This is a genomic window from Acinetobacter sp. LT1 (assembly GCF_059800965.1).
In genome coordinates this window covers 57,672-101,881 of sequence record NZ_JBBAXE010000014.1, presented here as the reverse complement: position 1 = coordinate 101,881, position 44,210 = coordinate 57,672, and the positions used below count along the sequence as shown (strand labels likewise).

Annotated in this window: 48 protein-coding genes, 2 tRNA genes and 1 pseudogene (1 of these 51 only partly in view); 18 read left to right on the top strand and 33 right to left on the bottom strand. The window is 39.6% G+C overall.

All coding sequences use genetic code 11. The features are described from left to right. Positions 1-228: 228 nt before the first annotated feature. Positions 229-799 (bottom strand): annotated as a pseudogene (locus WBW42_RS14250) (TetR/AcrR family transcriptional regulator). Positions 800-886: 87 nt separating this feature from the next. On the opposite strand from WBW42_RS14250, the gene WBW42_RS14245 reads away from it, so the two are divergent. Further along, on the top strand, positions 887-2,101 hold the full coding sequence (locus WBW42_RS14245; protein ID WP_005072049.1) for an oxygenase MpaB family protein: 1,215 nt from the start codon (positions 887-889) through the stop codon (positions 2,099-2,101). 67 nt (positions 2,102-2,168) lie between these two features. On the opposite strand, the gene WBW42_RS14240 is transcribed toward WBW42_RS14245, so the two are convergent. From WBW42_RS14240 to def, 4 genes are all read right to left on the bottom strand, one after another. Beyond that, positions 2,169-2,375 carry a hypothetical protein gene (locus tag WBW42_RS14240; RefSeq protein WP_005072046.1) on the bottom strand — a complete coding sequence of 69 codons (207 nt, stop codon included), beginning with the start codon at positions 2,373-2,375 and terminating at the stop codon, positions 2,169-2,171. Positions 2,376-2,428: 53 nt separating this feature from the next. Next, a complete protein-coding gene (locus WBW42_RS14235) occupies positions 2,429-4,543 on the bottom strand; it encodes a TonB-dependent copper receptor (RefSeq protein WP_005072043.1) in 2,115 nt (704 codons plus the stop codon). 72 nt (positions 4,544-4,615) lie between these two features. Further along, the gene (locus WBW42_RS14230) at positions 4,616-5,041 is read right to left on the bottom strand and encodes a DUF2946 family protein (protein WP_032070742.1); all 426 of its coding nucleotides are present in this window, start codon (positions 5,039-5,041) and stop codon (positions 4,616-4,618) included. A 43-nt stretch (positions 5,042-5,084) separates the two neighbouring features. After that, positions 5,085-5,615, bottom strand: coding sequence for a peptide deformylase (gene def, locus WBW42_RS14225; protein WP_002114101.1), 531 nt, complete (start codon positions 5,613-5,615; stop codon positions 5,085-5,087). A gap of 122 nt (positions 5,616-5,737) precedes the next feature. On the opposite strand from def, the gene WBW42_RS14220 reads away from it, so the two are divergent. Genes WBW42_RS14220 through tsaC form a run of 3 tightly spaced genes read left to right on the top strand, consistent with a single transcriptional unit; the run spans position 5,738 to position 8,667 of the window. Continuing rightward, positions 5,738-6,892, top strand: coding sequence for a LysM peptidoglycan-binding domain-containing protein (locus tag WBW42_RS14220; protein ID WP_032070741.1), 1,155 nt, complete (start codon positions 5,738-5,740; stop codon positions 6,890-6,892). 20 nt (positions 6,893-6,912) lie between these two features. After that, complete coding sequence (gene dprA / locus WBW42_RS14215; RefSeq protein ID WP_031945342.1) at positions 6,913-8,046, top strand: DNA-processing protein DprA; 1,134 nt, start codon at positions 6,913-6,915, stop codon at positions 8,044-8,046. 51 nt (positions 8,047-8,097) lie between these two features. Beyond that, entirely contained in the window at positions 8,098-8,667 is a 570-nt protein-coding gene (gene tsaC, locus WBW42_RS14210; RefSeq protein WP_005072030.1) for an L-threonylcarbamoyladenylate synthase type 1 TsaC, read from the top strand. A gap of 392 nt (positions 8,668-9,059) precedes the next feature. On the opposite strand, the gene WBW42_RS14205 is transcribed toward tsaC, so the two are convergent. Both WBW42_RS14205 and WBW42_RS14200 read right to left on the bottom strand, forming a co-directional pair. Further along, entirely contained in the window at positions 9,060-9,980 is a 921-nt protein-coding gene (locus WBW42_RS14205) for a DMT family transporter (RefSeq protein ID WP_002114137.1), read from the bottom strand. A 104-nt stretch (positions 9,981-10,084) separates the two neighbouring features. Then, positions 10,085-10,738, bottom strand: coding sequence for a TetR/AcrR family transcriptional regulator (locus WBW42_RS14200; protein ID WP_080631244.1), 654 nt, complete (start codon positions 10,736-10,738; stop codon positions 10,085-10,087). A gap of 135 nt (positions 10,739-10,873) precedes the next feature. On the opposite strand from WBW42_RS14200, the gene WBW42_RS14195 reads away from it, so the two are divergent. From WBW42_RS14195 to WBW42_RS14180, 4 genes are all read left to right on the top strand, one after another. Further along, positions 10,874-12,088 (top strand): MFS transporter, encoded by a 1,215-nt coding sequence (locus WBW42_RS14195; protein WP_005072024.1) that lies wholly within the window; start codon positions 10,874-10,876, stop codon positions 12,086-12,088. A gap of 21 nt (positions 12,089-12,109) precedes the next feature. Next, complete coding sequence (locus tag WBW42_RS14190; RefSeq protein ID WP_005072018.1) at positions 12,110-12,874, top strand: AraC family transcriptional regulator; 765 nt, start codon at positions 12,110-12,112, stop codon at positions 12,872-12,874. A gap of 120 nt (positions 12,875-12,994) precedes the next feature. Beyond that, positions 12,995-13,540 (top strand): glutathione peroxidase, encoded by a 546-nt coding sequence (locus WBW42_RS14185; RefSeq protein ID WP_005072014.1) that lies wholly within the window; start codon positions 12,995-12,997, stop codon positions 13,538-13,540. A gap of 141 nt (positions 13,541-13,681) precedes the next feature. After that, on the top strand, positions 13,682-14,278 hold the full coding sequence (locus WBW42_RS14180) for a PM1805 family lipoprotein (RefSeq protein ID WP_025469874.1): 597 nt from the start codon (positions 13,682-13,684) through the stop codon (positions 14,276-14,278). A 58-nt stretch (positions 14,279-14,336) separates the two neighbouring features. On the opposite strand, the gene WBW42_RS14175 is transcribed toward WBW42_RS14180, so the two are convergent. The 10 genes from WBW42_RS14175 to WBW42_RS14130 form a co-directional block, all read right to left on the bottom strand. Continuing rightward, a complete protein-coding gene (locus WBW42_RS14175; RefSeq protein ID WP_002114076.1) occupies positions 14,337-14,756 on the bottom strand; it encodes a F0F1 ATP synthase subunit epsilon in 420 nt (139 codons plus the stop codon). A 17-nt stretch (positions 14,757-14,773) separates the two neighbouring features. Then, positions 14,774-16,168 carry a F0F1 ATP synthase subunit beta gene (gene atpD, locus WBW42_RS14170; RefSeq protein ID WP_002114045.1) on the bottom strand — a complete coding sequence of 465 codons (1,395 nt, stop codon included), beginning with the start codon at positions 16,166-16,168 and terminating at the stop codon, positions 14,774-14,776. A 30-nt stretch (positions 16,169-16,198) separates the two neighbouring features. Continuing rightward, complete coding sequence (gene atpG, locus WBW42_RS14165; protein ID WP_002114131.1) at positions 16,199-17,068, bottom strand: F0F1 ATP synthase subunit gamma; 870 nt, start codon at positions 17,066-17,068, stop codon at positions 16,199-16,201. Positions 17,069-17,145: 77 nt separating this feature from the next. After that, a complete protein-coding gene (gene atpA / locus WBW42_RS14160; protein ID WP_002114049.1) occupies positions 17,146-18,690 on the bottom strand; it encodes a F0F1 ATP synthase subunit alpha in 1,545 nt (514 codons plus the stop codon). A gap of 46 nt (positions 18,691-18,736) precedes the next feature. Continuing rightward, positions 18,737-19,273: a F0F1 ATP synthase subunit delta gene (locus WBW42_RS14155; RefSeq protein ID WP_002114070.1), complete on the bottom strand. Its 537-nt coding sequence runs from the start codon at positions 19,271-19,273 to the stop codon at positions 18,737-18,739. A 12-nt stretch (positions 19,274-19,285) separates the two neighbouring features. Further along, positions 19,286-19,756: a F0F1 ATP synthase subunit B gene (locus tag WBW42_RS14150; protein ID WP_001024691.1), complete on the bottom strand. Its 471-nt coding sequence runs from the start codon at positions 19,754-19,756 to the stop codon at positions 19,286-19,288. 38 nt (positions 19,757-19,794) lie between these two features. Continuing rightward, positions 19,795-20,040 (bottom strand): F0F1 ATP synthase subunit C, encoded by a 246-nt coding sequence (gene atpE, locus WBW42_RS14145; RefSeq protein ID WP_000424060.1) that lies wholly within the window; start codon positions 20,038-20,040, stop codon positions 19,795-19,797. A gap of 84 nt (positions 20,041-20,124) precedes the next feature. Beyond that, on the bottom strand, positions 20,125-21,000 hold the full coding sequence (gene atpB / locus WBW42_RS14140) for a F0F1 ATP synthase subunit A (protein WP_002114072.1): 876 nt from the start codon (positions 20,998-21,000) through the stop codon (positions 20,125-20,127). Positions 21,001-21,104: 104 nt separating this feature from the next. Continuing rightward, positions 21,105-21,503: an ATP synthase subunit I gene (locus WBW42_RS14135; protein ID WP_005072004.1), complete on the bottom strand. Its 399-nt coding sequence runs from the start codon at positions 21,501-21,503 to the stop codon at positions 21,105-21,107. A gap of 170 nt (positions 21,504-21,673) precedes the next feature. Beyond that, positions 21,674-22,513 carry a metal ABC transporter solute-binding protein, Zn/Mn family gene (locus tag WBW42_RS14130; protein WP_032013085.1) on the bottom strand — a complete coding sequence of 280 codons (840 nt, stop codon included), beginning with the start codon at positions 22,511-22,513 and terminating at the stop codon, positions 21,674-21,676. Between the two features lie 127 nt (positions 22,514-22,640). Between WBW42_RS14130 and WBW42_RS14125 the strand changes: the two genes are divergently transcribed. From WBW42_RS14125 to znuB, 3 genes are read left to right on the top strand one after another with little or no spacing between them, the layout of a single operon-like run. Next, complete coding sequence (locus tag WBW42_RS14125; RefSeq protein WP_284105785.1) at positions 22,641-23,138, top strand: transcriptional repressor; 498 nt, start codon at positions 22,641-22,643, stop codon at positions 23,136-23,138. Continuing rightward, positions 23,111-23,899, top strand: coding sequence for a zinc ABC transporter ATP-binding protein ZnuC (znuC, locus tag WBW42_RS14120; RefSeq protein WP_032070740.1), 789 nt, complete (start codon positions 23,111-23,113; stop codon positions 23,897-23,899). Before WBW42_RS14125 ends, znuC begins: the two co-directional genes overlap by 28 nt. 3 nt (positions 23,900-23,902) lie before the next feature. Then, positions 23,903-24,712, top strand: coding sequence for a zinc ABC transporter permease subunit ZnuB (gene znuB, locus WBW42_RS14115; RefSeq protein WP_005071996.1), 810 nt, complete (start codon positions 23,903-23,905; stop codon positions 24,710-24,712). Position 24,713: 1 nt separating this feature from the next. On the opposite strand, the gene WBW42_RS14110 is transcribed toward znuB, so the two are convergent. Continuing rightward, a complete protein-coding gene (locus WBW42_RS14110; RefSeq protein ID WP_005071994.1) occupies positions 24,714-25,340 on the bottom strand; it encodes a LysE family transporter in 627 nt (208 codons plus the stop codon). 158 nt (positions 25,341-25,498) lie between these two features. On the opposite strand from WBW42_RS14110, the gene WBW42_RS14105 reads away from it, so the two are divergent. Next, positions 25,499-26,419, top strand: coding sequence for a Dyp-type peroxidase (locus tag WBW42_RS14105; RefSeq protein ID WP_005071991.1), 921 nt, complete (start codon positions 25,499-25,501; stop codon positions 26,417-26,419). A gap of 44 nt (positions 26,420-26,463) precedes the next feature. Here the strand turns inward: WBW42_RS14105 and WBW42_RS14100 are convergent, their stop codons facing one another. Then, entirely contained in the window at positions 26,464-28,161 is a 1,698-nt protein-coding gene (locus tag WBW42_RS14100; protein WP_002114135.1) for an NAD-dependent malic enzyme, read from the bottom strand. Positions 28,162-28,655: 494 nt separating this feature from the next. Here WBW42_RS14100 and argS point away from each other — a divergent pair, with 494 nt between their 5' ends. Both argS and WBW42_RS14090 read left to right on the top strand, forming a co-directional pair. Next, positions 28,656-30,446: an arginine--tRNA ligase gene (argS, locus tag WBW42_RS14095; protein ID WP_032013153.1), complete on the top strand. Its 1,791-nt coding sequence runs from the start codon at positions 28,656-28,658 to the stop codon at positions 30,444-30,446. Between the two features lie 155 nt (positions 30,447-30,601). Continuing rightward, positions 30,602-31,216 carry an SPOR domain-containing protein gene (locus WBW42_RS14090; RefSeq protein WP_032063709.1) on the top strand — a complete coding sequence of 205 codons (615 nt, stop codon included), beginning with the start codon at positions 30,602-30,604 and terminating at the stop codon, positions 31,214-31,216. 35 nt (positions 31,217-31,251) lie between these two features. Here WBW42_RS14090 and WBW42_RS14085 read toward each other — a convergent pair whose 3' ends face one another. The 6 genes from WBW42_RS14085 to guaA form a co-directional block, all read right to left on the bottom strand. Further along, positions 31,252-31,920, bottom strand: a complete 669-nt coding sequence (locus WBW42_RS14085) for a glutathione S-transferase family protein (RefSeq protein ID WP_032013151.1) — start codon at positions 31,918-31,920, stop codon at positions 31,252-31,254. A gap of 113 nt (positions 31,921-32,033) precedes the next feature. Next, on the bottom strand, positions 32,034-32,441 hold the full coding sequence (locus tag WBW42_RS14080) for an OsmC family protein (RefSeq protein ID WP_002114081.1): 408 nt from the start codon (positions 32,439-32,441) through the stop codon (positions 32,034-32,036). Continuing rightward, entirely contained in the window at positions 32,438-33,385 is a 948-nt protein-coding gene (locus tag WBW42_RS14075) for a pirin family protein (protein WP_032013149.1), read from the bottom strand. Before WBW42_RS14075 ends, WBW42_RS14080 begins: the two co-directional genes overlap by 4 nt. A 156-nt stretch (positions 33,386-33,541) precedes the next feature. Then, a complete protein-coding gene (locus tag WBW42_RS14070; RefSeq protein ID WP_002114086.1) occupies positions 33,542-33,847 on the bottom strand; it encodes a DUF3861 domain-containing protein in 306 nt (101 codons plus the stop codon). A gap of 60 nt (positions 33,848-33,907) precedes the next feature. After that, positions 33,908-34,399 carry a PadR family transcriptional regulator gene (locus WBW42_RS14065; protein WP_032013147.1) on the bottom strand — a complete coding sequence of 164 codons (492 nt, stop codon included), beginning with the start codon at positions 34,397-34,399 and terminating at the stop codon, positions 33,908-33,910. 190 nt (positions 34,400-34,589) lie between these two features. Beyond that, positions 34,590-36,158, bottom strand: coding sequence for a glutamine-hydrolyzing GMP synthase (guaA, locus tag WBW42_RS14060; protein WP_002114136.1), 1,569 nt, complete (start codon positions 36,156-36,158; stop codon positions 34,590-34,592). 385 nt (positions 36,159-36,543) lie between these two features. Between guaA and WBW42_RS14055 the strand changes: the two genes are divergently transcribed. Beyond that, a complete protein-coding gene (locus tag WBW42_RS14055) occupies positions 36,544-37,761 on the top strand; it encodes a DUF445 domain-containing protein (protein WP_170815250.1) in 1,218 nt (405 codons plus the stop codon). A gap of 67 nt (positions 37,762-37,828) precedes the next feature. On the opposite strand, the gene WBW42_RS14050 is transcribed toward WBW42_RS14055, so the two are convergent. Beyond that, complete coding sequence (locus WBW42_RS14050) at positions 37,829-38,266, bottom strand: DoxX family protein (protein ID WP_002114126.1); 438 nt, start codon at positions 38,264-38,266, stop codon at positions 37,829-37,831. Between the two features lie 194 nt (positions 38,267-38,460). On the opposite strand from WBW42_RS14050, the gene WBW42_RS14045 reads away from it, so the two are divergent. Beyond that, positions 38,461-39,102: a DedA family protein gene (locus WBW42_RS14045; RefSeq protein WP_005071971.1), complete on the top strand. Its 642-nt coding sequence runs from the start codon at positions 38,461-38,463 to the stop codon at positions 39,100-39,102. Between the two features lie 8 nt (positions 39,103-39,110). Here the strand turns inward: WBW42_RS14045 and WBW42_RS14040 are convergent, their stop codons facing one another. The 5 genes from WBW42_RS14040 to WBW42_RS14020 form a co-directional block, all read right to left on the bottom strand. After that, on the bottom strand, positions 39,111-39,701 hold the full coding sequence (locus WBW42_RS14040; protein ID WP_005071969.1) for a LysE family translocator: 591 nt from the start codon (positions 39,699-39,701) through the stop codon (positions 39,111-39,113). Between the two features lie 214 nt (positions 39,702-39,915). After that, positions 39,916-40,302 (bottom strand): hypothetical protein, encoded by a 387-nt coding sequence (locus tag WBW42_RS14035; protein ID WP_005071968.1) that lies wholly within the window; start codon positions 40,300-40,302, stop codon positions 39,916-39,918. A gap of 10 nt (positions 40,303-40,312) precedes the next feature. Continuing rightward, positions 40,313-41,155: a ParA family protein gene (locus WBW42_RS14030; protein ID WP_005071966.1), complete on the bottom strand. Its 843-nt coding sequence runs from the start codon at positions 41,153-41,155 to the stop codon at positions 40,313-40,315. 76 nt (positions 41,156-41,231) lie between these two features. Further along, positions 41,232-41,624, bottom strand: a complete 393-nt coding sequence (locus tag WBW42_RS14025; RefSeq protein ID WP_005071964.1) for a SirB2 family protein — start codon at positions 41,622-41,624, stop codon at positions 41,232-41,234. An 11-nt stretch (positions 41,625-41,635) separates the two neighbouring features. Then, a complete protein-coding gene (locus WBW42_RS14020) occupies positions 41,636-41,944 on the bottom strand; it encodes a BolA family protein (protein WP_002114074.1) in 309 nt (102 codons plus the stop codon). A gap of 230 nt (positions 41,945-42,174) precedes the next feature. On the opposite strand from WBW42_RS14020, the gene WBW42_RS14015 reads away from it, so the two are divergent. Both WBW42_RS14015 and WBW42_RS14010 read left to right on the top strand, forming a co-directional pair. After that, positions 42,175-42,250 (top strand) — tRNA-Gly (locus tag WBW42_RS14015). A gap of 45 nt (positions 42,251-42,295) precedes the next feature. Next, positions 42,296-42,371, top strand: a tRNA-Gly gene (locus WBW42_RS14010). 167 nt (positions 42,372-42,538) lie between these two features. On the opposite strand, the gene WBW42_RS14005 is transcribed toward WBW42_RS14010, so the two are convergent. Further along, the gene (locus WBW42_RS14005) at positions 42,539-43,300 is read right to left on the bottom strand and encodes a 4'-phosphopantetheinyl transferase family protein (protein ID WP_005071962.1); all 762 of its coding nucleotides are present in this window, start codon (positions 43,298-43,300) and stop codon (positions 42,539-42,541) included. Beyond that, a protein-coding gene (locus tag WBW42_RS14000; protein WP_032063976.1) for an alpha/beta fold hydrolase crosses the window boundary here: on the bottom strand, positions 43,293-44,210 show its final stretch. Its footprint extends 948 nt past the window's final position; the window shows 918 of its 1,866 coding nt (coding positions 949-1,866); its start codon lies beyond the right edge, outside the window; its stop codon occupies positions 43,293-43,295. Before WBW42_RS14000 ends, WBW42_RS14005 begins: the two co-directional genes overlap by 8 nt.

The window sequence follows — 44,210 nt, the reverse complement described above, 5'->3', positions numbered from 1 at the left end:
ATTCATCACTTAAAGCAACCAACTTAATCACAAGTAACTGTTTTTCAACAAGTTTCTATCTGCATCACCGCCGATGGATGTGCATTATAGACCATCTCATCCCCTTTGCAAGCGAAAATTAAAAATTAATGACTTGAGCGTTTACTTTTAAACCACCACACGAATTAAACTATTGTTTTATATTGATAATTATTTTAATTTTTTATTTTTGACTTAAATAAGCCAGTATCATGCTCGATAATTCGCGTTTAAGTTGTTGTTCTGAGATAAGAAAATTGTTCTGACTTACATATCGCATCATCGTAAAAAGCGTACTATTAATAATTACAAAGGATTTATGCTTTACCTGTTCGAAGTCCCACTGATGAGGATTTCTACTGAATGTATATAGCCCTACTTCAAAAAAATGCTTTTCTAAAATCTGAGCAGCTTGCGAATGACTATAGTCATGCCAGTGTTTCAGCACTTCTATAAAAAATCCATGATCGGCTTTTAATGCATTAAATCCCAACTCTATTGCTAAGGGAATGAGCAGCTCTAAAGGAATATTTCCTTGTCGCACAACTAATTCTTTAAGTTGTTGCCCCAGCAATTCGCTTTTACGGCGCAATAGTTCTTCTATGATTTGATCTTTATTCTCAAAGTATTGGTAAATCGACCCAACACTTACTCCAGATTTCTCTGCAATTTTAGGCGTCGTCGTATGTAGTAATCCATACTGCGCGATACACTGCTGTGTCGCCTCTAAAATATGGTCAACAATAATTTTTGAACGCTGTTGTTGTGGGGCTTTTCTCATCGTTTTTTATTCGTTAAATGCGAATTGAATGCGAATAATTATTCATATTAGCCTATTTATTATTCAGTTCAATAAGTAAGTAACGATATGCAAATGATTAGCCCGACTCGACTTGCTTCTTTTAATGACATGCAAGACAGTAATTTCTTTACTCAGTTTTTAAATATCTGTTGCGAAAAACCTGTACAACCAAACTATAAAGAATATGTGTCTTTACAACGTGCTCTTTGTGAAGGGGACGTTGAAATGGATAAGGTGATTGATTGGGTTATGCAAGATCCTAAAGGTCACCGAATGATTTTTGAGAAGATATTATTTCAAGGCCGCGATAACCTATCTGAGCCGCTACCTACTGAGTTAGAAAATTTCTTTAATTACATTGAGCAAAAGCCTGAATGGTTAGATCAGCGTCAAATTGATGAGGCTGTTAAATTTACTCATCGTTTAGGAATAAATAATGGTTTTATTCTTAGAGATTTATCCTTAATGGCGGGATATTTATATCCGGGATTTAATCAGCCGCTAATTTTAACGGGTGCATTAAAGAAACAGGCGGGTACTCGTTTAGCTGAAACCACAAAATGGTGGGTTGATATTACTGAACCTCAAGGACTTGAGCGTCTAAGCACAGGTTTTATATCAACGATTTATGTTCGCTTTATTCATGCACTCGTCCGCCGACAATTAAAAAAGTCTGATCGTTGGGATAGTGAAGTTTGGGGAGTTCCACTTAATCAATTTGATTTAGCAATGACTAATTTGGCTTTTAGCAGTGTAGTTTTACTCGGTATTAGAGCTTTGGGTGTATGGCCAACCAAACAAGAAACCAAGAGTTTTTTACATTTTTGGCGTTATGTTGGCTGGTTGATGGGTATTGATGAAAAATGGCTTATTCAATCTGAATCTGAGGGTTGGAGGTTACTTTACTGGATGCAGTTTGCTCACCCTCGCTCCGATCACAGCAGTGTTGAGTTAGGATCAAGCTTATCTAAAGAGCCTTTTGAGAGAAAATATCTGCATTTACGCTCTTTGCAGCAGAAGCTTGCTTATCGACAACATTTAGAACTTACCCAATTTTTTATTGGTAAGAAGAGAATGAAACTACTCGGATTGCCTCACCAGTCAGCTTCATGGTTTGCTTATTATCTGATTGTGCGTAATTCAATACTTTATAATGGCGCGAAACTTTCACCAAAAATTGAAAAGTTTTTATCCAAATCAGGCCGTAATATACAGAAACTTGGCTTAACGCTTTATCAGAATCAAGGTAAGGCAAAAACCTTAGCGAGTATGCATCAATAATTTTTAAAACCTAAAAATAAAAATGGAAGCCCGTTAATTAGACTTCCATTTTCAAATATTAAGGAACTTATTGAGCTGATGAACTGTGCATTTCAGCGTGATTCATTTGCTCGTGTGACTCCATCATCTGCTTCTTTTTCTGACTTGGCATGTAGTCAGGTTCATTGTTGATTGCCAAGTAAAAAATAATCATAAACAATAAACTCAAGATAGAAGCCACAATAAGTAACTTCCATCCCCACCAAGATTGTTCAGGTGATAATTTATTAGTCATTTCATTTCTCTCATTAAATTAATAATTTCAGTTCTTTAATTCGCTAAAGCTTATTAAAACTTCATGCTCATACGAACCCAGTAATTTCTTCCGATATTGTTAAACTGCTCTTCGCTCGCAAATCCAAAGCCTGCACTACCCGCTTTATTTAAGTGTTCGGTATAGGGCTTATCTAATACGTTATCAATGCCAACAGAGACATCAATATCTTTACGAAGGTTGTAACTTCCGTTTAAAGAAAGTGTTGAGAAACCTTTACTTGGTTTTAGGTCATATCCCACGATATTACCTTGATGTAGACTCACACGGTTTTGCTCAGCAACAGCTCGCCATAACAGACCTAAGTTATATTTGTCAGCCACATAGCGAATATTTAAACGACCTTCTAAAGGTGAAATTTGAGGTAGAGGTTTGTCATCTGTGGTATTTTTGCCCCACGCATACATCGCACTCAAATCTGCCTGAATACGGTCAGTGAATTGGTACCCAATACCCGCTTCCGCACCAGCGATGGTTGCATCGACATTTTTGGCTCCCGCAGTAATATCATGGCTCATATCATGTCCATCCATTCCCATACTTGGGTGATGGTGGTAACTCATTAATATGTAGTCATCCACCAAACCTGCATAAACAGAAGCCCATGTGCTTAAAGCACCATGCTGTTGCTGAAAACCTAGATCCAACTGTAATGTTTTCTCAGGATTCACACCGTTAAAAGTATTGGTTGAACCCGCATTACCATGTTTAGGCGAGAAAAGTTCCCAATAATCAGGCATACGCTCTACATAACCTAAACCGATATAGCTTTTTAGGTCATGCTCAGGATGTTGATTTTCCCAACGGACAAATGCACTCGGTAAAGTCTTTTCAAGTTTAGTATTAAAGCCTTTTGCTTGAGAATCAGCACGCTCATCTTCAACTGTAACTCGATCTAAACGTGCACCTGCAACCATTTTGTTGAAATCGTTCCATTGATAGCCGAGTTCGCCAAAAGCACCATATGATTGAAAACGCATATCTTGGCGATATGGAATATTCATAGAAGGCATTGTTGGCGATGACATGCTACCGCCATGTTTATTAAATTGAGAGTCAACGCCTGTGATCAAACTCCATTTGTTCCATTCAGAAGTTATTGCCAAACGTGAGTTTAATGTACGGCGTGTCACTTGCATTGCCATTGGATTCGGCATCAGCATGGTCATACCATCATGATTCATTTCAACTAATGGCGGTGTGCGCAAACTAAAGTTATCCATAATATGATCGTTATAGCTGTAGTTCACCTGCCCTTCAATTTTCTTAATGACATCAGTGATATTTTTCTTTTCGAATCGCAGACCTAAGCTTTCACGCGCAAACTGAGATCCGTCCATTGAACGTCCAGCATAAAGCGATTCACCATCAGATTTTCCACCAGTGAGCTCGACCCACGTGTTTTCATCTGGAGTAAAGCCAAGTGCTACATCAGCATTCCACTTTTTCCATGCTGACGGCACAGTATTTCCATCACCATCTTGATAACTATTCGATTCTGAACGGTTGGCATTTAAACGGATATATTTTTTCTCATCGCCCACTGCTGCTTCAACATTATGGTCAATACGTCCATATGAACCTAGCAAGACACTCGCTTGACCGCGATAAGGTTTTTCAGAGGTGAGTTTCTCAGGCTGACGTTCAAAAAGGACTGTTGCAGCAGAACCTGTATTGGCATATTGAACTGTTTGCGGACCTTTAATGACAGAAATACGATCATAACTTTCTGGTGAAATATAAGAAGTCGGTGCATCCATACGGTTTGGGCATGCACCTAAGTTCTCAGTTCCATCTGTCAAAATTTTGATGCGTGACCCAAACATACCTCGGAATGTCACATCACCATTCGTTCCCCCACTTTGTATTGAGTTAAAACCCATAATACTTTGTAGGTAGTCTGCACCATCTGTAGCAGGCACTGGCTGAATTGGCTGTTTCGGGTCTGCATGTACAATCAAGCCATTTGCATCGTTGCCTTGTTGTGCTGTAACAACAATAGGTGCTAATGAGTGAAGCGCTTTAGTATCGGCATTATTTTTTTCTGAATTAGCAAAAACTAGTCCCGAATGAGAGACAGCAAACATCGCAACCCATAAAGGTTGTAGTAAAAATTTAGAATGTGGCATTTTTATACGCTCTAAAACATAAATAAAGTGATATCGAAGTCAGTTAAGACCCCAACAAAAAATTGCTTTTATTTATGTAAATAGAGGTGGTGCACGCCCTTGCGGGAGTAGAAAAAGTCGCTGTAGTGCAAAGTAGACATGTCTAAATGCTTGTTGATAAGCGACTAAGCGGACTTGTATGCGGACTAAAACTTCTTTTACGCCAAATTCAGGTGGCAAAACCAGATTGGCATAGACGGTACAATATTGACACTGATGATTTGCATCATGATGATCATGTTGCCCAGAGGCTTGTGCCTGTTCAATATGATGTTCATGATGTGAATGCATGGAATGTGACATGGTTTCCATCTGTGCTTTAGGTTTAAGCAAAGCGAGGGTAATAGTTTCACAGACCGGAGCAATTTGATACTGCTTCGGTAATAGCGGCTGTAGAAATACCGCGACCTGTAAAAATACTGCTGCACATGCAAGCAGTAAACCACTACGAAAAACCAAAAATCACATCCACACTACATTAATGTTTCAAGAATAGAAATTTTTAACGTTTTACTGCAACTTTTTCACGCTCACGTTGACGAACAACTTTTTCGACTTTTTCTCGAGCACGCTGACGCTTAAGTGGCGACAAATAATCCACAAATAATTTGCCATTTAAGTGATCCATTTCATGTTGGATACAAACAGCGAGAAGTCCATCAGCTTCTAACTCAAATGCTTGACCTTCAAGGTTAATTGCCTCAATTTTCACACGTGACGGGCGCTCAACTTTGTCGTATATTTGTGGCACCGATAGGCAGCCTTCTTCGTACTGCTGCTTATCTTCTGTCAGTGGAGTTATTTTGGGGTTAATGAAAACCATAGGGTCATCTTTAGATTCAGACAAATCTATGACGATAAGCTGAATATGACGATCGACCTGAGAAGCTGCTAAACCAATACCTGGTGCCGCATACATGGTTTCAAGCATATCTGCTGCAAGTTGACGAATTTCATCAGTAACTTCTTCAACAGGCTTAGCAATGGTACGAAGACGGGGATCAGGAAAACTTAAAATAGGTAATAAGGCCATACTGACGTCCTCACTTATGCCATTGATTGAAAAACCAAATGAAGGAAATACTTCATCGAAAAATTGTGTGTTAGCCGCCTATTATAACGCATCTGCACGCATAATTTTTAGGAATTATCATAATGAAAAAGGTTTTTGACGGCATGGTTCAATTTCATGCTTTGGGGATAAAAAAGCATTTACTTGCTTTAGCACTTTTTACAGGGGTTGCTTTCGGTACGGTAGCAGAGACTTATGCTGCTAGTCCGAACCATAATCCACCCTCTCTTAAAAGTAATGCACCACATGTCTACGTAGTGAAACGAGGAGATACACTATGGGATATTTCCGGTCACTTTCTGAGTAAACCTTGGCGCTGGCCTGAAATTTGGGCAAGCAACCAACATGTTAAAAATCCACACTGGATTTATCCAGGCGATCGATTACTGCTATGTAGTTTAGATGGCCGTCCATTGGTTGGAAAAGATGAGGGAGATGGCTGTGTCGGCATTATTCGCCGTTACACAGGTCAAATGACAAATTTACAACCTCAAGTTCGTGTGGAGTCACTTAACAATAACGTACCTGTTATTCCTCTTGAACATATCAAACAATGGTTAGAACACAGCACTATTCTACCTATCGATGCAATTCAACATACTCCTTATGTAGTCGGTACTGCCGATCAACGTGTACTGGCGGCAAAAGGTCAGACTATTTATGCGCGCGGACAAGGTTTAGTTAATGGTCAACGTTATGCAGTTTATCGTGAAGGCGAACCTTATTATTTCACAGACAGTAAAGGTAAAAAGCATAGTCTAGGTATTGAGTTGCAACAAGTTGCCTCAGGGATTGCGATCTCTTCTGAAAAAGACATTACCACGCTTGAGTTAACTGATAGCTACAATTCTGAAGTACGTCGTGGTGATCGGGTGATGCCAGAAGAAGAAGCAACATTACCTACTTTGTTTTATCCGGTAGATGCCACTCAGGTGACGGACGGCGGCAAAATTATTCGTGTAATGGGATCAATTGGTACTGCTGCCAAAAATAGTGTGGTGACTTTAGACCGCGGTACGGCACAAGGTATTCAAGTAGGACAAGTTTTTGATATTACACAACAAGGTGAAACCATTCGAGATCCTAAAACCAAAGAATCAATACAGTTACCAGGACAACAAATTGGTAGTCTGATGGTCTTTAGAACTTTTGATCAGTTGAGTTATGCCTACGTATTAGAAAGCGATTTACCAGTTAAAGTTGGTTCAAGCATTCAGCCACCCCGCTTTAATGATTAATGCTGGATGTACCTTTTACAATGCTTACTCAACTTTCTTCACACCATTACCACACGCTTAAAGTGTGGTATTTGGTGCAACACTCTTTAGTCAGCTTTAAAAAAATTATCGATTATTTTGGTAGCTGTGAAAAGGCGGTCCAACCTGCTGGATTATCTCAATGGCGCAATCTCGGGTTACATGCTAATCATTTAAAACGCGTAGATGAATTTCAAACTGCTCAGGGTCAAGCTCAGTTTGAAAAACTAACTGAGCAGATCCAGCAATATACCGACTTTATTTTAACGGCAGATGACTCAGGCTATCCCACTCAGTTATTACCTTATACAGATCACCCACCTATCATTTTTGGAAAAGGCCAAGCTCAAGCTTTGTTGCAACCACAAATTGCGATTGTAGGTAGCCGAAAACCAAGCCCACATGGTCGTCAGGTTGCTTATGATTTTGCCTACTACTTAAGTGAAAAAGGTTTTTATGTGAGTAGTGGCTTGGCATATGGCATTGATGAAGCTGCTCACCAAGGAGCATCAGCACATCAACGTACAATTGCAGTAACAGGAACTGGTTTAGACAGTACCTACCCTGCTCAAAATAAAAAACTTGCAGAACATATTTTGGCTCAAAATGGCGCGATTATTACTGAATTTTTGCCTGGAACACCCCCATTACAACAGCATTTCCCACGTAGAAACCGAATTGTCAGCGGTTTGAGTTTAGGCGTGTTAGTGGTAGAAGCTACATTAAAAAGTGGTTCTCTCATCACTGCGAACAAAGCTGCTGAACAAGGTAAGACTGTATTTGCCATTCCTGGTCATATTTACAGTGAGTTTCATCAAGGTTGCCATCAACTTATTCGTGAGGGAGCAATTTTAGTCGATCATCCTGAACAAATTATTGAAGACCTTGCTTTACCTACTCAATGGCAAAGTCAGCAACAAAACTCCACCGAGGAGGCTGTAGTTTCTAGTACTCCAGAAATTCCTGAGCATTTAATTAACCTTTATCAATCTTTAGACTGGGTCGGACAAAATATTGATCAGCTTGTCTTACATCACTCTCAGCCTGTTGCAGAACTCACCTCTTCACTGATGGAACTAGAACTACTTGGTTTATGTATGCAACAATCAGGATTGTATTTACGTTGTCGTTCTTAGTATTGGAGCGCACAATAGCAATTCTGTCTGATTGAAAGGAAGAGTATTACCATGATTACCACCTCAGTTACCGAAGCAGCCGAATGTTTACAACAAGGTCAAGTTTTGGCATATCCAACTGAGGCAGTTTGGGGGCTAGGTTGCGACCCTTTTAATGAGCAAGCTTTTCAAAAAATTCTTGAACTAAAGCAAAGGCCTATTGAAAAGGGTGTAATTTTATTAGCAGGTCATATTAGCCAAGTTGAGCACCTGCTAACTTCTCTACCTCAAACAACTCAACAAGAAATTATTGATTGTTGGACTAATCATCAACCTTCAGAAAGAGCAACAACTTGGCTATTACCTGCTGGCGAACATATTCCTTCATGGATTAAAGGTGAGCATCCTCTTGTCGCTGTTCGAGTCACTACACATCCTTTATGTGTGGCATTATGTAATGCTTTTCATGGCTTTATTGTCTCGACTAGTGCGAACCCAAGTGGACAAGAACCTGCGCACTCACTACAGGATGCCTGCCAATACTTTGGTTCACAATTAAACTATCTGAATGGTGACTTAGGCCAGAGCCAACAACCAAGCCGAATCATTAACGCTCTTACCAGAGAGATTATTCGCGCCTAATTTCAAACAAAAAAAAGCTCAGTTATATAGGGATAACTGAGCATAAAAAAGGATGGGTATATACCACATCCAGAGGGTTTGGATATCTGTGGAACAAAAGGTAATTTACAAAGAAAAGAGCGCCTTTCGTAGTGGCCGCTATTATGTGGTAAGAGGTTCAATGAGAGAAATATATTATTTCTCTAAAAAAAGCATGAAAAGTGTAGGGAATTTGCGGTTTTTTGCCTATAAATTAAAATTATATTAATATTTTTACTCGGCTTTTTTAATATTTATATTACAAGCTATTTTTATAAACTATTTATAAATCATATAGAAAAACTTTAACTAAGAAAAAATTGGCATATTTTTATGAGTTTTTTTCAAAATATGCCATAGTTTTTTTACCAACTTTAGTTTTGTTCTTGCATTAATTCACTCTTTTTAGGACTCACCTTCTTCTGAGCCATAATGATACCAATTAAAATAACAATCCCACCTAACGTGTGATAAATGGTCCACTGCTCAGACAACCAGACGCTTGCAATAACTGCTGTAAAGACAGGTACCAAGTTCATAAAAATACTTGTTCTATTAGGACCGAGTTGTTGAACAGCTAACATCCAAACTAACGGCGCAATGAGTGAAGCAAATACTCCTGCATAAATAGCACTTGGTGCATTTTCAACATTTAAAGCATCAAGTCCAAACCAGAGAATTAAAGGAATATGAAATATGACAGAAAAGCCAATCTGAACATATAAGCTTGTCATAATTGGTAGTGGCAACTGCCATTTTTTAAGGAATACTCCATAAAATGCATAGAAGAATACGGCAATAATCATTAATGCATCACCAAGATGTCCGCCACCACTTAAAAGCTTATTAATATTTCCTTGGGACATGACATATAGCAAACCTGCAAAAGACAAAATACTGCCAAAAACTGCAAAGCGGTTAGGCACATCTTTTAAAATGGCAAGCGAAACAAAGATCGTAAATATAGGAATAAATGCATTCACAATCCCCATATTGGTTGCACTTGTATAATGGGCAGCTGTATAAGCCAAACCTTGATAAAGTACCATCCCAAATGCACTTAACACAGCAAGCTTAGGTAAATATGGTATTACTAGTCGTCTTTGTCTCCACACAGACATAAACATAAATGGAGTCAAAATAATAAAAGCGATTAACCACCGATAAAAGCTAATGCTTACCGGAGAGATATAATCCGAGACATAGCGGGTGACTACAATATTTAAAGACCAAATCAATACTGCCAAAATGGGAAAAATAAACGCCCATTTGTGATATTTCATGACCTGACTCATAGCAATACACCATCTACAAAAGATGGTTTTATTTTGAAGAATGTCTTAATAAATTGAAATATCGTATTTCCGACATTGATATCGAACTTAGGACATTATCCTTTTTAGAATAATGTCCAAGCTTTCATGGCATGTTCTACAACTTTATGTAATTGATCAGTACTGGCACCGTCTCTTGCCTGAATGGTAAGGCCTTGAATGACAGTGGCATAAAAGTCCGTCATTTCTTGTAGAGGAGCATTAGATAGCAAATCACCCTGCTCAACACCTTGTTTGAGACGCTCCAATAATTTTTCTTTGGTTTTTATGCGCTTGTCTAATAGGTTCTGCTGCACATCTTGAGTTGCATCAGAACAATTCATGGCAGCAACCACCAACATACAACCAGCTGGTTTATTGGGTTGAACCAGTCGTTTTACGTTGTCATAAAGATATAACTCAAACGCAATTTTTGCAGTTTTTGCTTCTAAAAAGATGGTCTCAATAGGGCAGGCTTCATGAGCCAAATAGTAATCAATACTTTTATAAAACAGCCCTGCCTTATCACCAAAAGCACTATATAGGCTAGGTGCTGTAATTTCCAAAGCTTGTGTTAAATCACTAATAGACGTTGCTTCATAGCCATGCTCCCAAAAGAGCAACATTGCTTTTTGCAAAACCTCTTGTTCATCAAAGCATTTAGGACGTCCGCGCTTTTTTTTCAGCGTATCTTCTGTAAGAGCTAAATTCGTTTCATGCCTATTTGTCATAAAGATCACATCTATTTTTATAACAATCGTTATTAAATTAATTGACGTTCGATTTTTTATCAACTATTTTATTTTCATAATGATCGTTAGTTAATTAATAAATTGCCTTTCTTTACTCCAAATTTAGCCAAGTAAGGATTTCCTATGGACCAATCGTCTATCTCTAAAGCACGACCCACGACCTCTACTCAAGGAAGCTGGTTTGCCATTTTGGCCGTTTCTATCGCAGCATTTGCATTAGTAACAAGTGAATTTTTACCTGTTGGTGTTCTAAATAGTGTCGCAACTGATTTAAATATTTCTGTAGGTACAGCAGGCCTGATTATTACAGTACCCGGCATTATGGCAGCAATTGCAGCCCCTCTATTGCCTGTATCAGTGAAACAACTTGATCGGCGTTATGTACTTATCTTGCTGACAGCTATTATGGTTATTGCCAATACCATTACCGCATTTGCTGAAAACTTCCATGTTCTATTATTAAGTCGCTTAATTTTAGGTATTTCAATTGGTGGTTTCTGGGCGACCGCCATTGCTCTAAGTGGAAAATTAGCTCCCTCACACCTTCCTATTGCTAAAGCAACTGCGGTCGTGATGGCAGGTGTGACTTTTGCTACAGTTCTAGGTGTACCGATTGGAACTTGGTTAAGCGAGTTTTATGGCTGGCGTAGTGCTTTTGGAATTACTGCAGGCATTGGCTTAGTTGTTTTAATCTTACAATTAATCTTTTTACCTAAACTTGTACCAGATTCAGCAATTCACATGAAAGATTTGCCAGCACTATTACGCACTCCTAAAGCACGTAGTGGCATGTTGATTGTTTTATTGATCGGACTCGCTCACTTTTGTGCCTATAGCTATTTAGCACCTTTCTTTAAAAATGTTGCTGGTTTTAATGGGACAACTATTAGTTCATTATTATTGCTCTATGGAATTGCTGGTATTTTCGGAAATGCTTTTGCCGGATATAGTGGGAATCTAAATGTCCGTTATACATTAGCTTTTGTGGGTACATGCTTTGCAATCGTATTTTTTGGATTTCCTCTTTTTGCCGTTCATGAGTTTGGTGCTATTGTCTTAACCGCGTTATGGGGATTTGCATTTGGTGCCTTCCCTACCTCAGCGAATATTTGGATGTTTGTACATGCGCCAAATGCAGTTGAAAAAGGTATGCCGCTTTTTGTAGGTATGTTTCAGGTGATGATTGCGACAGGTTCATTATTAGGTGGATACGTAGTTGATCATTTCAATGAAAATACTTTAATTTATGGTGTATTAAGCTTCGTTGCCCTAGCATTACTGAGTACATTTACCTTAGCGAAAGGTCTTAACAACCCTAAAGCTACTTGTGAAAATTAAAATATGAGTCAGAGCATATAGATGAACAATGAGGATCAGCAATTTTCATTATTAAACAGTATAGAAGTTCATGAATTTCTATACCAAAAAGAAGATATTGTTCGTCCTCATGCATCTCTTTGGGGAGATTTTAATTTCAGTTTAAATGGCATATTAGAAATGGAGATTGAAGAACAGCTATATCTTTCTCCACCTAGCTATGGTCTTTGGATTCCCCCTCAAACTGTTCATCAATCTACTCATATTGACCATGAAATTCACTATATCTGTATTCGACTACACCCTCGCTTATGTTCTATTTTAGGAAATAGCTGTCGATGCTTTAGTATTCAGCCTTTTTTTCGCACTTTAGTTTTACAAATTCTAGAGCAGCAAAAACAAACCGAACAACCTGAATATTTAGAACATCTTTTACAAGTTTTATTCGATCAACTCAAACAAGCTCCTGCATATTCACATTATTTACCGCAAACGCGGCATCCAGTTTTATTGCCTATCTTAGAAAAACTTTCAGATCCTTTACTTTTTGATCAGTCTTTACAACAGTTGCTACAAAACTTTTCGGTCAGTGATCGCCACTTATTACGTTTGAGTCAACAAGAGCTTCAGCTTTCGTTGTCCGAATGGAGAAATCGGGCCAAAATTGTTTATGCCATTCATCAGATTCGCCAACGGACGCCTATCAAGCGTTTAGCATATGATTTAGGTTATCAACATAGCTCAAGTTTTATTGAATTTTTTAAACGTTACACTGGGCAAACACCTATCCAAATCAGAAATAACTAGAATTCAGCGTATCTTTAAAAACTTTTTCTTTTTTGAACACGAATATTATTGCACTACCCCTCAATAGCAGTTAAAACAAATGCGTTACTTGATATCAATTACAATCTTTAGGAAAGACTCATGACACAATCCGTATATCACATTCCAGTAAAAGCCATTTCAGGCGAAACGGTTGACCTCGAACAATACAAAGGAAAAGTTTTACTTATCGTAAATACTGCTTCTAAATGTGGTTTAACTCCACAATACGAAGGCTTAGAAAAACTTTATCAAGCAAAAAAAGACCAAGGTCTTGAAATTTTAGGTTTCCCAGCAAACAACTTTAAAGAGCAAGAACCAGGTTCTGATGAAGAAATTCAACAGTTCTGTTCATTAAATTATGATGTTCATTTCCCTTTATTTTCTAAGGTTTCTGTAGTCGGCGAAGATAAGCACCCACTTTACCAAACTTTGACAGCGGCTCAGCCGGAACGCACTGGTGAAGGTCCTTTCCGTGAGCGTTTAGAAGGCTTAGGTATTCCAACCAACCCTGCTCCAGAAGTTTTATGGAACTTCGAAAAGTTTTTAATTAATAAAAATGGCGAAGTCGTAGCTCGCTTTGCTCCAAACCTAACAGCAGACGATGAACAAATCGTTAAAGCAGTTGAAGCAGAGTTAGCAAAATAATATTTTAAAGTGTGCGAAAGGGCGTTTTATACGCTCTTTTTTATGCTCTCCTCAAAGTGTTGTTCGTTTGCAAAAATACAATCTTTCTTCATATTTTATACCTATAGTATCTATTTGCTTTATTTGATGTTGTTTGTAGTTATGAAAAAAGTTTTACAGGGCGCATTTCTTCCTTTTGTAATTTTTGCCTCAGGCATGCTTTTACTCGGGTGCGATCAGGCACAAGACCATGCTACCGAACAAGAAAAGACTGAAATAACTGAACAGGCATCTGACCAGAACATTGAACAACAAGCAGCAGAAATTGCACCCAACAAAGCCGAACTTAAAAGCGGCAATATTTTTTATATGGTCCGCGACGCTGCTCATTTACAGCTTAAAGCTGGTGACTATGTTGAACAGCTTAAAGATACCCAGCTTGATGTTGAACAAGCCATCCAAGATAAGAATCAGAATGAACTAAAAACTACTGTCACTACGTTAAAACAGCAACTAGAAGGTTTAAATCAAGCACTTTTGACTTTAGATATCAAAAGTCAGGAAATTGAGAATATTCGCCAAAGTTTATTACATGCCAACCAACAAGCTCTTAGCATGCCATTACTCAATGGGAAATTAGATCAAATCAATTTTGACCAAATTGAAAAACAGCTTAATACCATTCAAATGGATATGGTGAAGCTTGCTGCCATGATTATGGCAGGAGATGAAAAGTCAGATTCAAAAACTGAATCTTAAAAAAACAACTTATAAAAAAAGCCACCTTACGGTGGCTTTTTCAATCTCAAACCGGCAATTATAGTGCGCGGTTTTTGATTTTACGGATAGTTTCAAGCTGTGCAGCTGTTTCTGCCAAGGCAGCCAACGCAGCAGCTGAGTCCAAATCACTCTTTTGGTTTGCAAGCAATTGTTCAGCATTTTTACGTGCTTCTAAAATTGCCGCTTCATCCAAGTTGTCTGCACGGATTGCAGTATCTGCAAGAACCGTTACAACATGAGGTTGAACTTCTAAAACACCGCCAGATACATAGACGATTTCTTCTGTACCATTTTCCAACTGAACACGAATCGGGCCCGGTTGAAGCAAGGTTACAAGTGGAGCATGTCCTGGCAAAATACCAAGCTCACCACCAGCACCTTTCGCGATTAACATCGTTACTGCGCCAGAGTAAATAGACTCTTTAACACTTACGACATCACATTGCATAGTCGCCATGAGATGATCTCCTTAAATTAGAGTTTCTCAGCTTTAGCAATCACTTCGTCAATACCACCAACCATATAGAACGCTTGTTCTGGGATGTGATCGTATTCACCAGCTAATAGACCTTTAAAGCCACGAATCGTTTCTTTAAGCGGTACTAATTTACCAGGAGCACCAGTAAACACTTCAGCTACGTGGAATGGTTGAGAGAAGAAACGTTGGATTTTACGCGCACGGTAAACAACCAATTTATCTTCTTCAGCTAATTCATCCATACCCAAGATTGCGATGATGTCTTTAAGCTCTTTATAACGTTGCAATACGTTTTGTACTGCACGCGCAATTTCATAGTGCTCTTGACCAACAACTAATGGGTCTAACTGACGTGAAGTTGAGTCAAGTGGATCGATCGCTGGATAGATACCAGAAGATGCGATGTCACGGCTCAATACTACTGTTGCATCTAAGTGAGCAAATGTAGTTGCAGGAGATGGATCTGTTAAGTCATCGGCAGGTACATATACCGCTTGGATCGATGTGATCGAACCAGATTTAGTAGATGTAATACGCTCTTGAAGAACACCCATTTCTTCTGCAAGTGTAGGTTGGTAACCTACCGCAGATGGCATACGACCTAACAATGCTGATACTTCAGTACCCGCAAGTGTATAACGGTAGATGTTGTCGACGAATAATAATACGTCACGACCTTTACCATTTTCGTCTTTTTGATCACGGAAGTATTCAGCCATAGTCAAACCAGTTAACGCTACGCGTAAACGGTTACCTGGTGGCTCGTTCATCTGACCGTAGACCATTGCTACTTTGTCAAGAACGTTAGAATCTTTCATTTCGTGATAGAAGTCGTTACCTTCACGAGTACGCTCACCAACACCTGCAAACACAGATAAACCTGAGTGAGCTTTCGCGATGTTGTTGATCAACTCCATCATGTTAACGGTTTTACCAACACCAGCACCACCGAATAGACCAACTTTACCACCTTTTGCGAACGGGCAAAGTAAGTCAATTACTTTAATACCAGTTTCTAAAAGATCAGTAGAAGCTGCTTGTTCAGCATAAGAAGGGGCTTGACGGTGAATCGGCAAACGCTCTTCAGTCGCTACAGGACCTGCTTCATCAATTGGGCGGCCCAAAACGTCCATGATACGACCAAGCGTAGCTGGACCTACTGGAACAGAAATCGGTGCATTTGTGCTAGTTACATTAAGGCCACGTTTAAGACCTTCTGTAGAACCCATTGCGATGGTACGAACAACACCATCGCCAAGCTGTTGCTGAACTTCTAATGTAGTTTCAGTACCGTCAACTTGGAGAGCGTCATAGATCTTAGGAACGCTATTGCGCTCAAACTCGACGTCGATAACCGCGCCGATGATCTGAATGATACGACCGCTACTCATTGCTGTCTCCTCAATTCAAACTTAATAATGTTAAACGGCAGCGGCACCGCCAACGATCTCGGAAATTTCCTGAGTAATCGCGGCTTGACGCAGCTTGTTGTAAATGAGTTGTAGGTCTTTAATCAATTGTCCTGCGTTGTCTGTCGCTGCTTTCATCGCGACCATACGAGCTGACTGCTCACATGCAACGTTTTCAATCACACCTTGATAAACCATAGACTCGATATAGCGAACCAACAAACCATTTAACAATTCTTCTGCTTCTGGTTCGTAGATATAGTCCCAACCATAAGTACGGTTGAGATCATCGCCTTCTTCTGCTGGTGCTAAAGGAACAAGTTGTTCTACTTTAGGCTGCTGAGTCATTGCATTAACGAAGCCATTTGATACGAGATAGATACGATCTAATTCGCCTTTATCAAATGCATCAAGCATAACTTGGACTGAGCCAGTTAACTGTTCCAAACTCGGCGCATCGCCAAGTTGGGTAGTTGCACCGAGCACTTTACCGCCGTAATTCTTAAAAAACGAAACCGCTTTTTGACCAATTAAAGCAAATTCAACTTCAATTGACTGCTGTTGTTGTGCTTTGACATGCTGCACAACTTTCTTGAACAAGTTAATGTTCAAGCCACCTGCCAAACCACGATCTGAAGACACTACGATATAGCCAACACGCTTAACTGGGCGGTCAACCATATAACGGTGTTTGTATTCAGGGTTTGCTTGTACCAAGTGAGCAATTACACGGCGCATATTATCGGCATACGGACGGCCCTGAGCCATGCGCTCTTGCGCACGACGCATTTTAGAAGCAGCTACCATTTGCATCGCGCGAGTAATCTTTTGCGTGCTCTTGATACTAGCTACTTTGGCGCGAATTTCTTTTAAATTTGCCATACGCTTAACCTAGTATTCGAAAGCTCTTTCGAGCTTCCGAAGGTTGATCCGTGAACCAAACTTAACTAAAACTAAACTTAGTAAGTTTGAGTCGCTTTAAAGCTTTCAATACCTGCTTTGATTGCTGCTTCGATGTCTTTGTTGTAATCACCAGTTTCATCGATTTGTTTCATCAACGGAGCATATTCTGAGCGGAAGTAAGAAATTAACGCAGCATCAAAGTCTACGATTTTCTTAACTTCTACGTCAGCCATGTAGCCTTCGTTAGATGCATAAACAGAAACAGCTTGGTCAGCAATTGAGTAAGGAGCATATTGTTTTTGCTTCATTAACTCAGTTACACGTTGACCATGTTCAAGTTGCTTACGAGTTGCTTCATCAAGGTCAGAAGCGAACTGAGCAAACGCAGCCAATTCACGGTATTGTGCTAAAGCAGTACGGATACCACCAGACAATTTTTTGATGATCTTGGTTTGAGCAGAACCACCAACACGAGATACAGAGATACCCGCGTTCACAGCAGGACGAATACCTGCGTTGAATAATGATGTTTCTAAGAAGATCTGACCGTCAGTAATCGAAATTACGTTCGTTGGTACGAATGCAGATACGTCACCTGCTTGAGTTTCAATAATTGGCAATGCAGTTAAAGAACCAGTTTGACCAGTTACTGCACCATTAGTGAATTTCTCAACGTAGTCAGCAGATACACGAGAAGCACGTTCAAGAAGACGTGAGTGAAGATAGAATACGTCACCTGGATACGCTTCACGACCTGGTGGACGACGTAAAAGTAATGAAATTTGACGGTAAGCAACAGCTTGCTTAGACAAATCATCATAAATAATAAGAGCGTCTTCACCGCGGTCACGGAAGTACTCACCCATTGTACAGCCAGAGTACGGAGCTAAGTACTGCATTGCAGCAGGATCAGCAGCCGCAGCAGCGACAACAGTTGTATACGCCATAGCGCCAGTTTCTTCTAGCTTACGTACAACGTTTGCAATTGTTGATTGTTTTTGACCAATCGCAACGTATACACATTTAATGCCAGAGTTTTTCTGAGCGATAATCGCATCGATCGCCATCGCTGTTTTACCAGTTTGACGGTCACCGATGATCAACTCACGTTGGCCACGACCAACAGGAATCATTGTATCAACTGATTTATAACCAGTTTGAACAGGCTCATCTACAGATTGACGCCAAATTACGCCTGGTGCTACTTTTTCAACAGCATCAGTTAATTTCGCATCAATTGGGCCTTTACCATCAATTGGGTTACCCAAAGCGTCGACAACACGGCCAAGAAGTTCAGGACCAACTGGAACTTCTAATACACGACCTGTACAACGAGCTTTTTGACCTTCTTGAAGGCTTAGGTAGTTACCTAAAACAACGGCACCCACTGAATCCTGTTCTAGGTTCAGTGCCATACCAAATAAGCCGCCGTCGAATTCGATCATTTCACCGTACATTGCATCAGCAAGACCGTGAATGCGCACGATACCGTCGGATACCATAACAATGGTACCTTCGTTTTTAGCGGTCGCGCTGGTGTCCAGATCTCCGATACGCTGTTTAATGAGCGCACTGATCTCGGATGGATTCAGTTGTTGCATTGCGCTATTCCTCAATCTTTTATTAGTTCAGTCTTCATCATTTGCATTATGCAAGAAGACGAGTACGCATTTTTTCAAGCTTGTTAAGCGCAGAATCATCTATCACTTGATCGCCTGCACGAATTACAACACCTGCAATAAGCTCAGGTTTAACTTCAACTGAAACAGTTACTGTACTGTTAAAACGCTTTTCTAAAGCAGATTTCAACAGTTGCTCTTGTTCAGCAGTTAACGGGAAAGCCGATTCAATCACGACATCCACATTGTTGTTATTCTGTGATTTAAGCTGTTCATATTCTGCTTCAATTTCAGGTAACAGCATTAAACGATCGTTATCTGCAAGAAGTGTCAAAAAGTTAGACACTGCTTGAGATTGATCTTCACCTAAAACTTTAGCAAAAAGCTTCACTTGCTCCGCAGGAGTAAGTTCAGGGCGATTTAAATAAGCGGAAAATGCTTCGTCTTGCACCGCAGCACTGAGCACTTGTAACGCATTCGACCAATTGTCTGTTGCACCTTGCTCAGAAGCATAAGCAAATGCTGCTTTGGCATACGGACGTGCCAACGTCAAGAGTTCAGCCATAATTCGCCTCGCTTAAAGTTTAGCAGCCAGCTGAGACAGCATGGCGTTATGAGCTTCTGCATCAACTTGCTGGTTCAGGATTTTTTCTGCACCAGTTACTGCCAAAGCAGCTACTTGTTGACGTAATTCTTCGCGAGCAGAATTGATTTCTTGATCAACAGCTTCTTTAGCCTGTTGACGAATACGCTCACCTTCAGCCGCAGCTTGAGTACGAGCTTCTTCGATCAATTGCGCTGCACGACGGTTCGCTTGTTCGATCAATTGAGCCGCTTGTGCTTTAGCTGCATCAAGTTCTTGCTTAACTTGCGCTTGTGCATCGGCAAGGTCAGCTTTCGCTTTTTCTGCTGCATTTAAGCCATCAGCGATTTTACGCTGACGCTCACTAATCGCATTGATTAGTGGTGGCCAAACAAACTTCATGCAGAATGCAACAAAGAATGCAAACGCAATCGCTTGACCAATCAATGTGAGGTTGATATTCATTGCAATTCCTCAAATAGTGGATTTAGGAATTAAGATGATTAACCTACAAATGGATTAGCGAAGATGAAGAACAAGCCAATACCAACACCGATCATAGGCACAGCATCAAGAAGACCCGCGATTAAGAACATACGAGTTTGAAGTTGTGGAGCCAATTCTGGTTGACGAGCAACAGCTTCTAAAAAGCGACCACCCAAAAGACCAAAACCAATCGCAGTACCCAAAGCACCGAAAGCGATCAAGATAGCAGATGCAATTGCAACTAGACCTAAAGTGAGTTCCATGAAAAATTCCTCAGAGGTTAGGTTATTACCAAATTAAATTAAAAAAATTCAGCCCAACCATCATTTGATAGTTAGGCAATACCATTAATGTTTTTCGCTTGCCATGCTCAAGTAAACGATGGTAAGCATCATAAAGATGAATGCCTGCAACGTGATTACAAGAATGTGGAAGATCGCCCAAGGCACAGACAACGCCCATTGAATCCAGAACGGCAATAAAGCAATTAGGATAAAGATCAACTCACCGGCATACATGTTACCGAATAGTCGGAGAGCTAATGAAATCGGACGAGCAAGGAATGTTACCAATTCCAAAATCAAGTTCACTGGAATAAGCAACGCTTTTGCAACTGGATTACTTGGGTTAAATGGGTTAAGTGCCAACTCGCCAACGAAACCACCAACACCCTTTTCGCGGATGCTGTAGAACAAGATAAGTACAAATACAGATAAAGACATACCTAAAGTAATGTTTGGATCTGTAGATGGAACGATCTTGAAGTAAACGTGGTGAGGGTCCATACCAAATACGTTTGCACCTACAAACGCTGCAACTTGAGGAATCCAGTCAACTGGGATCAAGTCCATTAAGTTCATGAGGAAAATCCACACGAAAATAGTGAGTGCAAGCGGAGCGATTAAACGTGATTTGCCATGAAAAGTATCACGGACACTTGAGTCAACAAACTCAATGATCATTTCGATTGCTGACTGGAATTTAGTTGGAACACCTGCATTTGCAGCTTTCGCAACGATCCAGAACATCAAACAGAAAATCACACCAAGGCCAATTGACCAACCCATTGAATCCAAGTGAATTGCAGTGAACCCCATCGAATGAGCTTCTTCAGCAGTCTCAGCCAATTTCCATGTACCGTCTGGCATTTTGCCATAGGTCATATTGGTCAAGTGATGCTTGATATACTCTGTCGAAGTGAGGGCATGTTCTTCAGCAGCCATAAATCACACCTGGTCAATGTCAATTACTAAAAAGAAGGAAAACGAACATCGGCGTACTGTCGATATCTCGCCACCCTCCAAAAAATCTTCAATTCTTCTTGTTTCTACACCCGTTTTTGTAGACGTGACACCCAAAACGGAGCGACCCACGACATTGCCTGAACGAGAATAAAACCAAACAGCAATGCTAACGGTGATAAAGGTTTAACATTGCTCAAAATCAAAATAAATCCAACGATCATGATTGCAAATTTGCCTAACATGCCCCTATACATGTTAGACAGCACTTGTTTTGATGCTCGTGCACCTGCTGTTCTGAAGGATTGCCACGAAAAATAACCCGTAGCAAGCCAGCAGACCAACGCACCAAGTGCCGCACTTAATGCTGCTGTCATGTCTTTTATGCTCCACGCTACAAGAGCGGAAACAGGGATCATACATGCTTGTAAGAAGACCAAAGCTTTTGCTAATCGTCGGTCAATCAAGCGACTAGTTTGGCTCATTATTTATCCACTCACAGCATAAATGCTTGACAAGTTTAGCTGATGATCGCTTTTAATCGCAGGCATTATAGAGTTACACCCCTGAACATGCAATCTTTTCCCGACTTTAGTCGGGGTTTTTCATGACAGGTGGTGCTGACGCTACAGTCAGCCTTTGTTTACTTTTTATCTTACTTTTGCGTACTTAACACACATTTATCAGTTTTTATTGCCAGTTTCTTCCATGCAGTGACGAAATCATCCTCATTATTCATGCTCTCGTCTACTGGTTGAAAAGTAATGTTACCTAATTTTTGATATTGACTCTTAGTGGTAAAACTCTCTGCCAACAAACACATCTGATTTTTTGGTCGACTATCATTAAGATACTTAATTTGAGCTGCTGTTGGTGCAACGTGAGGATCATCTGTTAAAGCACCAGCGAACTTTAAGTTTAGTGAGCGTTCTAAATATTGATAGGCATCATGATATGCCCAATACGGTTTGCCATTACTTGAACTATCGTAAGCTTGTGCCGCCTGCAACATTTTACGAGCAAACACATTGGCGTTATTCCAGTACTTTGCCTTATTTTCAGGGTGTTGCTGAGAGCGCAAAGCAGCAATAAAAAAGCCAATTCGAACCGCATTGTTTGGCTCTAACCAAACATGGGTATCTATTGTGTTAGGTAAAGCTGCACCACGTGTACTGCGCTGAGGCAAAACAGAAACGATGCCACTATCTAATAAGGCAATTGCTTTCTTATTATTACCTAGTAATTTATTTAGAGGTGCTTCATGGGCCTTACCCAACCAAATCACCAAAGAAGCATCATTAATTGCTTTACGATGCGCTGGGGTTAATTGTACGTCATGCCCAGTTTGTCCCTTTAATAAGAGTTGTGGTTCTTCAACCCCTTGAGTGACTTCTTTTGCAATCAGATAAATCGGGTGCGTAGAAACCACCAAACCCTGACTCCACCCTAACGTACTCAAAAGAGAGAACATACTGAAAACAAAAAAACGGAACATGACAGACCATCAATTTAAATTAGCTCGAAGCATGTTATAATATAACAAAGTTACAAAAATACCTAAGATTAATCGAATGAAGCATCGCTTCATGCTAATATTCCGTTAAAAATTCGAGGTTATCCCTATGAGTTCCTGCTTGCATGAACATCATGATTCTTTGCATGGTGTGCATGATCACCATAATGTCGCAAGCCGTTTAGCTGAAGCAGAAAGTTTATGTTCTGCGACTGGCGCACGCCTTACACCTTTGCGCAAAGAAGTTCTGGAACTCATTTTAAATGCGTCGGGTCCAATGGGTGCCTATGACTTATTGGCACGTATAAAAAGGCAAACCGATCGCCCTGCTGCGCCTCCAACTGTATATAGAACTTTAGATTTCTTATTAGAAAAAGGCCTCATTCACCGCCTAACTTCTATTAATGCGTATATTCCTTGCTGCCACCCGCGTGAAGGCCATCAAGCAGCATTCCTGATTTGTACCGAATGTCATATGGTTAAAGAAGCTTCTTCTCAAGGCCTCACACACCAGCTTGACCAGCTTGCAGCTTCAGATGACTTCGTGGCTCAACACAGCATTATTGAAATTTCGGGGAAATGCCAACAGTGCCGCACAACTCCTTAAATCCTGTATTAATTCAGCTTGAGCAGGTTTCTGTTCATCGTGATGATCGGGATATATTAAAGAAAGTTGATTTTGCCCTACATCAAAATGAAATTGTGTCTTTAATTGGACCCAATGGTGCAGGCAAATCAACACTAATTAAAGTTCTACTCGGTATTCTTCAACCAAGTAGCGGGCGTGTTATTAATCATAAAAAACTTAAAATGGCTTATGTGCCACAAAAGTTTAATCCTTCACACAGCCTTCCTTTACGTGTTCAGGACCTTCTTGATTTAGAAAAATGCAGCCCTGCCCTTCGTCAGGAAATTATTCAAGACACAGGTATTTCAAAGTTACAACAATCAAAAGTACAACAACTTTCAGGTGGGGAACGCCAAAGAGTACTATTGGCTCGTGCACTGCTTCGTCAGCCAGATATTTTAGTTCTTGATGAACCCATGCAAGGCCTAGATATTCAGTCAGAAGCGGAACTTTATGATTATGTTCGTAGCCTGCCAGAACGATATAGTTGTGCGATCCTAATTGTTTCTCATGACTTACAATGGGTGATGCAAGGAACACACCGTGTAGTGTGTTTAAATAAACATATTTGCTGTAGCGGGCTGCCCGAAAATATCCAACAACATCCTGAATATCAGGCAATATTTGGAACTCAAAGGGTTTTCTATCAACATCATCATGACCATTGTGCTCACGGTGATGCTGCACACCCCTGCCCTCATAATGACCGTCCTCATATTCACCCAGAACCGGAAGCTTAAGCCATGATGGAATGGTTACAATTATTGTTACCCGCATGGATTATGGGAACTCTGCTAGTATTTTTAACCGCACCCCTGGGTTGTTTAATGCTTTGGAGACGCATGTCTTTTTTTGCTGACACGATGGCGCACGGAACACTACTTGGGGTAGCTATTGCGGGAGCTTTAAGTCTTCCATTATGGCTTGGTGTTGCAGGTACGGCGGTTTTATTGGTAGGCGTTTTATGGGCCTTACATGACAACCGTTTACCCAATGATGCTCTGCTAGCCTTATGTTCAGCGACATTACTCTGTAGCGGTTTACTATTTATTCAACATGTTCCAAGTTTAAGGCCAGAGCTTTTAAGTTATTTGTTTGGCGATTTACTGAGTATTGATTGGCCAGATCTTCCTGTTTTCACTTTAATTATTGCGATATCACTCGTAATTCTTTACCGTTTTTGGCAGCCACAAATACAGTTTGCAATTGATCCAGATATCGCAATTAGTGAAGGGGTGAATGCAAACTGGCAACGCCTTATTTTTATGCTGTTATTAGCCTTATTTACAGTTTTAGCTTTGCGTGCCGTAGGTTCTTTGCTAATGGGCGCATTACTCGTAATACCAGCCTTAAGCGCTCGTCTATTGGCAAACTCACCAAAGCAAATGGTTATTTGGGCATTCGTGTTAGCCCAGCTCGGTGTTAGTGTCGGTTTATGGTCAAGTGCAGCACTTAATATCTCTACAGGTCTTAGTATCGTTTTATGTATGGCATTAAGTTTTGCCGTTATTTTTATAACTCAAAAACTAAAAAATCAGACACAGGCGGCCTAAGTTAGGACGCCTGATGAACTGTGCTCAATAATAAAGCCGCACAGCTAAACATCACAGCAAAGCCCCGATTTAAATATTTTTGCTGTCTAGGGGATCGAAGTAATCTTAAAACCTTGGATGCCAGCCCCGTATATCCAGCCATTACAATCAAATCGATCGTAATCATAGTAGCCGCCATAATTAAATATTGTATCCATTGAGGCTTACTTAAATCTAAGAACTGCGGTAAAACCGCCAATAAAAATACGATCGCTTTAGGATTGCTAATATTAACCACAAAACCATTTAATAGCAGAGCTAAAGCAGACTTATCTCTTTTTTCTTGTTGAATTTCTATATCTTTTACAGGTGCTGTCCACTGCAAATAGGCCAAATACAATAAATAAGCTACGCCAAACCACTTAACGGCCTGAAAAGCTAAAGGAGTTGTGGCAAATAAGACCCCAACACCTGCTGCCACCACCATAATTTGAAGCACTAAGGCAACTTGCAAACCGATTGCATTCCAGTAACCATGTCTAAAACCATAGTTTAGACCACTCGACATTGAGGCAATAGCTCCCGCACCCGGAGAGACACTAATGACCCAACAGGCCAACATATAGGCAAACCAAACTTGCAAAGACATAGTAAAAATAGACAATAAAAGTGGAATTATACTGTTTTATAAAACTATATTGATGAGAATTCAAACAATAAAATCAAGAAATAGACTACTAACCGCTCTTCGCATCAGGCACAATAATTAAAGCTCATACTAAATTATAATTGAGGAGATACCTTCCAATGACTGCTCAATCTGTCATTTTGCCGTTGCCATCAGATCATGCCCGATTTATTGTTCTTCGTTTAAAAGACTTATCAATTGATGAATTAAAAGAACAACTCGAAGCGTTGTTTGAAACACGCGACCGTCTCATTACTCAGCATTCAGACGCGCAAATTAAAACAGCAGTCGCTTTTGGTCCAGAACTTTGGAAACAACTTTACAGTCAATCTCCTGCTGGCTTTAAACAACTTGAACCAGAAAACGGCGCATTCAATATGCCAGTCGTACCAGCTGATGTCCTCATCCATATTGCTAGTATGCGTTCTGATATTTGTTTTGCATTAAGCCAAGCATTTTTTGAAGGTATTAAAGATAAAGTGGAAGTTCTTGATGAGCGTGTTTGCTTCCGCTATTTTGATGGCCGAGATATTACAGGCTTTATAGACGGCACAGAAAACCCTCAATTTCCAGATGACCGCGCAGAAACAGCCCTATTGCCAGAAAGCGCGGGAGTTTTTGCTGATGGCAGTTTCATTTTCGCGCAGCGCTATGCACATAACTTAGAAAAATGGAAAAAACTAAAAGTTGATGCTCAAGAAAATGTCATGGGTCGTACTAAGCTTGAGTCAATTGAACTGGATGATGACGTTAAACCAGAAAATGCCCACGTTGCCCGTACTGTTGTCGAAGATGATGAAGGCGAAGAAATGGAAATCTTGCGTCATAGTCTGCCTTATGGTGACGGCCGAGGTGATCAAGGTTTATTTTTCATTGCCTACACCAAGGACCTGAACATTATTGATGCCATGCTAAAACGTATGTTCGGTACAAGTGGAGATGGTATCCATGATCGCCTATTGCATTTCGTGACACCACTAGACGGCGCATATTACTTTGCACCTAGCGAAGAGTTATTAGAAGAAGTTTTAGAAGACTAAAATAAAAAAGAGGAGCTTAAGCTCCTCTTTTTACGTTCTCAACCTTAGAAAGGAATACGCTTATATTTGCGGTATTCAGGTTTCCAGAATGATTGATCTATTTTTTGCTGTAGTAAGTCATCACTAATCGTTACAGCCACGCCATCTGCCATGGCAGCTTTCGCAACTTCAAATGCAATCACTTTAGAGACTTGCTGAATTTCCCCTAAAGGTGGTAATAAATCAGCTTGCGGATCTTTTAGTAGAGGTGAGCAATTCGCTAAAGCACTACTTGAAGCCATTAACATATTTTCAGTAACGCGTTTAGCACCCGATGCCACCACACCCAGCCCAATGCCCGGGAAAATGTACGAGTTATTACACTGAGAAATATTATAAAGTTTGCCGTGATGATTCACAGGAGCAAACGGACTACCTGTTGCGATTAACGCTCTACCTTCAGTCCACTCCACAATATCTGCTGGCACAGCTTCAACACGTGAAGTTGGGTTAGACAATGGCATGACAATTGGTCGTTCACAATTCGCTGCCATGGTTTTAATAATCTCTTCTGTGAAGAGACCCGGTTGACCAGAAACGCCAATTAACACTGTAGGCTTAGCATTTTTAACAACATCAAGGAGTGAAATCACTTCTTCAATATTGCCCCATTGATCAACCACCTCAGCTTTTTGCGCCAATTTGCGTTGGAAGTCCAATAAGTTTGGCTGGTTTTCGGTAATCAAGCCAAAACGATCAACCATATAAACGCGTGCACGTGCTTCAGAATCAGTCAGGCCTTCAGCAACCATTTGCGCAACAATTTGCTCTGCAATACCGCATCCCGCAGAGCCCGCGCCTAAGAAAGCAATTGTTTGATCTTTTAATTGCTTGCCTGCTGCACGACTTGCAGCAATCAAACTACCTACAGATACCGCTGCTGTTCCTTGAATATCATCGTTAAAACAACAAATCTTATCGCGATATTTTTCTAAAAGTGGCATCGCATTTTTTTGTGCGAAATCTTCAAACTGAATTAATGCTTTTGGCCAACGACGCTTTACAGCTTCAATCACCATATCGACAAATGCATAATATTCATCACCACTAATACGTGGCTGACGCCAACCCATATAGATCGGATCATTTAACAATTGTGGATTATTTGTCCCCACATCAATTGTGATTGGCAATGTATAGGCTGGACTAATTCCGCCACAAGCGGTGTAAAGTGAAAGCTTCCCAATAGGAATACCCATACCACCAATGCCTTGGTCACCAAGACCTAAGATACGCTCACCATCAGTAATGACGATCACTTTTACATTATTTTTATTTACGTTTTGCAAAATATCATCAATCACATCACGATCTGGATATGAAATAAAAACGCCACGATGACGACGATAGATATCGGAGAAACGCTGACATGCTTCACCCACTGTTGGGGTATAAATAATCGGCATCATTTCTTCAAGATGATTTTCGATTAAATGATAGAACAAGGTTTCGTTGGTATCTTGGATATTACGCAAATAGATATGTCGATTGATATCATCAGTAAAAGCGCAATATTGCTGATAAGAGCGCTGGCTCTGCTCTTCAATAGTTTCAATAATATGGGGGAGTAAACCGTGTAAGTTAAAGTTACTTCTTTCTTCTTCAGTGAAAGCCGAACCTTTATTTAAGAGTGGTAACTCTAAAAGTGTAAAACCTGCATATGGAATATAAAGGGGATGTTTACTTGGGTGTCCTGATATCATTGCCTATCTCATTTTCCAGCTTAGAGTAGAGAAAAACACGTTTTGTATGGTCTCTAAAACTCTTTGTGCGTATAAGCTTAAGCCTAATTCGATCAAAATAGATATTTTAAACCGTGATGTTAAAATTAAACACTATTTAGCTAAAACATGTTTAAAAATAAATAATAAAAATCAGTATTTTAATATTTTTATGATTTTAAAAATTTCTTTTATTTTCTCAACTTTAAAAGCCATAATTATATGATTTAGCGGAAACAGGTATTTCCTCAGGAAATAATATTCAATTAAACACATAATTTATTCATTAAAATTACCCAAAAGGCTTGTAATTCTTCATTTCTAGAATAATTAGACGATTCATCAACCGACATTCATTTAAAAAATAATCATCAGTAATTTGCATAAAGAATTATTGGAATATTAAATCCCCTCCCCTAAGTCATCGGAAATTTGCTATATTTGACGTTTTTCTGCGACATCTATTTTCGATTGATATGAATACGGCAATACAAGCAGCTCTCGACCATGCAGTGCAAACTCTTCAACAAGAAGGGGTGCTTCCTTCCGACTGGAAAAACACAAGCAACTTAACACGCACCAAAGACCGAAGCCATGGCGACTTTGCTTCTAATATTGCCATGATCGGCTCGAAAGCTGCTGGTATGAAACCACGTGATTTAGCTGAGAAAGTTCTCGCTGCATTACCAGAAGTGGCAGATATCAGTAAAGCTGAAATCGCAGGACCCGGATTTATTAACTTCTTTTTAAATGCAGACCAGCGTTTTGCTATTCTTGATCAAATTCAAGCACAAAAAGAAATTTTTGGTCGTAGCCAAGCAAATGCAGCGAAAAAGATTCAAGTCGAATTTGTTTCTGCAAACCCAACGTCTAGCCTACACGTAGGTCATGGTCGTGGTGCGGCATACGGTATGACTGTTGCTAATTTACTTGAAGCAACAGGTGCTAAAGTTGACCGTGAGTACTACGTGAATGATGCTGGCCGTCAAATGGATATTTTGGCGACTTCTACTTATTTACGTTATTTGGAACTACTTGGACAAGACCTTGTATTCCCTAAAAATGCATATCAAGGCGATTACGTTAAAGAAATCGCACAAGGCATTATTGATAAAGATGGCGATGCTTACGTTCGTGAAGTTGCACATGTTTATAAAGACGTACCAGAAGATGTGCAATATGCTGAAGAGCTAGATAGCGAAGGCAACAAAGTTGTGTTATCTGGTGATAAAGAAAAGCATATTGATGGCCTTATTGCCAACTCACAACAATTATTAGGTGAAGGCTACCGTGTATTCCACCAAGCTGCTCTTCACGCCATTTTAGATGATATTAAAGATGACCTTGCTGACTTTGGTGTAACGTTCAACCAATGGTTTAGTGAAGCATCGCTTAGTGCAAAAATTGATGAAGCTTTAGAAACACTTGACCAACGTGGCTTCCTTTATGAAAAAGATGGCAACATCTGGTTTAAATCGACTGAATTTGGCGATGAAAAAGACCGTGTTGTTAAGCGTCGTAATGGTCAAACGACTTACTTTGCATCTGACATTGCATACCACTTAAATAAACTACAACGTGGTTATACTGACCTAATCGATATTTGGGGTTCTGATCACCACGGCTATATTTCTCGCGTAAAAGCGGCGATTGATGCAATGGGTTACGACTCTAAGAAATTGACTGTTCTTTTAGTTCAGTTCGTAAGTTTATGGCGTGGCGGCGAGATGGTTCAAATGTCTTCTCGTTCAGGTCAATTCGTGACTTTACGTGACTTACGTAAAGAAGTGGGCAATGACGCAGCTCGTTTCTACTACGTAATGCGTAAGAGTGAACAACACATCGACTTTGACCTTGACCTTGCTGTTTCACAAAGTAAAGACAATGCTGTGTACTATATTCAATATGCACACGCACGTATTTGTCGTATGTTAGAAAAAGCAGCAAGCACAGATTTACAATTCGATGTAAACGCTGCTCGTCCACATGCAGCTCGCTTGTCTCTTGATGCAGAAACTGAGATTCTTGCTAAACTGGCAGCATACCCAGACGCGGTATTACGTGCTGCAAATGCATATGAACCTCATCAGGTTGGTAACTACTTAAAAGAGTTAGCTGCCCTATTCCACGGTTGGTACAATGAACATAAAGTATTAAGCGATGATGCAGAGCTTACACAAGCCCGTTTATTGCTTTCAATCAATGTACAACAAGTGCTTCGTAATGGTTTAGAATTACTTGGTGTATCTGCACCAGAATCTATGTAATAAATATATTGCATGACAGCAAATTAAAGGTCATGCAATATAGTAAGCGGTGGTTTGTATAGTTAAAATATCAATACAAACCACTGTTTTTAGCATCGTAAGACGAGACTCAAACTCGAATTAAAAAACAATCAAAATACAGAGGAATAATCCACGTGTTTGGCAAAACGCAACGCGGTGTATCTGAAAGACCTAATAAGCCTAAAAAGCCCATAATTCCCAAATGGTTAGGGACACTTGTCGCTATTTTGGCGGTCTTATGTATCGCTGTAATGCTTATGCTTTGGAAACCTTGGCAACCTGTTCCTGCGAAAAATCAGATTACTTCTGAACATTATCAAGAAGAAGATACTAATAAAGACTATCGCTTCTACGACCTATTGCCTCAACAACAGGTTACCCCTATTCCTGAACAAGCGATCCCTGAAAGTAAAAATCAAGGCACTGCTATGATCGTTGAAGCACCAAGTACCACTCAACCAGCCGCCTCTGAAAGTGTAGGAATTGATCCGAATCAGTCAGCTACAACTCCTCAGCAACCTACCTATATTTTACAAGTTCGTAGTTATAACGATCCTGATCAGGCTGATGCCCGCCGTGCAGAAATCATTTTAAATGGCTTATCTGCGGACGTAGTCAAAAGTACTGAAAACGGACAAACATGGTATCGCGTTATTTCTGGACCGTATGATACTCAAGATGCTGCCTTGGCTGCTCAGCAGACCTTACAACACAGTGGCATTGACTCAATCGTGATCAAACGCAAGTGAAAATAAAGAAGGAACAAATATTTGTTCCTTTTCTTTTAAATATCAGCACAATTCCTTTCATTAGAACCCATTCCCTTTTGTTTCGCTTTCTGAAATGCGGGTCTTTGCTGAATACGATGTAAAAAAGCCTGAATATTAGGGTATTTCCCTTGCAAACGTGATTGCAAAGCTTCCAGTGGGAAACTCATTTGAATATCAGCAAATGAAAAATCACCTGCGAAATATTCATGCTCTGCCAAATAGTTTTCTAAAAAACTAATATGATCTTTCATACGTGGGCGAACAAAATTTGCCTTCACCCCTTCCGTGATTTTTCTAGCTACTGGTTGAATTAACCATGGCACATGCTTGTTTACACTATTCATGACCAAAGTCATGACTAATAACGGCATAAGTGAACCTTCTGCATAGTGCATCCAGTAAATATACTGCTGTAAATCTTGTGGCTCTGTAGGTTTAAATTGTTGCTTCTGATCATAACGCTGCTGTAAATATTCTAAAATCACAGCTGATTCTGCGATGACTTGTTCATCATCAGTCAAAATCGGAGCTTTACCTAAAGGATGAATACATTTCAATGTTTCTGGAGCGGAATAGTTAGGTAGACGTTGATAATAATGAATATCATAATCTAAGCCCAACTCTTCTAAAGCCCATAGAATTCGAAACGATCGCGAACATTCCAGGTGGTGTACACTAATCATGTTATTGCCTGCTTTTATTTTTCTTTTTTACATAAAAAACAGCATTTGAACATGCTGTTTTATTCCATTTGTGGGATGGATATAAAATCATCCACCTCAACAAAATAGCATTTTTACGCTGTAACAAGCACAGTATGAATGTCTAAACTACGTAACAAAGTTTTAGTGACTGGGGTTTTACCGCATACCGCTAAGATTTTTTGTTGAAGCTCTTCGTTTGGCAAGTCTTTAAAAACAATACGACGTTCTATATGTTCTTCATGTTCTCTATTGGTATGAAAATCGATTTCAACCGAAAACTCACCAAAATCATAACCCTTATGCTTTGCGTACATTCTTAAAGTAATGAGCGTACACGCGGCTAAACTTCCAGTGAGCAAATCATATGGCGCTGGGCCTTGATCTTGCCCTTCTAACTTTTCTGGCTCATCACAAAAATATTGGTGACGACCACTGGTGATTTCGCCCTTCCATTGTTCAGCAAGGGGCTTTGCTTTACTGCTTGCGATTACTGCTGTCATTTTGATGCTCTCATTTGATCTGGAAGAACAGGGGCTTCTAAACGTGCACCAACATAATCTGGAATTTCACCAAAACGTGCATCATGGTTAATCCATTGCTCACGGGCTTCTTTTAAATCATCCATTGTACGTGCAACAAAGTTCCACCATAGCAAAATTGGAGTCTCAAACGGTTCACCACCAACTAACAGCACACGGTTCCCTTTCTTTACTTCAATTTCGATCTCACTAAGACCAGTATCTAATACCACCATGTTGTCAGCCGTTAACTCATGGCCATTCACATGGGCAACACCATCTAATGCCATAAAACCATATTCAAACTCAGGATTTAATGGAATGCGGGTTTTAGTATCTTCGGTAGCAATGAGGTCAACACCCACTAACGGTGTATGTACAACTACTGGAGAAGTAGTTGCCAAATATTCACCCACAAGCACGGTAAACTCTAGACCGTCTTTCTCAACAACAGGCAGTTCAGGATAATGTTCAAATTTCGGATCCATGTTGCGCTTAGCATCTGGTAAGGCAATCCAGAGCTGAGCAGCGTGCATTTGAGTTTCTGTATCAGGTGCAACTTCTGTATGTGAAATTCCGTGACCTGCCGTCATTAAATTAACTTGTTTAGGTCGAATCAGTTGTTTTGAGCCTAGACTATCGGTATGCATCATGGTGCCTTCAATCATCCACGTGAAGGTTTGCAAACCAATATGAGGATGAGGACCAACATCTAAACCATCACCCGCCGGAAAAGTTACTGGGCCCGCATGATCTAGGAAACACCACGCACCAATCATTCGTTTTTGTCGGCTAGGTAAAGCCCGCTTAATGACTGTCCCCTGTCCAATTTCAGCAGAGCGAATTGGAAATTCCTGAATAAACTGATTGGCAAATTTTTCGCAATCCTTTGAATCAGAAATATCGTAATCATTATTATTGCTCATGATATTACTCTCTTTTACCTATGCTTTTGCAATGAGTCGTTGTAATGATCTTAACAATACACTCATTATTCAATATAGTCTTTTAGTAATACACAGGGTGCTATGAATGAGACAATCATTTGTTAATTACATAAAATTAAAGCTGCATTGAGCAGCTTAAGATGATTGAGTTTTAACGAGCTGTTTTAGGTTTTTCATAAATTGACCAAATTGTGGGAGAAACTCTTGAAATAGTGGGTGGTCACGGTTTTCAAGCATAACCTCACTAAAAAGTTTTAGCCCAACTCCAAAAGATTTTGTTGTTTCATCATCAAAAAAATCTGCTTTTTTTAAGCGTTCAACAATTTCAAAAATATCGTCATGATTTCCCGCATAGAATTCAAGGCGTTCAGTATAAGTTGAAGCTTCTCCTTTTGCATTTTTTAAGTGTTGTACCGTGACATGATATTGATGTTGTTTCATATATAAATTCTCTCTTAAAAATTAATAACTTTGAAAAATTTCAACTTGTTTAAGGTCGATTTATAGCCGCCCAATAGCAACAGCAGCCTGATCAATTTTTTCGGCAATTTGATAAATGTGCTCTTGCTGTAAACCTGCCGAGTTCAACTTCAAACGCAAGGCTGTTTTTAGGTTTTCCATTGCACGGTGAATTTCGATTAATTCATCATTACTGTGGATTTCTCGTCTTAAGCGTAGTTTTTCTAATAACTCGTTCAACTTGTCTTGTTGTTCAGTTAAGTAAGCCTTCCCAAATTCCGTGATTTGATATTGCTTACGCTCTACATCCAGCAAATTAATCAAATTCATTTCTTCAAGACTTGTTAATGTTGGATAAATTGTTCCTGCGCTTGGCGTATAGCCATCGCCTACCAAATCACTTATTTCTTTAATGATTTCATAGCCATGCTTTGGGTTTTGCTGAATGAGATGAAGTACCAAAAGTTTCATGCGTCCAGCTTCAAAAAGTCTTCCACGGCGTCCCGAACGATGATGTTCTGATTGTTGTTTCATCTCTAAAGATTCTCTAATGTGTTTAATTTATGTATATTACGATATATCTTAATATATCTTTGATCAAGTAAAAGTAATAAGAGTTGATCTATTGCTTTGATAGTTATCAAAATTAATTTTGAGCTTTAAAAGCTAAGTAATAAAAAAGGACGCTAATGCGTCCTTTTCTTTAACAATAAACAGCGGAAAATTATTCCCACTCAATCGTTGCTGGTGGTTTAGATGACACGTCGTATACAACACGTGATACATCTTTAATTTCATTCATAATACGTGTTGAGATTTTATCAACTAATTCGTATGGCAAATGTGCAAAACGAGCTGTCATAAAGTCAACTGTTTCAACTGCACGAAGCGCAATTACCCATGCATAACGACGACCGTCACCTACTACGCCAACTGACTTAACTGGTTGGAACACAGCAAATGCTTGAGCAGTTTTATCATACCAACCGCTGTCACGAAGCTCTTGCATGAAGATGTCATCAGCAAGACGAAGAATATCAGCATATTCCTTCTTCACTTCACCCAAAATACGAACACCTAAACCAGGGCCCGGGAATGGATGGCGGTAAATCATGCTATGTGGCAAGCCAAGTGTAGTACCTAATTTACGAACTTCGTCTTTGAACAAGTCGCGTAAAGGTTCTACCAATTCAAATGCTAAATCTTCTGGTAAACCACCCACGTTGTGGTGTGATTTAATTACGTGTGCTTTACCTTGTTTGCTTGCAGCAGATTCGATTACGTCTGGGTAAATCGTACCTTGTGCCAAGAATTTCACGCCATCAAGTTTACGTGCTTCTTCAGCAAATACCTCAATGAATTCACGGCCAATGATTTTACGTTTTTTCTCTGGATCAACTTCACCAGCCAATGCAGTTAAGAAACGTTGTTCAGCATCTGCACGAATAACACGGATACCCATGTTTTCAGCAAACATTTGCATCACTTGATCACCTTCGTTTAAACGAAGTAAACCATTATCAACAAATACACATGTTAACTGGTCGCCAATTGCTTTGTGTAAAAGCGCAGCAACGACAGATGAGTCAACACCACCAGAAAGACCTAAAAGAACTTTTTCATTACCGATTTGTTCACGTAATTGTTCTACACGTAAATCAATGATGTGTTCAGGCGTCCAAAGACCGCCACATCCACAAATTTTATGAACGAAGTTTGCAAGTAACTCTTCACCTTTTGCCGTGTGTGTTACTTCTGGGTGGAATTGCACGCCATAAAAACGACGCGCTTCATCACTTACAGCAGCAACTGGACAGCTTGGTGTGCTTGCAGTAATGGTAAAGCCTTCTGGAATCTGGCTAACTTTGTCACCATGACTCATCCAAACATGAAGTTGGTTTTCACGGTCTTGTAAGTTACCAATCAGTTGATCGCGTTTAACGATATCAACTTCGGCATAACCAAACTCATGTACAGTACCCGGCTCAACTTTACCGCCTAACTGTTCAGACATGGTTTGCAAGCCATAGCAAATACCCAATACTGGAACGCCTAACTCAAACACTACTTGTGGTGCGCGAGGGCTACCTTCTTCATGCACACTCTCAGGTCCACCTGACAAAATAATGCCATTTGGCTTAAAAGCACGAATGTCTTCTTCAGACATATCAAAAGCATACATTTCAGAGTAAACACCAGCTTCACGTACACGACGTGCAATGAGCTGACTATATTGAGAGCCGAAATCCAGAATCAGGATACGATCTTCAGTAATTTGAGTATTGGTAGTCATGACAAACCACTAAATGGCAAAAGAATTAAGCGCGCCATTTTAACATTTTTCGCGCTTGGACGCACCGCAAATCATCATATATCTTATTTTTTTCATATCAGAATCATTTCTATAATTGAATTGTTTGATATAAATCAAAATTTACTTATATTTATCAACTGTATGGGTTACGCTTAAAAACTCCATGTGTATTGATAAATTCATCACATTCTATGCAACATCGTCTTGGATTTGATGTTAAGATGAGCCGATAAAACAGGCATTACCATGGAAAGGTAAATACCATAAGCGATATTTGTCTGTGCTTAAACAATTATCCATTTTTATGGCTTGTTGCCCCCTATCAAAATCAATAGAAATCTAAGGAACAACAATGCTTCAAACTATGATTGCAGATTTCCAGCAACATTTTTGGTTGTATGTCTCTATTCCTTTTATGAGTGGTTTAATTGGCTATATCACCAAGGTGGTCGCCATCCAGATGATGTTTTCACCACTTGAATTTAAAGGTATTAAACCATTTTTGGGTTGGCAAGGCATTGTGCCTCGCAAAGCCGAGAAAATGGCAACCATTGCTGTTGAGCTCATGACAGCAAAGCTCATTAAGCCTGAAGAAATTTTTGCACGCCTAGATCCTAAACGTATTGCCAAAGAAATAGAAAAACCCCTACTTGCAGCGGCTGAAGATATTACCCGTGACGTTGCTCAAGAGTATCAGCCTGGTTTATGGGAAGGCATGCCAGAATTTGCTCGCCAAAGACTCATCCGTCGTGTGCAATCCAAAGCACCAGAAATTGTTGAACACATCATGAGCGAAGTACAACGTGATGTGAATCGATACTTTGATATTAAACATCTTGTTATCAGCAACTTGCTTAAAGATAAACGTTTGCTCAACAATATTTTTAAACGTGTAGGGAAACAAGAATTTAAATTTTTCAGTAATGTAGGTTTCGTATTTGGCTTCGGTATTGGTGTGGTTCAGATGCTGTGCTGGATTGTCACTCAAGGAAAATATCCTTGGATGCTACCTTTGTTTGGTGGTTTTGTGGGTTTCTTCAGTGACTGGATTGCACTGCAAATGATGTTTAGACCACTTTATCCCAAAAAGATATTGGGTTACACATGGCAAGGTCTGTTTATTAAACGTCAAAATGAAGTTGCAGCTGACTATGCAGCTTTAATTTCTAAACAGCTTTTAACTTCACGTCACATGATGGAAGAGTTATTTTCGGGTACACATTCTGCGCGTGTTATTGATCTGGTTAACCGCCATGTCAAACAAGAAATTGATATGCAAGCTGGGGTTATTCGTCCGTTAGTTGTATATGCAATTGGCGGAGAAAAATATCAGAATATGAAATCACAAGTTGCTGAACGTATTATGCAACAGCTTCCAGAGACGATGAAATATGTAGAGTCTTATGCAGAAGATGCAATGAATATTCGTAGCACACTCATTGAACGTATGCAAAAATTAACACCTTCTGAATTTGAAGGGATGTTACGTCCTGCATTTAAAGAAGATGAGTGGGCCTTGATTGCAGTCGGCGCAGTTCTTGGTTTCGTGGTTGGTGAATTGCAAATCCAATTTATGCTTTAATTTTTAAAATAAAGAAATAAAAAAAACCGGATGAATTGCTCATCCGGTTTTTATTTTGTCTTGAATATTATTTCTCGATTGCATGATCCAAACTAATACGGCCAGCACCATGAAGCATTAGGAAGAATAAACCACCTGCCATTGCTAAGTTTTTCATAAAGTGGATGCCATTATTGTATTGTGCCGCTGCATCAGCCCCACCTTGGTGGAACAAGAATGCGGTTAAAATACTGAAGATACCAAGACCGAAAGCTGCAAAGCGTGCTTGGAAACCAAATAACAAGGCTAAACCACCACCAAACTCAACCAAGATAACTAAAGGAAGAATTCCACCTGGTACACCCATTGCTTCCATATATCCTGCAGTTGCTGCATAACCGGTAATTTTCCCCCAACCAGCAACAAGGAAGATATAAGCCATAAGAAGACGAGCAATAAGACTAATAAAACTGTCCGCGCCTGATTGCGTTACGATATTTTTGACCACTACATTTGGATTAAACATTTTGCCACCTTTATTTAAATGCTTATTTATTGATGAGCTCATTCTAGGTTTGGGACATTGATAATTAAATACTCAAAATCCATATATATCGTTGCACAAACAGGATGATCAATTTGTATATTTTTGATGTTTTATACTGACTTTCTATAGGGTCACTGCTAGGATTTGAGCACGGTTTACCACTTAATCATCTCATGGAACTTCTTGATTTTATTCTACACGTTGATCAACATCTCGCCGAGTTTATTACAAATTACGGGACGTGGATTTATGGCATTTTATTTTTAATTATCTTTGTCGAAACCGGTTTAGTGGTTATGCCGTTTTTACCAGGAGATAGTTTACTATTTGCAGCTGGTGCTTTAGCAGCATCTACAGGTGCGATGGATCCATGGTTATTGGGTGCTCTACTCTTCATTGCTGCCGTTTTAGGCGATACAGTGAACTACCATATTGGTCGTTTTATCGGTCCACGTGTATTTGAAATGAATTCACGATTCATTAATAAGCAGCATTTAATTAAAACTCAAGAATTCTTTGCTCGTCATGGTGGCAAAACAATTATTTTTGCTCGCTTTGTTCCATTTGCCCGTACTTTTGCCCCTTTTGTTGCGGGTGCTGGCAGCATGAACTATAAGTTTTTCTTAACTTATAATGTGATTGGGGCATTTTGTTGGGTCGCTTCTTTTGTGGCGTTGGGCTATCTATTTGGAAATATGCCAATCGTTAAAGATAACTTCACTCATCTTATTTTTGGCATCATTATTATTAGCGTTTTACCGGGCATCATCGGCTTTATACGTGAAAAGCTAAAAAGCCGGAAAACCAATGCTTAAGGCTTAATTTAGAAGAAACGGAATACCACTGGAAGCATACATAAAATAAGCAACATAGCCGATCCTTTATATAAATGATCGGCTTTTATTTTTTGTACTGGGCCCGTTAATAGTGCACGTCCAAAAATCATCCAGAAACTCGCAGCTGGAATGAGCGTCAATGTAAAAACACCAAATACTATTAGACAATTTTCAGGCGAATTCCATGTTTCGGCAGGGAAAATACCTGCAGCAAAAAGTAAGGATTTCGGATTTTTTAAGGTTGAGAAGAATAATTGACGTGGGCGAATGTTACGGTGAGTTTGACTAAATTGTTGTAAATGGGTGGTTTTCCATAATCGGAATGCCATCCAGAACACATATGCCACACTTGTAATATGTAAAATGAGCAATAACGCAGGCCAAACTGGTGCTGCCAAATGAATAAACACAGCCCAAAAGCTAATACCGTAGGCATAGCCTAACCATTCCATAGGAATAAGCCAAAACGCTTTAGATAAACCTTGAGAATGAGCAGCGGTTGCAAGTAAAGCATTTGTCGGCCCTGGAATGAGCAAAACAGCCAACATTGCCAATACAAAAAACCAACTCTCAATCATAAAGTTTCCATAATATCCAAGATGGGGCCACCTTAAACGAAACAGGCAAAATATAGCAAGTTTATAAGGCTTTTTGATTACAGAAAATACAGAATTTTGGAAGCTTAAAAATTGATAAACCACTTATTTATATTAATTTTATTATGAAACATTTTGCTAAACTTTATTCATCACAACATGCCTTAGTTAGCATATTGTGATGCAAAGCTGACTATTAATTGGCCTTTTTACGAACAATTATTGGACAATTCTTGAACTGAGCAGCCTGAACAATTGCTTCTTGTTGGCCTAAAACACGTGAAAGTTCGGTGTTTTTCGTTGAAGAAGACTGTCCCATATTTACAGAAATAGATGGACCGAATCCCCAACCACCTCGTCCCCAGCCACCACCGAGTCCAAGACCAACACCCATACCTGTACTTTTTGGAGTTTGCACGCCATTGTCGATATATTGCTGAATACGGTTATATTCACTTTGTAGCTGTTGGCAGCTCAAAGATTGATATTGTGTCGGAGACACATAAGTCGGTTTTACCGTTGTAGCACAAGCGCCAAGGAGTAAAGTGGCTGCCACCAAAGGCGCAATATATAAGCCTTTCATCATTTTTCTCTTATCGTTTTGGCTCAATCTCACCAAACAATGTCTCATAAGCTTGAGTCAATTTATGTTCGGGTGCCAAATGGGCCAAAGGTAAATTTTTCTGATGCGATTCTTTCATCAAAATCGAAGGCGGTAACATGCTATTGAGTACAGGCAACCCTTCATCTTTTAACTGCTGAACCACTTCCCGAGGTAATTTTGCTTGGGATTGGAATTGATTCACCACAATTCCTTCAATTTCCAAGCGATCATTATGATCATCTTGCGTTTCGAGAACATTTTCAATCAATGTTTGTAACGCACGCTTTGAAAAAACATCACAGTCGAAAGGAATGAGTACTTTATCTGCCGCAATCAGAGCAGAGAGAGTAAAAAAGTTAAACGCTGGTGGTGTGTCTATATAGATACGGTCATATCGCCCAACTAAGTTTTGAATCGAATCACGTAATTTATAAATTTTATGTTTACTTTCAAGCGCATGTTCAAGCGCGCCAAGTGTAGGACTTGCTGGAAGCACATCTAATTTTGCAAAAGGAGTTGAATGAACAAAACTGTCGAGATCTTTATTTCTTGGAGCTTTTAAAATTGAACCTAATGCGTTACCGATTAAACCCTTTTGTTGATTGTTGCCCAACACATCATCAAAGAAATTTTCGATATTTGGCTCTAAAATTGATTTTTCAGCAGAATAGGTTGCTTCGTCACCTAAAAGATACTGACTAGAATTGGCTTGAGGATCAAGATCGATCACCAATGTTCTTAAGCCATGTTTGGCACTAATTGCAGCCAAATTTACAGTAATACTTGATTTCCCTACACCGCCTTTTTGGTTAAACACCACACGAGTTAACATGTTTCCCTCTGCATATTATTTTACTGTACGCAGTTTAACCTAGAGCTTAATCAAAAAGGCAAAGAATGTAGAACAATTAAGCAAAAACAGGTTTCACAATCACTAAGATAATAATAGCAATAAATGCAATCGCACTAATGACCAAACCTGCACGACGCTGTGCCAACAAAAGAGTGTCATCTTTTTTAAAGGCTTTCATCAGGGAAGATAACAACACTAAAAATAGAATAATTTTAGCGTAAAACCACGGTTGTACTTGAAAGTCTTTCATGACTAACAAAATTGCACCCGTAATGAAAACCACGGTAAATGACAAATGTTGTAAGGCAACTAATACTTTACGCCCTGCTGGATTGGGTTGTTCACCTTGAACACCTATAAACAGAGTTGAAGCGCGTAAAACAAAGACCATAAGTGCGGCAGCTACTGCAGTCATATGAATAATTTTAGTGAGTAAATGTGCATCCATGAAATTAACCCTTAGCTTTTAGGTGCATGTGCACATTCTGGGCTAGCAGGAGCTTGACCTTGCCACTCACTTGGCAAATAAGCATGAATCGCTAAAGCATGAATTTGGCCTGGATTCATCAAATCAGAAGCTAACGCGTATACTTTTTGATGACGTTGAACCAAACGCAATCCATTAAATTCGTCGCTCACTATAATCACTTTAAAATGAGATTCCTTACCTGGAAAATAACCACCGTGCCCGGCAGACTCATTGATCACTTCCAAATGGCTAGGTGCAAGTGTTTGTAACCGTTCAATCAACTGTTGTTCAAGGCTCATAGCTTTTCCTTTTACGATTATTCGTATATTTGCACCTAGTATACCTTGTCTACACACAAACAAAAGTTGCTCTTGTATGCTTTGACTTCAAACAAAATGTCTATTTATTCGGCAACTTAACAATAAAAATACCGCTAAATGCTCATTTCTGTTTTTATTTTATGCAATCAGCATAATTATTTGCATAAAGTTGTTGACCCTTGTTTTGCTTAATGTATTATAAGCGGCACGCGGGAATAGCTCAGTTGGTAGAGCATAACCTTGCCAAGGTTGGGGTCGCGAGTTCGAGTCTCGTTTCCCGCTCCAAATTGGTTTTTTTTGAGAAAGTTTTAGTAAAAACTGCTTATATATGCGGGAATAGCTCAGTTGGTAGAGCATAACCTTGCCAAGGTTGGGGTCGCGAGTTCGAGTCTCGTTTCCCGCTCCAAATTTAAAAGGCCCTAGTCGAAAGACTGGGGCTTTTTTCTTTTTATCGACCCATGATTTTACGTTCTATCGATTCACAGCATATTCATTCTGAGAATAGCTCAGCTCAAGGCCGAGTATTTCATTGATAGACTCAGATTTTTAAACCAGTAATTGTTTCGAGTTAATCTAGTTATATTTGCAGGGTATTGGTGTTATCCGATGCGTAGATATAAAGGGTAATGATTGAAAACAATCCAAGTTAAAGCGCTCTAGACTACATCTTTGTTGTAAACAGATAGAAAAGATGAAGTTATGATCATAGACATAGCTTTGGAAATAATATTCTTCTGCCTTTTGAATATCACGAGTTGAATCGAGAAACTCTATATGTTCAGCTAACACATGAAAGTTGAGCTTCTTTAAATGACGACTCATTCCTTCGCCAGTACATTTAATATAGGATTCTTTTAAGGTCCATATTTGAAAAAACCGTTGATATACAGTGGATGGATCAATCCTTTCATTTTCCTGAATCCATTCAATTTCACTTGGCGCTAACACACTATCGACACGCATCCAATCGAACTCACGGTCCAGCCGTTCAACATCAACTCCTATTTCTCCTTTTTCAGTCACCGCAAGAACAATAACGTCTGCTGAATGACTAAGATTGAAATAAACAGCTTTACTACCTTGTATAAAAGGTTTGCCGTTAGGTTGTAATTGAATGTTGACCTCATGGGGTGAAATACCCAACTTATCTGCTAAAACAGACTTCGTTAACACACGAGAAATTAAGAAAAGTCGTGCAGCATGAGGATGATATTGATCATATCTCAACTTTTCTGCCGCATTGAGAAAGCTGAGATAATGACTCAACATGAGATGGTTTTGTGGCACGCGTGAAACCGGACAGACATACACCTGTACTTTGGAAATATCAGACATCACTGAGCTGTACTGTGGTGCTGATATATTTGGTTAGAACTGGTGTGAGATAATCATAAACCGCTTCTACATGGGTAACGTGCGGATTATGGCCTGCGCCAGCAATGATATGTACAGGAATATTAGGACTTATTGTAGTAACAATTGGATCCTTCTCTCCAACAATGATTTCAACTTTAGAGCCAAGCTCGTTTAACAAAGCTGTTTGAGATACTCTCTGCTGAGGCAAACTAATACGATGCATATACTCACTAATATGCTTGGCTACCGACACCCGGTGTAATGAATCCATCGCATAACCAACAGATAGATTTTTTTGTCCATCTGGATGCAGGTTTTTAGCAATTTTATCTTTCGATACAAAACGGAAAATTAGATTAGAGATGATTTGTATTTGAAATATTTTTGCGGCCTGTGCCTGCACGAAATAAGGCGATATAAGGATAAGACGTGCAACTTTATTTGGATATTTCTGCGCAAGACTCAATGCAAATAAACATCCTAACGAGTGAGCAATAACAACACTATTTGGTGCTAAAAGCTTTGCAGCATTATCAATAAACTGATGATTGTTATCTTCCATCACCTCATAACTACCTGAACGCCCAAGTCCAGGTAGGTCCATCATAACGACCTGATCATAGGTGATTTTATTAATTATTGGGAGCCAACATGTGCTATCGAATGGGATACCGTGTAAAAATAATGCAGAAGATTTTTCTGAACCAACTGGTTGTTTAGTATAGATTTCTGTCCAATATCGATTCTGATAGCTGAAACAGCTAGGTGTTGGAGCTTGCATACGACCAAAACGTGTAAGGACCAGTCGATCAATCCAACGAGAAAAATAAGGACTGGTATTGATTAGGCCTGCGATACCCATCTTAACAGCCATTTTTTCTGTCTCAGC

What these genes read in the sequence shown, in the direction of transcription:
- WBW42_RS14245 (WP_005072049.1), top strand. Translation starts at nt 887, where the DNA reads ATGCAAATGATTAGCCCGACTCGACTTGCTTCTTTTAATGACATGCAA.
- WBW42_RS14240 (WP_005072046.1), bottom strand. Translation starts at nt 2,375, where the DNA reads ATGACTAATAAATTATCACCTGAACAATCTTGGTGGGGATGGAAGTTA.
- WBW42_RS14235 (WP_005072043.1), bottom strand. Translation starts at nt 4,543, where the DNA reads ATGCCACATTCTAAATTTTTACTACAACCTTTATGGGTTGCGATGTTT.
- def (WP_002114101.1), bottom strand. Translation starts at nt 5,615, where the DNA reads ATGGCCTTATTACCTATTTTAAGTTTTCCTGATCCCCGTCTTCGTACC.
- WBW42_RS14220 (WP_032070741.1), top strand. Translation starts at nt 5,738, where the DNA reads ATGAAAAAGGTTTTTGACGGCATGGTTCAATTTCATGCTTTGGGGATA.
- dprA (WP_031945342.1), top strand. Translation starts at nt 6,913, where the DNA reads ATGCTTACTCAACTTTCTTCACACCATTACCACACGCTTAAAGTGTGG.
- tsaC (WP_005072030.1), top strand. Translation starts at nt 8,098, where the DNA reads ATGATTACCACCTCAGTTACCGAAGCAGCCGAATGTTTACAACAAGGT.
- WBW42_RS14205 (WP_002114137.1), bottom strand. Translation starts at nt 9,980, where the DNA reads ATGAGTCAGGTCATGAAATATCACAAATGGGCGTTTATTTTTCCCATT.
- WBW42_RS14195 (WP_005072024.1), top strand. Translation starts at nt 10,874, where the DNA reads ATGGACCAATCGTCTATCTCTAAAGCACGACCCACGACCTCTACTCAA.
- WBW42_RS14190 (WP_005072018.1), top strand. Translation starts at nt 12,110, where the DNA reads ATGAACAATGAGGATCAGCAATTTTCATTATTAAACAGTATAGAAGTT.
- WBW42_RS14185 (WP_005072014.1), top strand. Translation starts at nt 12,995, where the DNA reads ATGACACAATCCGTATATCACATTCCAGTAAAAGCCATTTCAGGCGAA.
- WBW42_RS14180 (WP_025469874.1), top strand. Translation starts at nt 13,682, where the DNA reads ATGAAAAAAGTTTTACAGGGCGCATTTCTTCCTTTTGTAATTTTTGCC.
- WBW42_RS14175 (WP_002114076.1), bottom strand. Translation starts at nt 14,756, where the DNA reads ATGGCGACTATGCAATGTGATGTCGTAAGTGTTAAAGAGTCTATTTAC.
- atpD (WP_002114045.1), bottom strand. Translation starts at nt 16,168, where the DNA reads ATGAGTAGCGGTCGTATCATTCAGATCATCGGCGCGGTTATCGACGTC.
- atpG (WP_002114131.1), bottom strand. Translation starts at nt 17,068, where the DNA reads ATGGCAAATTTAAAAGAAATTCGCGCCAAAGTAGCTAGTATCAAGAGC.
- atpA (WP_002114049.1), bottom strand. Translation starts at nt 18,690, where the DNA reads ATGCAACAACTGAATCCATCCGAGATCAGTGCGCTCATTAAACAGCGT.
- WBW42_RS14155 (WP_002114070.1), bottom strand. Translation starts at nt 19,273, where the DNA reads ATGGCTGAACTCTTGACGTTGGCACGTCCGTATGCCAAAGCAGCATTT.
- WBW42_RS14150 (WP_001024691.1), bottom strand. Translation starts at nt 19,756, where the DNA reads ATGAATATCAACCTCACATTGATTGGTCAAGCGATTGCGTTTGCATTC.
- atpE (WP_000424060.1), bottom strand. Translation starts at nt 20,040, where the DNA reads ATGGAACTCACTTTAGGTCTAGTTGCAATTGCATCTGCTATCTTGATC.
- atpB (WP_002114072.1), bottom strand. Translation starts at nt 21,000, where the DNA reads ATGGCTGCTGAAGAACATGCCCTCACTTCGACAGAGTATATCAAGCAT.
- WBW42_RS14135 (WP_005072004.1), bottom strand. Translation starts at nt 21,503, where the DNA reads ATGAGCCAAACTAGTCGCTTGATTGACCGACGATTAGCAAAAGCTTTG.
- WBW42_RS14130 (WP_032013085.1), bottom strand. Translation starts at nt 22,513, where the DNA reads ATGTTCCGTTTTTTTGTTTTCAGTATGTTCTCTCTTTTGAGTACGTTA.
- WBW42_RS14125 (WP_284105785.1), top strand. Translation starts at nt 22,641, where the DNA reads ATGAGTTCCTGCTTGCATGAACATCATGATTCTTTGCATGGTGTGCAT.
- znuC (WP_032070740.1), top strand. Translation starts at nt 23,111, where the DNA reads ATGCCAACAGTGCCGCACAACTCCTTAAATCCTGTATTAATTCAGCTT.
- znuB (WP_005071996.1), top strand. Translation starts at nt 23,903, where the DNA reads ATGATGGAATGGTTACAATTATTGTTACCCGCATGGATTATGGGAACT.
- WBW42_RS14110 (WP_005071994.1), bottom strand. Translation starts at nt 25,340, where the DNA reads ATGTCTTTGCAAGTTTGGTTTGCCTATATGTTGGCCTGTTGGGTCATT.
- WBW42_RS14105 (WP_005071991.1), top strand. Translation starts at nt 25,499, where the DNA reads ATGACTGCTCAATCTGTCATTTTGCCGTTGCCATCAGATCATGCCCGA.
- WBW42_RS14100 (WP_002114135.1), bottom strand. Translation starts at nt 28,161, where the DNA reads ATGATATCAGGACACCCAAGTAAACATCCCCTTTATATTCCATATGCA.
- argS (WP_032013153.1), top strand. Translation starts at nt 28,656, where the DNA reads ATGAATACGGCAATACAAGCAGCTCTCGACCATGCAGTGCAAACTCTT.
- WBW42_RS14085 (WP_032013151.1), bottom strand. Translation starts at nt 31,920, where the DNA reads ATGATTAGTGTACACCACCTGGAATGTTCGCGATCGTTTCGAATTCTA.
- WBW42_RS14080 (WP_002114081.1), bottom strand. Translation starts at nt 32,441, where the DNA reads ATGACAGCAGTAATCGCAAGCAGTAAAGCAAAGCCCCTTGCTGAACAA.
- WBW42_RS14075 (WP_032013149.1), bottom strand. Translation starts at nt 33,385, where the DNA reads ATGAGCAATAATAATGATTACGATATTTCTGATTCAAAGGATTGCGAA.
- WBW42_RS14070 (WP_002114086.1), bottom strand. Translation starts at nt 33,847, where the DNA reads ATGAAACAACATCAATATCATGTCACGGTACAACACTTAAAAAATGCA.
- WBW42_RS14065 (WP_032013147.1), bottom strand. Translation starts at nt 34,399, where the DNA reads ATGAAACAACAATCAGAACATCATCGTTCGGGACGCCGTGGAAGACTT.
- guaA (WP_002114136.1), bottom strand. Translation starts at nt 36,158, where the DNA reads ATGACTACCAATACTCAAATTACTGAAGATCGTATCCTGATTCTGGAT.
- WBW42_RS14055 (WP_170815250.1), top strand. Translation starts at nt 36,544, where the DNA reads ATGATTGCAGATTTCCAGCAACATTTTTGGTTGTATGTCTCTATTCCT.
- WBW42_RS14050 (WP_002114126.1), bottom strand. Translation starts at nt 38,266, where the DNA reads ATGTTTAATCCAAATGTAGTGGTCAAAAATATCGTAACGCAATCAGGC.
- WBW42_RS14045 (WP_005071971.1), top strand. Translation starts at nt 38,461, where the DNA reads ATGGAACTTCTTGATTTTATTCTACACGTTGATCAACATCTCGCCGAG.
- WBW42_RS14040 (WP_005071969.1), bottom strand. Translation starts at nt 39,701, where the DNA reads ATGATTGAGAGTTGGTTTTTTGTATTGGCAATGTTGGCTGTTTTGCTC.
- WBW42_RS14035 (WP_005071968.1), bottom strand. Translation starts at nt 40,302, where the DNA reads ATGAAAGGCTTATATATTGCGCCTTTGGTGGCAGCCACTTTACTCCTT.
- WBW42_RS14030 (WP_005071966.1), bottom strand. Translation starts at nt 41,155, where the DNA reads ATGTTAACTCGTGTGGTGTTTAACCAAAAAGGCGGTGTAGGGAAATCA.
- WBW42_RS14025 (WP_005071964.1), bottom strand. Translation starts at nt 41,624, where the DNA reads ATGGATGCACATTTACTCACTAAAATTATTCATATGACTGCAGTAGCT.
- WBW42_RS14020 (WP_002114074.1), bottom strand. Translation starts at nt 41,944, where the DNA reads ATGAGCCTTGAACAACAGTTGATTGAACGGTTACAAACACTTGCACCT.
- WBW42_RS14005 (WP_005071962.1), bottom strand. Translation starts at nt 43,300, where the DNA reads ATGTCTGATATTTCCAAAGTACAGGTGTATGTCTGTCCGGTTTCACGC.